General features: G+C 64.8%; 49 protein-coding genes (1 of these 49 only partly in view). 30 read left to right on the top strand and 19 right to left on the bottom strand.

Annotated elements, in window-relative coordinates:
- On the top strand, nt 1–139 hold the 3' end of the coding sequence (locus DFR29_RS18450; protein ID WP_133820106.1) for a CsgG/HfaB family protein. It extends 578 nt beyond the left edge of the window; 139 of the gene's 717 nt are visible here — the last part of the coding sequence; its start codon lies beyond the left edge, outside the window; it ends in the stop codon at nt 137–139.
- A gap of 99 nt (nt 140–238) precedes the next feature.
- Nucleotides 239–652 (top strand): phosphatase domain-containing putative toxin, encoded by a 414-nt coding sequence (locus DFR29_RS18445; RefSeq protein ID WP_133820105.1) that lies wholly within the window; start codon nt 239–241, stop codon nt 650–652.
- A 138-nt stretch (nt 653–790) separates the two neighbouring features.
- On the opposite strand, the gene rluB is transcribed toward DFR29_RS18445, so the two are convergent.
- The 4 genes from rluB to DFR29_RS18425 all read right to left on the bottom strand — a co-directional run bounded on the left by rluB (nt 791) and on the right by DFR29_RS18425 (nt 5525).
- Nucleotides 791–2641: a 23S rRNA pseudouridine(2605) synthase RluB gene (gene rluB, locus DFR29_RS18440; protein WP_133820104.1), complete on the bottom strand. Its 1851-nt coding sequence runs from the start codon at nt 2639–2641 to the stop codon at nt 791–793.
- Nucleotides 2638–3759, bottom strand: coding sequence for an SMC-Scp complex subunit ScpB (gene scpB / locus DFR29_RS18435; RefSeq protein WP_133820103.1), 1122 nt, complete (start codon nt 3757–3759; stop codon nt 2638–2640). The genes rluB and scpB overlap by 4 nt, the downstream gene beginning before the upstream one ends.
- Nucleotides 3759–4673, bottom strand: a complete 915-nt coding sequence (locus DFR29_RS18430; protein ID WP_133820102.1) for a segregation and condensation protein A — start codon at nt 4671–4673, stop codon at nt 3759–3761. The genes scpB and DFR29_RS18430 overlap by 1 nt, the downstream gene beginning before the upstream one ends.
- A 234-nt stretch (nt 4674–4907) precedes the next feature.
- Complete coding sequence (locus tag DFR29_RS18425; RefSeq protein WP_133820101.1) at nt 4908–5525, bottom strand: L-threonylcarbamoyladenylate synthase; 618 nt, start codon at nt 5523–5525, stop codon at nt 4908–4910.
- On the opposite strand from DFR29_RS18425, the gene dinB reads away from it, so the two are divergent.
- The gene (dinB, locus tag DFR29_RS18420) at nt 5517–6767 is read left to right on the top strand and encodes a DNA polymerase IV (protein ID WP_208113646.1); all 1251 of its coding nucleotides are present in this window, start codon (nt 5517–5519) and stop codon (nt 6765–6767) included. The two genes, DFR29_RS18425 and dinB, sit on opposite strands and share 9 nt — an antisense overlap.
- Nucleotides 6768–6914: 147 nt before the next feature.
- A complete protein-coding gene (locus DFR29_RS18415; RefSeq protein ID WP_243746102.1) occupies nt 6915–7262 on the top strand; it encodes a PilZ domain-containing protein in 348 nt (115 codons plus the stop codon).
- Nucleotides 7263–7405: 143 nt separating this feature from the next.
- Here the strand turns inward: DFR29_RS18415 and DFR29_RS18410 are convergent, their stop codons facing one another.
- On the bottom strand, nt 7406–9088 hold the full coding sequence (locus DFR29_RS18410; protein WP_133820099.1) for a long-chain-fatty-acid--CoA ligase: 1683 nt from the start codon (nt 9086–9088) through the stop codon (nt 7406–7408).
- 158 nt (nt 9089–9246) lie between these two features.
- Between DFR29_RS18410 and DFR29_RS18405 the strand changes: the two genes are divergently transcribed.
- The 3 genes from DFR29_RS18405 (at nt 9247) to DFR29_RS18395 (ending at nt 10794) form a co-directional block, all read left to right on the top strand.
- Entirely contained in the window at nt 9247–9672 is a 426-nt protein-coding gene (locus tag DFR29_RS18405) for a nuclear transport factor 2 family protein (RefSeq protein ID WP_133820098.1), read from the top strand.
- Between the two features lie 181 nt (nt 9673–9853).
- Nucleotides 9854–10300: an antitoxin Xre/MbcA/ParS toxin-binding domain-containing protein gene (locus DFR29_RS18400; RefSeq protein WP_133820097.1), complete on the top strand. Its 447-nt coding sequence runs from the start codon at nt 9854–9856 to the stop codon at nt 10298–10300.
- Nucleotides 10297–10794 carry an RES family NAD+ phosphorylase gene (locus tag DFR29_RS18395; protein WP_166654192.1) on the top strand — a complete coding sequence of 166 codons (498 nt, stop codon included), beginning with the start codon at nt 10297–10299 and terminating at the stop codon, nt 10792–10794. Before DFR29_RS18400 ends, DFR29_RS18395 begins: the two co-directional genes overlap by 4 nt.
- Before the next feature lie 128 nt (nt 10795–10922).
- Here DFR29_RS18395 and acnA read toward each other — a convergent pair whose 3' ends face one another.
- The 4 genes from acnA to DFR29_RS18375 form a co-directional block, all read right to left on the bottom strand.
- Nucleotides 10923–13619 carry an aconitate hydratase AcnA gene (acnA, locus tag DFR29_RS18390; RefSeq protein WP_133820095.1) on the bottom strand — a complete coding sequence of 899 codons (2697 nt, stop codon included), beginning with the start codon at nt 13617–13619 and terminating at the stop codon, nt 10923–10925.
- 257 nt (nt 13620–13876) lie between these two features.
- Nucleotides 13877–14500, bottom strand: a complete 624-nt coding sequence (hflD, locus tag DFR29_RS18385; RefSeq protein WP_133820094.1) for a high frequency lysogenization protein HflD — start codon at nt 14498–14500, stop codon at nt 13877–13879.
- Nucleotides 14501–14504: 4 nt separating this feature from the next.
- Nucleotides 14505–15593 carry a tRNA 2-thiouridine(34) synthase MnmA gene (gene mnmA, locus DFR29_RS18380; protein ID WP_133820248.1) on the bottom strand — a complete coding sequence of 363 codons (1089 nt, stop codon included), beginning with the start codon at nt 15591–15593 and terminating at the stop codon, nt 14505–14507.
- A 30-nt stretch (nt 15594–15623) separates the two neighbouring features.
- On the bottom strand, nt 15624–16112 hold the full coding sequence (locus DFR29_RS18375; RefSeq protein ID WP_133820093.1) for an NUDIX hydrolase: 489 nt from the start codon (nt 16110–16112) through the stop codon (nt 15624–15626).
- Between the two features lie 110 nt (nt 16113–16222).
- Between DFR29_RS18375 and clpS the strand changes: the two genes are divergently transcribed.
- Nucleotides 16223–16549: an ATP-dependent Clp protease adapter ClpS gene (gene clpS / locus DFR29_RS18370; protein ID WP_133820092.1), complete on the top strand. Its 327-nt coding sequence runs from the start codon at nt 16223–16225 to the stop codon at nt 16547–16549.
- Nucleotides 16550–16590: 41 nt separating this feature from the next.
- Entirely contained in the window at nt 16591–18867 is a 2277-nt protein-coding gene (clpA, locus tag DFR29_RS18365) for an ATP-dependent Clp protease ATP-binding subunit ClpA (protein WP_133820091.1), read from the top strand.
- A gap of 71 nt (nt 18868–18938) precedes the next feature.
- On the opposite strand, the gene DFR29_RS18360 is transcribed toward clpA, so the two are convergent.
- The 5 genes from DFR29_RS18360 to trxB form a co-directional block, all read right to left on the bottom strand.
- Complete coding sequence (locus DFR29_RS18360) at nt 18939–19424, bottom strand: lipocalin-like domain-containing protein (protein WP_133820090.1); 486 nt, start codon at nt 19422–19424, stop codon at nt 18939–18941.
- Between the two features lie 10 nt (nt 19425–19434).
- A complete protein-coding gene (infA, locus tag DFR29_RS18355) occupies nt 19435–19653 on the bottom strand; it encodes a translation initiation factor IF-1 (RefSeq protein WP_133820089.1) in 219 nt (72 codons plus the stop codon).
- Between the two features lie 245 nt (nt 19654–19898).
- Entirely contained in the window at nt 19899–20630 is a 732-nt protein-coding gene (aat, locus tag DFR29_RS18350; protein ID WP_133820088.1) for a leucyl/phenylalanyl-tRNA--protein transferase, read from the bottom strand.
- A complete protein-coding gene (locus DFR29_RS18345) occupies nt 20627–21778 on the bottom strand; it encodes a GNAT family N-acetyltransferase (protein WP_133820087.1) in 1152 nt (383 codons plus the stop codon). Before DFR29_RS18345 ends, aat begins: the two co-directional genes overlap by 4 nt.
- Before the next feature lie 21 nt (nt 21779–21799).
- Nucleotides 21800–22759: a thioredoxin-disulfide reductase gene (trxB, locus tag DFR29_RS18340; protein WP_133820086.1), complete on the bottom strand. Its 960-nt coding sequence runs from the start codon at nt 22757–22759 to the stop codon at nt 21800–21802.
- Nucleotides 22760–23031: 272 nt separating this feature from the next.
- Between trxB and ald the strand changes: the two genes are divergently transcribed.
- The 4 genes from ald to DFR29_RS18320 all read left to right on the top strand — a co-directional run bounded on the left by ald (nt 23032) and on the right by DFR29_RS18320 (nt 28095).
- Complete coding sequence (ald, locus tag DFR29_RS18335; protein WP_133820085.1) at nt 23032–24099, top strand: alanine dehydrogenase; 1068 nt, start codon at nt 23032–23034, stop codon at nt 24097–24099.
- Between the two features lie 157 nt (nt 24100–24256).
- A complete protein-coding gene (locus tag DFR29_RS18330; RefSeq protein WP_133820247.1) occupies nt 24257–26557 on the top strand; it encodes a DNA translocase FtsK in 2301 nt (766 codons plus the stop codon).
- A 189-nt stretch (nt 26558–26746) separates the two neighbouring features.
- Complete coding sequence (lolA, locus tag DFR29_RS18325) at nt 26747–27433, top strand: outer membrane lipoprotein periplasmic chaperone LolA (RefSeq protein WP_133820084.1); 687 nt, start codon at nt 26747–26749, stop codon at nt 27431–27433.
- The gene (locus DFR29_RS18320; protein WP_133820083.1) at nt 27433–28095 is read left to right on the top strand and encodes a YoaK family protein; all 663 of its coding nucleotides are present in this window, start codon (nt 27433–27435) and stop codon (nt 28093–28095) included. Before lolA ends, DFR29_RS18320 begins: the two co-directional genes overlap by 1 nt.
- A gap of 164 nt (nt 28096–28259) precedes the next feature.
- On the opposite strand, the gene DFR29_RS18315 is transcribed toward DFR29_RS18320, so the two are convergent.
- On the bottom strand, nt 28260–28874 hold the full coding sequence (locus tag DFR29_RS18315) for a hypothetical protein (protein ID WP_133820082.1): 615 nt from the start codon (nt 28872–28874) through the stop codon (nt 28260–28262).
- Between the two features lie 192 nt (nt 28875–29066).
- Between DFR29_RS18315 and DFR29_RS18310 the strand changes: the two genes are divergently transcribed.
- Genes DFR29_RS18310 through serS form a run of 3 tightly spaced genes read left to right on the top strand, consistent with a single transcriptional unit; the run spans nt 29067 to nt 32943 of the window.
- A complete protein-coding gene (locus tag DFR29_RS18310; protein WP_133820081.1) occupies nt 29067–30434 on the top strand; it encodes a replication-associated recombination protein A in 1368 nt (455 codons plus the stop codon).
- Complete coding sequence (locus DFR29_RS18305; RefSeq protein ID WP_133820080.1) at nt 30431–31624, top strand: MFS transporter; 1194 nt, start codon at nt 30431–30433, stop codon at nt 31622–31624. The genes DFR29_RS18310 and DFR29_RS18305 overlap by 4 nt, the downstream gene beginning before the upstream one ends.
- 41 nt (nt 31625–31665) lie before the next feature.
- On the top strand, nt 31666–32943 hold the full coding sequence (gene serS, locus DFR29_RS18300; RefSeq protein WP_133820079.1) for a serine--tRNA ligase: 1278 nt from the start codon (nt 31666–31668) through the stop codon (nt 32941–32943).
- 81 nt (nt 32944–33024) lie between these two features.
- On the opposite strand, the gene DFR29_RS18295 is transcribed toward serS, so the two are convergent.
- On the bottom strand, nt 33025–33351 hold the full coding sequence (locus DFR29_RS18295; protein ID WP_425598851.1) for a DUF1244 domain-containing protein: 327 nt from the start codon (nt 33349–33351) through the stop codon (nt 33025–33027).
- 153 nt (nt 33352–33504) lie between these two features.
- Here DFR29_RS18295 and folD point away from each other — a divergent pair, with 153 nt between their 5' ends.
- From folD to DFR29_RS18270, 5 genes are read left to right on the top strand one after another with little or no spacing between them, the layout of a single operon-like run.
- A complete protein-coding gene (gene folD / locus DFR29_RS18290; RefSeq protein ID WP_133820077.1) occupies nt 33505–34359 on the top strand; it encodes a bifunctional methylenetetrahydrofolate dehydrogenase/methenyltetrahydrofolate cyclohydrolase FolD in 855 nt (284 codons plus the stop codon).
- Nucleotides 34360–34397: 38 nt separating this feature from the next.
- The gene (locus DFR29_RS18285) at nt 34398–35234 is read left to right on the top strand and encodes a TRAP transporter TatT component family protein (protein WP_208113645.1); all 837 of its coding nucleotides are present in this window, start codon (nt 34398–34400) and stop codon (nt 35232–35234) included.
- Nucleotides 35235–35280: 46 nt separating this feature from the next.
- Nucleotides 35281–36276 (top strand): TRAP transporter substrate-binding protein, encoded by a 996-nt coding sequence (locus DFR29_RS18280; protein ID WP_133820075.1) that lies wholly within the window; start codon nt 35281–35283, stop codon nt 36274–36276.
- 43 nt (nt 36277–36319) lie between these two features.
- On the top strand, nt 36320–36823 hold the full coding sequence (locus tag DFR29_RS18275) for a TRAP transporter small permease (RefSeq protein ID WP_166654191.1): 504 nt from the start codon (nt 36320–36322) through the stop codon (nt 36821–36823).
- Nucleotides 36820–38103 (top strand): TRAP transporter large permease, encoded by a 1284-nt coding sequence (locus DFR29_RS18270; RefSeq protein WP_133820073.1) that lies wholly within the window; start codon nt 36820–36822, stop codon nt 38101–38103. Before DFR29_RS18275 ends, DFR29_RS18270 begins: the two co-directional genes overlap by 4 nt.
- Before the next feature lie 113 nt (nt 38104–38216).
- Here DFR29_RS18270 and DFR29_RS18265 read toward each other — a convergent pair whose 3' ends face one another.
- Complete coding sequence (locus DFR29_RS18265) at nt 38217–39359, bottom strand: dipeptidase (protein WP_166654190.1); 1143 nt, start codon at nt 39357–39359, stop codon at nt 38217–38219.
- A gap of 34 nt (nt 39360–39393) precedes the next feature.
- Nucleotides 39394–41391: an amidohydrolase family protein gene (locus DFR29_RS18260; RefSeq protein WP_133820071.1), complete on the bottom strand. Its 1998-nt coding sequence runs from the start codon at nt 41389–41391 to the stop codon at nt 39394–39396.
- A 66-nt stretch (nt 41392–41457) separates the two neighbouring features.
- On the opposite strand from DFR29_RS18260, the gene DFR29_RS18255 reads away from it, so the two are divergent.
- The 4 genes from DFR29_RS18255 (at nt 41458) to DFR29_RS18240 (ending at nt 45697) form a co-directional block, all read left to right on the top strand.
- On the top strand, nt 41458–42084 hold the full coding sequence (locus tag DFR29_RS18255) for a helix-turn-helix transcriptional regulator (RefSeq protein WP_133820070.1): 627 nt from the start codon (nt 41458–41460) through the stop codon (nt 42082–42084).
- A gap of 142 nt (nt 42085–42226) precedes the next feature.
- Nucleotides 42227–43684 (top strand): IMP dehydrogenase, encoded by a 1458-nt coding sequence (gene guaB / locus DFR29_RS18250; protein ID WP_133820069.1) that lies wholly within the window; start codon nt 42227–42229, stop codon nt 43682–43684.
- An 80-nt stretch (nt 43685–43764) separates the two neighbouring features.
- Entirely contained in the window at nt 43765–45411 is a 1647-nt protein-coding gene (gene guaA / locus DFR29_RS18245) for a glutamine-hydrolyzing GMP synthase (RefSeq protein ID WP_133820068.1), read from the top strand.
- Nucleotide 45412: 1 nt separating this feature from the next.
- Entirely contained in the window at nt 45413–45697 is a 285-nt protein-coding gene (locus DFR29_RS18240) for a hypothetical protein (protein ID WP_133820067.1), read from the top strand.
- Between the two features lie 17 nt (nt 45698–45714).
- Here the strand turns inward: DFR29_RS18240 and msrA are convergent, their stop codons facing one another.
- A complete protein-coding gene (gene msrA / locus DFR29_RS30540; RefSeq protein ID WP_425598850.1) occupies nt 45715–47208 on the bottom strand; it encodes a peptide-methionine (S)-S-oxide reductase MsrA in 1494 nt (497 codons plus the stop codon).
- A 516-nt stretch (nt 47209–47724) separates the two neighbouring features.
- Here msrA and DFR29_RS18230 point away from each other — a divergent pair.
- The 5 genes from DFR29_RS18230 to DFR29_RS18210 form a co-directional block, all read left to right on the top strand.
- Nucleotides 47725–48111: a helix-turn-helix domain-containing protein gene (locus DFR29_RS18230; RefSeq protein WP_208113644.1), complete on the top strand. Its 387-nt coding sequence runs from the start codon at nt 47725–47727 to the stop codon at nt 48109–48111.
- Nucleotides 48112–48764: 653 nt separating this feature from the next.
- Nucleotides 48765–51227 (top strand): penicillin acylase family protein, encoded by a 2463-nt coding sequence (locus DFR29_RS18225; RefSeq protein WP_133820065.1) that lies wholly within the window; start codon nt 48765–48767, stop codon nt 51225–51227.
- Nucleotides 51224–54637, top strand: coding sequence for a cyclic peptide export ABC transporter (locus tag DFR29_RS18220; RefSeq protein WP_133820064.1), 3414 nt, complete (start codon nt 51224–51226; stop codon nt 54635–54637). Before DFR29_RS18225 ends, DFR29_RS18220 begins: the two co-directional genes overlap by 4 nt.
- A gap of 56 nt (nt 54638–54693) precedes the next feature.
- Nucleotides 54694–54963, top strand: a complete 270-nt coding sequence (locus tag DFR29_RS18215; protein ID WP_133820063.1) for an acyl carrier protein — start codon at nt 54694–54696, stop codon at nt 54961–54963.
- A gap of 244 nt (nt 54964–55207) precedes the next feature.
- A partial coding sequence (locus DFR29_RS18210) for a condensation domain-containing protein (protein WP_166654189.1) occupies nt 55208–56976 on the top strand: 1769 nt, incomplete at its 3' end.

Below are 56976 nucleotides of genomic sequence, written 5' to 3'. Positions count from 1 at the left end.
GGCGATCCGCGCGGCGCTGGTGGAAATCAGTGAATACCTGGATTGCGTGATGGTCGAGCGCAACGGCTGCGAAAGCGAATACCAGGCGAAGGAATCCGGTCGCCGCGAACGCACCAAGAAATCGCTCAAGCTGGATTAGTTCCGGCCGCAGTGCAGTATTTCGACGGCACCCTTGCGGGTGCCGTTTTACTTTGGGGCATGATGATTTTGCCGGCCACATGGCAAAGGACGACTTCCAATGCGACCTGATGTCTATTGGGTAGACGCAGTCTTGCCGTTACGGTTGGCGATGATGCCAAGGCCGCGCTCCGGCGATTGGCTGGAAGACGAAGTCATCGGCTGGCAGCGGGAAGGCATTGCGACTGTCGTTTGCCTGCTGGAAGCGCAAGAGGTACGCGATCTTGGGCTTGATGCCGAGGCAGCGCTGTGCGTCCGGCACGGCATCGCATTCCTGACGTTGCCAATGCCCGATCGCAGCGTGCCGCCGTCAGAACACGCGTTTCATGCGTTGATCCTGCGCATTGTCGAAACATTGCGCGATTCACGCGGCGTCGGAGTTCATTGCCGAGCAGGAATAGGCCGCTCGGCTTGGTCGCCGCTTGCGTGCTGGCGCAGCTTGGTGTGCCAGCGACGCGAATTTTCGAGGAGTTGAGCCGCAGCCGTGGCGTCGGAGTTCCGGATACGCCCGAGCAAGTGGCTTGGTTCGATCGTTACTGCCGCTGTGCGTCACGGCTGAGTTGAAGGCCGAACCCTGGCTCTTTGGTGGAGCCGGGGCTAGCTGAATCGTCAATCAGCGATTGCCGCTGCGGGGACCACCGCGGTTGCCACCGGGCCTGCCGCCGCCCGGCGGGCGGGCGCCGCCAGCAGGACGGCCTTCGCCGCGATTGCCGCCGGGACGTCCGCCCGGGCCGGCGGAACCGCCGGGGCCAGCCGGGCGGCCGGGGCCGCCAGCGCGAGCGCCCGGACCGCCAGAGCGTGCACCGGGACCGCCGGAGCGTGCGCCCGGACCACCCGGACGACCGCCGCCGGGGCCGCCACCGGGACGTCCACCCGGGCTACCGCCCGGACGGCCACCACCACCGGGACCGCGGCTGCTGCGCTCGCCATACGGCGAGGCGCCCTGGCCGCCACGATTGCCCTGGCGATCACCATAGGCCGGACGTTCGCCATAGCCGATGCGGTTGCCATTGGGTTCAGCGCGATTGCCAGCGTCGCCAGCACCGGCCGGATGGCCGTAAGGCAGGGACGAGCGGTTGCCGCGATTGTCGTCGGCCCGGTTGCTGTCGGCGCGATTGCCGCGATTTTCGCTGCGATCGTTGCTCCAGGGGCGCGCTGCGCCGTCTCCGCGCGGACCACGGTTGGCGCCAGGGCCTGCGTCGCTGCGCGGACCACGCGGCGGACCGCCCCGGCCCGGGCCGGCAGGGCGGCCGGCGCCGCTGCCGCGATTGCCGCCGCGGTTGAATTCGTCGCCGGCCGACCAGGTACGCGGCATCACCACTTCCTGGCCTGGCGCGGCGCGGCGTCCCGGAGCGCGCCGCTGCGGCTTGTCGGTGTTGCCGTCGACGCTGCGGCCGCCGCGGGCGGGGCCGCCGGCACCGCGCGGTGCGCCGCTGCCGGCGCCGGGACCGAAGCGCTTCGGTCCACCCGGGCGGCGGCCGCCCGGGCGGCCAGGGCCGTCATCGCGGATGCGATCGAAACGGGTCAGTTCGCGTGCTTCAGCGCGGTCGGCGCCGATCCAGGCTTGCTGGCCGGTGCGTGGCGCCGGACGGTATTCGGTCACGGCGCTCTGGCTGGCGCGGCGCTGATGGATCACCGGCTGCAAGGTCAACGTGGGTTCGGACTGGCTGGCGCCGCAGAGCTCGCGCAGCGCCTTGGTGTCTTCCGCGTCCAGTTCCTGCGAGTGGCCACGCTTGAGCGGCCGCGGCATTTCAACGGTGCCGTAGCGCACGCGCTTGAGGCGGCTGACCAGGAATCCGGCGGCATCCCACAGGCGGCGCACTTCGCGGTTGCGGCCTTCCTTGATCACTACACGGAACCAGGAATGGCTGCCGCTGCGGCTGATCACACCGATGTCGTCGAAATGCGCCGGGCCGTCTTCCAGCTCGATGCCGGCTTTCAGGCGTTCCAGCACGTCGTCGGGTACTTCGCCATGGACGCGGCAGATGTATTCGCGTTCGATCTCGCTGGACGGGTGCATCAGCGCATTGGCCAGATTGCCGTCGGTGGTCAGCAGCAGCAGGCCGGTGGTGTTGATGTCCAGACGGCCGACGGCGATCCAGCGCTGGCCTTTCAGGCGCGGCAGCTGTTCGAACACGGTCGGGCGGCCTTCCGGATCTTCGCGCGTGGTCACCACGCCCTCGGGCTTGTGGTAGACCAGGATCTGCGCCTGTTCGGCGTCGTCGCGGATCACCACGAACAGCTTGCCGTCGACTTCGACGCGATCGCCGCTCTTCACGCTCAGGCCGATGCCGGCCGGCGTGCCGTTGACGGAGATCTCGCCGTTCTGGATCCGTTGCTCCAGCAGGCGGCGCGATCCCAGGCCGGCATTCGCCAGCACTTTGTGCAGCCGTTCTTCGACGGCCGGTGCGTCGTCGGGCTGCGGGCGTTTGAGACTCAGGGTGCGGCGGGGTGCAGCGGTCATGCGGTGTGCTCCGGGACGTCGTCGGACGTCGTGGGGTCGGCCGGGTCGACGTCATCGTCTTCCGGGAAAAAATCGCTGTCGGCGAATTCGGGGGAGTCAGCGGGGCCTGCGGCGGAATCGTCCGCGTCGGGCCAGTCGTCGACCGGGTCGGGATTGGCTATCTCGTCGGCGTTGTCCTGATCGGCAAGGTCGGCGAGCGGGGTTTCGTGGCCTTCGCTGCGGCCGGCATTGTCGGCGGCGGGTACGAAGGAGGTGTGGGCACTGGCTTCGGGCGTGCCATCGGCGGCGTCCGCGGCAGACGACTGTGCTTCGTCGTCGCCGTCGAAACCTTGCGTAGTATCTGTTTCTGTTTCTGTACTTTGTGGGTTTGCGGAAATTTCCGCAATTTTGTCAGGTTCTACGCTTGCCGCATCTTCTGCGTCTGCCGGTGCCGCGGTCAGCATTTCGTCAGCTGCATCATCGTCGTTTGCGTCATTGCCGGCCGCGGCGGCGGCTTCTGCGACCTCGGCAGCGATAGCCGCCTCGTCTTCCGGCGGCAGTTCCAGCGACGGCGGAATCACCGGTGCCAGATCCAGCTGCGGCTCGTACTCTTCGAGATCGCGGATTTCTGCCAGCGGCGGCAGTTCGTCCAGCGACTTGAGGTTGAAATAGTCGAGGAAATTTCGCGACGTGCCGAACAGTGCCGGTCGTCCGGGTACGTCGCGATAGCCGACGACGCGTACCCATTCGCGCTCTTCCAGCGTCTTGATGATGGACGAGGACACGGCCACGCCGCGGATCTGTTCGATTTCCGCCCGCGTGATCGGCTGGCGATAGGCGATGAGGGCCAGGGTTTCCAGCAGCGCACGGGAATACTTGACCTGGCGCTCGGTCCACAGCCGCGTGACATAGCTGTGCACATCCTCGCGGATCTGGAAACGGAAACCGGAAGCGACTTCCTTCAGCTCGATGCCGCGCTCGGCGTAATCGGCGGTCAATGCCTCCAATGCCGCAGCCACCTGCTCGCCGCCGACGTTTTCGTCTTCCGTGAACAGCGCCACGAGCTGGGCCAGCGTCAACGGCTGCGCGGCGGCCAGCAGCACGGCTTCGACGATACGCTTGAGCAGTTGCGGATCCACTAGTGCGTTTCCTGCCCGGTGGCGGCATCGCGGCCGTCGTCGTCGTGCAGCGACGGATGGTCGCCGTCGACGACCATCGCCTTGATGTAGATCGGGCCGGGTACGTCGTTCTGTACGATTTCGATCAGGGTTTCCTTGGCCAGTTCGAGCATGGCGAGGAAGGTCACGACGATGCCGCGGCGGCCTTCTTCCACATTGAACAGGCTTTCGAAACTGTGGAATTCGCCGTCGCCGAGACGGCCGAGTACGTCGCTCATGCGGTGGCGTACCGACAGTGCTTCGCGCTGGATCGCGTGGTGGCCGCTGAGGTCGGCGCGGCGCAATATGTCTTTCAGTGCGAGCAGCAGTTCCTTCAGTTCCACCGGCGGCGGCAGTCGCACCACGGCGCGTTCCGGCACGTAGGCCGAGGCGATAGAGAAGTCGCGTTCCAGCCGCGGCATGATTTCGATATCGGCTGCGGCCTTCTTGAAGCGTTCGTATTCCTGCAGGCGGCGCACCAGTTCGGCGCGAGGGTCTTCTTCGATGCCTTCGGCGTCCGGCGGGCGCGGCAGCAGCAGGCGCGATTTGATCTCGGCCAGGATGGCAGCCATGACCAGGTAGTCGGCCGCCAGCTCGAGCTTGAGATTGCTCATCAGCTCGATGTAGTCGACGTACTGGCGCGTGATCTCGGCGACGGGGATGTCGAGAATGTCGAGATTCTGCCGGCGGATCAGGTAGAGCAGCAGGTCGAGCGGACCTTCGAATGCTTCGAGGATGACTTCCAGCGCATCCGGCGGGATGTACAGATCCTGCGGCATCTGCAGCACGGGCTGGCCTTTCACGGTCGCCAGCGGCATTTCCTGCTGCTGCGGTACGGGCGTGAAAATGCCTTGGCCCTCGCTGGGCGCGAGTTGCTCGGCAGGCTCGGTAGTCATCAAGAAGCGCTGGTCTCTCGCTATTACGCCGCGTTCACCGCGGCCTGCGGGCAGAAGGGGGCCGATTCGGCCATTGGGTACAAACGACTGCGGCGTGTCTGGCCGTATGCGGCATTGCCTCCCGCAGGCGTACTTCGCGTACGACTGCGCGGCGTGTCCTGCCCCGCGGCCAAAACCATCCGAAATCCTTGTTCAACGAACTGCTGAATCGCCACATCGCCGATTGCGTGGAACTCAGGCGAACGGCACTTCGCCCTTGCCCTGGCGTACGAGCCGCGGCGTGTCGTCCAGGAGATCGATCACGGTCGTAGGTTCGTCGCCACAGAATCCGCTGTCGATAAACAGATCGACGGCGGAACCAACATGGTCATACAGGTCGTCGACTTCCCAGCCTGCCATATCCTCGTCCGGCAGTATCAGGCTGGAGCTCGAAAGGGGCTCGCCTAACGCCTCGACCAGCGCCAATGCCACGCGATGGTCCGGAATTCGGATACCTACAGAACGTTTCTTGGCCTGCTTCAAGTGCCGGGGTACGTCGGCAGCCGCAGGGAGAAGGAAGGTGTAGGGGCCGGGAGTCAGGGATCGGACTATTCGGAACGCCGCGTCATGCATGCGGGCGTACGCGCCGACCTCACTCAAGTTGCGACAGATTAAAGTGAAGTTGTGCCTGCTGTCCAGCTTTCGCAATCGCACAACGCGTTCCTGTGCTGCCTGGGCGTTCAGGCGCCAGCCCAGGGCGTAGCCGGAATCGGTGGGATAGCAGATGAGTCCGCCGCGATCCAGTTCGGCAACGGCTTGCTGTATCAGCCGCGTCTGCGGGTTGGCGGGATGTATTTCGGTGCGTTGGGCCATCAGACGAGCCTGGGCACGCAGACGGATTTCGTCAAGCGCGGCACACTGGCGCACATGAGCAAGCTGCGCGCCATCATCCACGTCGACATGGACGCGTTCTATGCGGCGATCGAGGAGCTCGACCACCCGCCCTGGCGCGGCCTGCCGCTGGTGGTCGGCGAGCTGGGCCCGCGCAGCGTGGTGTCGACGGCAAGTTACGCGGCACGCCGCTACGGTATCCGTTCGGCCATGCCGACGCTGGCGGCGCAGCGACTGTGCCCGCAGGCGCTGTTCGTGCCGGTTCGCATGAGCCGCTATCGCGAGGTATCGGCCGAGGTGTTCGGCGTCTTTGCCGAGGTGAGTCCGGAGATCGAAGGCCTGTCGCTGGACGAGGCTTTCCTCGATGTTACGCGCAGTTTGCGCCTGTTCGGCGGTGAAGTGGAGCGCATCGGCCGCTACCTGAAACAGGAAATCCATCAGCGTACCGGCCTCAACGCCTCGGTCGGCATGGCCCACAACAAGCTGCTGGCCAAGCTGGCGAGCGAACTGTCCAAGCCGGACGGATTCCTGCGCATCCAGCCCGACCAGGTACATGCGGTGCTGGATCCGCTGCCGGTAGGCCGACTGTGGACGGTCGGCAAGGTTGCCGAAGCCAGCCTGCACCGGCTTGGCATCCACACCGTCGGCGAACTGCGTTTTGCCGAACCGCGCCGGCTGTTGCAGGCCTGTGGCAACCAGGCGGCACTGTGGCAGCGCCTGGCCAATGGCCTGGACGAGCGGCCGGTGGACAGTGCGGCGGAGGAGAAATCGGTCAGTGCAGAGTCCACTTTTGTCACGGACCTGACCACCCTCGACCAGTCATTGTCATGGCTGGCGCAACTGGCCGAACGCGTCGGCGAACGCCTGCGTGCGCACGGCCTGCAAGGGCGCACGGTAACGGTCAAGCTGCGCAAGCCGCCGTTCGAGACGCATACGCGGCAGCTCAGCCTGCCGCAACCGAGCGACTCCACCGACGTGTTGCTCGATGCCGGGCGCGAGCTGCTGCGGCGCTGGTGGGCAGCGGAGAAAAGCCCTAGCCTGCGCCTGCTCGGCATCGGCATGAGCCAGTTTGCTCCCGTTCCCCAGAGCGGCCTGTTTGCCGCGCCGGCGGAGCAGGGCGGACGCGACCAGCTGGCTGACCGCATCAACCGCAAGTTCGGCCGTGGCAGTCTGGTGCGTGGCGTGGTGCTGAAATCGCGCAAGCCTGGCCCTGAGGAATCCTGAGCCTGTCGAGGCGGACTATTCCCCAGGGCCGGCGCCAGGATGGCCGCTTGTGTGCCTTTGGCACGATTTGTGATTCGCAACCATTTGATTTTGGCGCGAGGCTTCGCTAAAAGAAGCGAGACCACAGGGGGCTTCAGGATGCTAGGCATGAATGAACGCAACGTGCGCACGGGCATGCGCCCGGCTCGCATGAAGATCCGCTCGGCCGTCATGATGATGCATGGTGGCGACGCGTGGTCCAGCGAGTTGGAGGACATCTCTGCTACTGGCGTGCTGGTGCGCCGGCCCGAGCATTTCACCGGCAAGGCTGGTGACATGTTCGTGCTGGACATGATGATCGGCGACGAACTCAATATTCATCTCGAAGCGACCGTGGCCCGCGTCACCGACGAAAGTGTCGGCTTCGCCTATGCGCGGATTCCGGAAAACAAGGAAGAGCCGCTTTGGAACCTGCTTGGCGGCTATGCGGATTCGATTGAGGCCTATCGCAACTGAGCCTGGACGCGCACCCGGTTATCGACGTTCCGGCCTGAAGTGAAAGGCGCTGCCGTGATGGCGGAACGCCGGAAAAACTGCAGAATTGCCAAACCAAAAAGCCCGCCATCGGCGGGCTTTTTGTTGCACCTGACCAGGTGTGGTCAGGCCGCGGTTTTCGGCGTATCGCGCAATTCGCGCCGCAGGATCTTGCCGACATTGCTCTTGGGCAGCGTATCGCGGAACTCGATGAAGCGCGGCTGCTTGTAGCCGGTCAGGTTGGCCTTGCAATAGGCGCGCAGATCGTCAGCGGTCAGGGCCGGGTCTTTCTTCACCACGACGATCTTCACGGCTTCGCCGGACTTTTCGTCGGGTATGCCGATGGCGGCGACTTCGAGTACGCCTGGATGGGTGGCGACCACGTCCTCGACTTCGTTGGGATAGACGTTGAAGCCTGACACCAGGATCATGTCTTTCTTGCGATCGACAATATACACGTAGCCTTTTTCGTCCATGCGCGCGATGTCGCCGGTATGCAGCCAGCCTTCGCCGGTCAGCACCTTGGCGGTTTCTTCCGGGCGGTTCCAATAGCCTTTCATGACCTGCGGGCCGCGCACGCACAGTTCGCCGCGTTCGCCGATCGGCAGCTGGTTGCCGTCGTCGTCCTGAATGGAGACCTCGGTCGAGGAAATGGGCAGGCCGATGGCGCCGTTGTATTCGGGCAGATCCAGCGGGTTCATGCAGGCGGCCGGCGAGGTCTCGGTCAGGCCGTAGGCTTCGATCAGCGTGACGCCGGTGACTTTCTTCCAGCGTTCCGCCACGGCACGCTGCACCGCCATGCCGCCGCCCAGGGTCAGGTGCAGATGGGAAAAATCCACCTGGTCGAAGCCGGGCGTGTTGAGCAGGCCGTTGAACAAGGTATTGACGCCGGTGATCGCGGTGAACGGTACCTGGCCCAGTTCCTTGACGAAGCCGGCCATGTCGCGCGGATTGGTGATGAGGTAGTTCAGGCCACCGAACTTCATGAACACGAGGCCGTTCGCGGTCAGCGCGAAGATGTGGTACAGCGGCAGCGCCGTGATGATGATTTCTTCGCCGAGCTTGGCGTTGCGGCCTATCCAGGTCGAGGCCTGCTGCATGTTGGCGACGAGGTTGCCGTGGGTGAGCATGGCGCCCTTGGCCACGCCTGTCGTGCCGCCGGTGTATTGCAGGAAGGCGATGTCGTCGTGAGTAAGCTCGGCGCGTCGGAATGTCTGCTTCGCACCGCGGGCCAGTGCATCGTTGAAGCGGATCTGGCCGGGAATCTGGTAGGCCGGCACCAGTTTCTTGACGTACTTGACCACCAGGTTGGTAACCAGCGACTTCGGAAACGACAGCATGTCGCCCAGGCCGGTGGTGATGACGTGCTTGCAGGCGCTGTCCTGCAGTACTTCGGCGACGGTCGCGGCGAAATTGTCCAGCACCACAATGGCGGCGGCACCGGAATCGCTGAGCTGATGCTTCAGCTCGCGCGGCGTATACATGGGATTGGTATTGACCACGGTCAGGCCGGCACGCAGCACACCGAAGATCGCCACCGGATACTGCAGCACGTTGGGCATCATCAGGGCGACGCGGTCACCGCGCTTGAGACCCAGATCGCCGGTGAGGAAGGCGGCGAACTGGCGGCTCAGGCGATCGACGTCGTCATAGCTCAGCACCTTGCCCATATTGGAAAAGGCCGGGCGCTGGCGGAATCGCTCGCAGGCCGACTCCAGTACCGCAACGACCGAGGAAAACTCTTGAAGATCGATCTCGGCCGGAACGCCGGATGGATAGTTCGCGAGCCAGGGGCGTTGGATGCTCATCGGGATTGATGCCTCGAATGCGGGAAGGGCGGGAACGCCACCGTCAAGCGGCGTATGCGCCCGATTGGAGCACACGGGCGGAAAATGCAGCAAGCGGCATTGCAGCGAGAATCGGTCTATGCGCCAATCGGGCTTGATCTCTTGCCGGAAAGCTGCGCATGCGCCGTCTGTTGTTGCTGGTTTTGCTGATCCTGGGCCTGGCCGGCTGCAGCCGGACGCCGGACGAGGAACGTATCCGCGCCGCGATCGCGGCGATGGAGCAGGCCGTGGAAAAGCGCGAACCGCGTGCCTTCATGGAACATATCGCGCCCGATTTCATCGGCACCGATGCGAGTTTTGATCGCGCGGCCATGCACAACCTGATGCGCGCGCAGTTTCTCGGCAACCAAGGGATCAGCGTGCTGCTGGGGCCGATCGAGGTGAATCTGCAGGGTGAGCGCGCCACGGCAAAGATGACAGCGACCCTGACCGGTGGCAGCGGCGGCTGGATTCCCGAGCGCGGAGCGATCTACGACATCGAGTCGGGCTGGAAACGGGACGGTGGCGAGTGGCAATGCATCAGCGCGAGCTGGCAGCAGCGCTGAGGTTCAGGGCTGCTGCGGCTGTTCGCTGCAGCGCTGCCCGGAGCGACTGCGCCGACACCATTTTGCTCCGCCATGCCACAAAAATGCACAGCCGCGGCAACCTCGATGACTTGGCGTGGGCTGGAATCGCCGCGTATATTCCCCATCTGACGGATACTTGACTGTCATTTGGGAGTAAAGCATGAGTGCCGTGGCCGTGGATGTCTCGCGTTTCCTGCAATCCAACCGCAGTACTGCCCGCTTTCGCGTACCGGCTACGGCCCTGCAATTTGACGCCTTGTTGCGCAAAGGCCTGGCCTTGTCGGTCGCCGACGCCGCGGTGGCCACCCTGGGGATTCCGCGCGAACGCCTGGCTCGTCTGCTGCGCGTCAGCCCGTCCACGCTGGAGCGACGCTTCAAGGACAAGGCCGATCTCACCGGCGCGGAAGCCGACGCGCTGTATCGCATCATCGGCGTGCTCGGCGTGGCGCAGCGCGTATTGGTCAGCGACGAGAATGTGCGTTCCTGGATGGCGCGGCCGCAGCCCGGTCTGGGCGGGCGTGTTCCGCTGGACCTGATCGACAACGCCGCCGGTACCGAAGCCGTCACCTTGCTGCTGGAGCAGATCTATCACGGCATCGTGCCGTGATCCTCTGGCGCATCATCCGCAAGGAATTTCTGCGTTCGCCGCTGTCGGTGGAAGGGGCCAAGGCCTGGCCTGGCCGCTGGCATTCGGCGGGCACGGCTGTCCTTTATACCGCATCGGGCGAATCGCTGGCCCTGCTGGAAAAATTCGTCCACCTGGCGCTGGAATTCCGCACGATTCCGCACGTGAAACTGCGCATACAACTGCCTGACGACGCGCTGGTGGAGAACTTCGAGGACGTCGCTGGCGACAAATCCGTCGACTGGCGCAGCGAAGATCCCTCGGCTGCACGGGCCGTCGGCGATCACTGGGCGCGGCATTCCCAGGCGCTGGGCCTGAGCGTACCCAGCGTACTGTCGTCGAGCGAGCGCAACGTGCTGCTGCGCGCGGCTTCGCCCGCATTCGAGCAGTTGCAGATCGTCAGCGCGGAAGAATTTTTCTACGACGAGCGCATGTGGAAAGCGGAATCGCGCGCGGCGCAGAAGCGCAACAAGTAGGCAGGCCATTGCGGCGCGCCGCTGCTGCGACGTGCCGTCCTGTTCAAGGCGGCACGTCGCGAAGTTTGCCGGGACGCCTTCCGCACGACGCAGAAGGCGACCGCTTACCAACGGCCTGGCGCGAAGCCTCAGGCCGCCTTCGGCGCGGCAGCAAGCTGACGCAGCACGTAGGGCAGAATGCCACCGTGGCGGAAGTACTCGACTTCCTTCGGCGTCAACAGCAGTACCTTGACGGTGAAGCGTTTTTCGCCGGCTGCGTTGGTCGCCACGACTTCGATCTCGCGGGCTTCGCCGTCGTTGAGACCGGCAATCTCGAACACCTCATCGCCCTTGAGGCCAATCGTCTGCGCGTTCTCGCCGTCCTTGAACTGCAGCGGCAGCACGCCCATGCCGACCAGATTGGAGCGGTGAATGCGTTCGAAACTCTCCGCGATGACTGCCTTGACGCCGAGCAGCATGGTGCCCTTGGCGGCCCAGTCGCGCGAAGAGCCAGTACCGTATTCCTTGCCGGCCATCACCACCAGCGGCACGCCTTCGCTCTTGTAGCGCATGGCGGCGTCGTAGATCGACATTTTGTCGCCATTGGGATAATGGTAAGTGTTGCCGCCCTCCTCGCCGCCCAGCATCAGGTTCTTGATGCGGATGTTGGCGAAGGTGCCGCGTACCATCACGTCGTCGTTGCCGCGGCGCGAACCGTAGGAGTTGAAGTCGATCTTGGATACGCCGCGACCCTGCAGGAATGCGCCGGCGGGCGAGGTGGCCTTGATGTCGCCGGCGGGCGAGATGTGGTCGGTGGTGATGGAATCGCCGAACAGGCCCAGCACGCGCGCGCCGTGGATGTCTTCGATCTTGCCGACCTGCATGGTCATGCCATCGAAATAGGGCGGGTTCTTGATGTAGGTCGAGCTGTTGTCCCAGGAATAGATCTCGCCTTCGGCCGAGGCGATCTGGTTCCAGCGGCTGTCGCCCTTGAATACGTCGGCGTAGTTCTTCTTGAACATTTCCGGACCGACGGTGGCGGCGATCGTGTCGCCGATTTCCTTGTTGGTCGGCCAGATGTCGCGCAGGAACACGGCGGCACCGGCAGCATCGTGGCCGATCGGATCCTTGCTCAGGTCGGTGTCGACCGTGCCGGCGATCGCATACGCCACGACCAGCGGCGGCGAAGCGAGATAGTTCATCTTCACTTCCGGATGCACACGGCCTTCGAAGTTGCGGTTGCCGGACAGCACCGAGGTGACGACCAGGTCGCCTTCGGCCACGCCGGCCGAGACTTCTTCCGGCAGCGGACCAGAATTGCCGATGCAGGTGGTGCAGCCGTAGCCGACCACGTAGAAGCCGAGCTGCTCCAGGTGCTTGAGCACGCCGGCCTTCTTCAGATAGTCGGTCACGACCAGCGAGCCCGGTCCGAGCGAGGTCTTGACCCAGGGCGCAACCTTGAGGCCCCTGGCCACGGCGTTGCGTGCGAGCAGGCCGGCGCCGAGCATCACGGCCGGATTCGAGGTGTTGGTGCAGGAAGTGATGGCGGCGATGACGACAGCGCCGTCCTTCAAGGTGTATTCGCTGCCGTCCTTGCACACCTTGGCCGAGCCCGGCGTCGCCGACTTGGACTTGGCGGCGCGTGCATCGGACATTGGTGCCAGTGCTTCGCGGTAATTGGCTTCGACATTTTCCAGCAGCACACGGTCCTGCGGGCGCTTCGGGCCGGCGAGCGACGGTTTCACGTCGGCCAGATCGAGGCCGAGGCTGGAGCTGTATTCCGCTTCGGCCTGGCCGGCTTCGCGCCACAGGCCCTGGGCCTTGGCATAGGCTTCGACCAGGTTGATCAGCGTTTCGTCGCGACCGGACAGGCGCATGTAGTTCAGCGCTTCGCCGTCGATCGGGAAGATACCGCAGGTCGCGCCGTATTCCGGCGCCATGTTGGCAATGGTGGCGCGGTCGGCCAGGGCAAGGTGATCCAGGCCGTCGCCGTAGAATTCGACGAACTTGCCCACGACGCCGTGCTTGCGCAGCATCTGCGTGACGGTGAGGACGAGGTCGGTCGCGGTCGCGCCTTCGGGCAGCTTGCCGCTGAGCTTGAAGCCGACCACCTGCGGAATCAGCATCGAGGACGGCTGGCCCAGCATCGCGGCTTCTGCTTCGATGCCGCCGACGCCCCAGCCGAGCACGCCGATGCCGTTGATCATGGTGGTATGCGAGTCGGTGCCGAAGACCGTGTCCGGGAAGGCCCAGCTTTCGCCGCCGATGCTGCGCGTCATTACCACGCGGGCGAGGTTTTCCAGATTGACCTGGTGCACGATGCCGGTATTCGGCGGCACCACCTTGAAGTTGTCGAACGCGTTCTGGCCCCAGCGCAGGAAGGAATAGCGTTCGATATTGCGGCCGAATTCGATCTTGCCGTTGAGATCGAGGGCTTCGGGCTTGCCGAATACATCGACCTGGACCGAGTGGTCGATGACCAGTTCCGACGGAATCTGCGGATTGATCTGGCTGGCGTCGCCGCCGAGCTTGACGACGGCATCGCGCATGGCGGCAAGGTCGACGACGCAGGGCACGCCGGTGAAGTCCTGCAGCACGACGCGGGCCGGCATGAACGAGATTTCGGTATCCGGTTCTTTCGTGGGGTTCCAGTTGGCGACGGCTTCGATCTCTTTCGCCGTGACATTCACGCCGTCCTCGTGACGCAGCAGGTTCTCCAGCAGGATCTTCATGGAGAACGGCAGGCGCTTGAGGTCATAGCGCTCGCCGAGCTTGGCGAGGCTGGCGATGGTGTAACGCTGACCATTGGCCTCGATCGAGGTCTTGGTCGAGAAAGAGTCTTTCATTCCGTTCTCCTGGCGTGCAGCGGCTGGAACCGAGTGGGGCGGGGGCAGTACATGCGCGGGCGGCCGGAACAGTCGGGCCGGCCCGGCGGCTACCCCGAAAAAAAGCGGCACATTATGCCTCAAACGAGCGTTTTACTGGAGGCTTTCGCGTCGACTTTGGTCGCCCTTGTGCCGCAATGGCATATCGCTGGATGGTCGACCGGCACGAGCATACGCGAGCCGGAACAGCTGGACCGATTCAATTCGGCCAGTTCATCTCAGCCGCCGTCGAGCTTGGCCCGGCTCAGCAGGCCACGCGCCAGCATCACCACCTGCTTGCGCTTGAACAGCAGATGCCATTGGCTGCCGCCCAGCTGACGCCACAATACGGCGGCGCGCACCCCGGCGAGGAGTGTGGAGCGGATTCGCTCCACCTGTGCCGACTGCTGCAGATAGAGCGGATTGCCCTGTACCACGACGCGCGGCCGCAGATTCGACAAGGTGGAAGCGTACAGTTCGGACAGGCGCGCCAGCACGCTGGTGTGCACTACGCCGAGGTGGTCGACCTGACGCTGGATCGCTTCGATGCCTTCGCGCAGTGTCTGCAGCATGCCCGGCCGGCCGGAAAGCTTGCGCTCCACGCGCAGTACCGACACCGCGATCTGGCTGATGGCGAGTTCGCCCGGATTGCGTTCCAGTTGCTGGATCAGCGCCTCCAGGCCCATGCGCACGCCGACCACGCCGCCGAAGGCCTCGGCCGCGTCGTTCACGTCGATGCGCAGGATGCTGGCAATGCTGGCCTCCAGGGCGCTCGCGTCCTGCGATCCGGTGGTGGCTGTCGCCCGCACCAGCGCGGCGGACTGGAACACCCCGGCTAGTGCGACGACTTGTGCTTCGTTCATGCTTTCATCCCTGTAGGCCGCCGTAAGGTGCGTCAGTGGCGTCGATGATGGCGCCGCCCAGGCATTCCTCCTCGCGGTAGAAAACGATGGACTGTCCGGGCGTCACTGCGCGCTGCGCGGTATCGAATGTCACCATGAGGCCGTCGACGGCAAATTCCAGCGTGCAGGGCTGGTCGGTCTGGCGGTAGCGGGTCTTGGCGGTACAGCGAAAACCATCTGGCGGTGGGCTGCCCGCAGTCCAGCTGGCTTCGCTGGCGCGCAGGCGCGACGAATCCAGCCAGTGATTGCTGTTGCCCTGGGCAACGTAAAGAATCTTGTCGGCGACGTTCTTGCCGACGACGTACCAGGGCTCGCTGCCGGCATCGCGGCGCCCGCCTATGCCCAGGCCCTGGCGCTGGCCCAGGGTGTAATACATCACGCCCTGGTGCTGGCCGAGCAAAGTGCCGTCTGCTGTCCGAATCTCTCCGGCCTGGGCAGGAATGTACTGGGCCAGGAACGCGCGGAAGTCGCGCTCGCCAATAAAGCAGATGCCGGTCGAGTCCTTCTTCGCATGCGTGACCAGTCCGGCCTCGCGCGCAAGTTCGCGCACCTGCGGCTTGGGCAGCTCGCCGATGGGGAATTCGGTAGCGGCCAGCTGTTCCTGGCCCAGGGTGTAAAGAAAGTAACTCTGGTCTTTGTTGTCGTCGCGCCCACGTAGCAGACGGTGGCGTCCGTCGCTTTCAGCGACGCGGGCATAGTGGCCGGTCGCGATCTTGTCGGCACCCAGTTCGCGTGCATGCTGCAGGAAGGTGCGGAACTTGATCTCGCGATTGCACAGTACGTCCGGATTCGGCGTTCGCCCGGCGCGATACTCCGCCAGGAAATGCGTGAACACCTGCTCCCAGTATTCGCCGGCGAAGTTGCGCGCATGGAACGGCAGCTCCAGCGCTGCGCAGACGCGCAGGGCATCGAGCCGGTCGCGGTCCGCGTCGCATTCGCCCAGGCGGCCGTCGTCTTCCCAGTTCTTCATGAACAGTCCGGCGACGTTGCGGCCCTGGCGCTTGAGCAGCAGCGCGGCGACGGAGGAGTCCACGCCGCCGGAGACGCCAAGCATGATCAGGGGCTCAGCCACGTGCCGTCGCCATCAATCGGTCCGGTAGTCCAGCGCCGTCAGCGGCAGGCGCTGGCCGCCGAGCCAGGCGTCGATGCTGGCGAGGATCAGTGGGCTGCGCAGACGCGCACCGGCGGCCTCGATCTCGCTGCGGCTCAGCCACAGCGCCGCCTGTATGCCCTGGTCGAGAGACTGTTCCGGATGGTGGCGAAGCGCTGCGGCAGCAAAGGTAAAGCGCAGGAAATGCCGGTTCTGCGGCGAATTGCTCCACTGGTACGCACCGACCAGGCTGACGATTTCGACATCCCAGCCTGTTTCCTCGCGGGTCTCGCGCCGGGCTGCCTCAAGCAGCGACTCACCCGGCTCCAGGTGGCCGGCGGGCTGGTTCAGCAGTAGCCGGCCATGTACATGCTCTTCCACCAGCAGGTAACGGCCGTCTTTCGGCACGATAGTCGCAACGGTGACACGGGGGCGCCAGATCGCATCGTCGTCAGCGCCGGAGGCAGGGTTTGCGGGAGTCATTCGGCCAATGTTACACGAGCGACGCCTGTTCCCCGGCGACCTTGCAAAGCCCGCTAAAGCCACCATTAGCGGCGCTATACTCGATTCAGGCACAGGAATGCGGTCGAACCATGTCAGGCAATACCGAAGATCGTCCAGATCACGAACATGGCCTTGCGGTCGAAGAAGCGCGCCCGGAATTGGCGCGGCCGCCCATGTACCAGGTCCTTTTGCTGAACGACGACTACACGCCCATGGACTTTGTGGTCCATATCCTGCAGTCCTTTTTTGGCCTCGCCTACGAGCGCGCGCACGAGGTGATGCTGAGCGTTCATTTGCGCGGCCGTGGCGTATGCGGGCTGTATACGCGGGAAGTGGCAGAAACCAAAGTCACTCAGGTCAACGAATTTTCACGTTCCAACCACCATCCGTTGTTGTGCACCATGGAAAAAGCCTGAGTGGTCCCCATCTCCGGCGCATCCTGATACAGGGGTAAGGCATGTTCAGCAAAGACCTCGAACTCACCATTGGCCAGTGCTACAAGGATGCACGCGAGCAGCGCCACGAATTCATGACAGTGGAGCATCTGCTGCTGGCTTTGTTGGAAAACCCGTCTGCCGCCGCCGTGCTTAGGGCCTGCGGTGCGGACATCGGCAAGCTAGGCAAGGAACTGAAGGCGATCATCGCCGAGACCGTGCCGGTGCTGCCGCCCAGCGACGAACGCGATACGCAGCCGACGCTGGGCTTCCAGCGCGTGTTGCAGCGCGCCGTCTACCACGTGCAATCCTCTGGCCGCAAGGAAGTCACCGGCGCTAACGTGCTGGTCGCCATCTTTGGCGAGAAGGATTCCCACGCGGTGTATTTCCTCAACCAGCAGGAAATCACCCGGCTGGACGTGGTCAACTACATTTCCCACGGCATTGCCAAGATCGGCCACGAGCCGCAGCAGCAGCCCGGCGGCGGCAGCGAGCGCGAGGCCGAGGAAGGCGGCGAGCCCAAGGGCAATCCGCTGACCGAGTTCGCCTCCAACCTCAACGAGCTGGCGCGCCAGGGCAAGATCGATCCGCTGATCGGCCGTGCCGAGGAAGTGGAACGCACCATCCAGGTGCTGTGCCGCCGGCGCAAGAACAACCCGCTCTATGTCGGCGAGGCCGGCGTCGGCAAGACGGCCCTGGCCGAAGGGCTGGCCAAGCGCATCGTCGAGAACGACGTACCGGAAGTGCTCAAGGATGCCACCATCTATGCGCTGGACCTCGGCGCGCTGGTGGCCGGCACCAAATACCGCGGCGATTTCGAAAAGCGCCTCAAGGCGGTGATCGGCCAGCTCAAGAAAGAGCCTCAGGCCGTGCTGTTCATCGACGAGATCCACACCATCATCGGTGCGGGTTCGGCCTCGGGCGGCACCATGGACGCGTCCAATCTGATCAAGCCCATGCTCGCCTCCGGCGAGATCCGCTGCATCGGTTCCACCACGTTCCAGGAATACCGCGCCATCTTCGAGAAGGACCGCGCGCTGGCGCGGCGCTTCCAGAAGATCGACGTAGTCGAGCCGTCGATCGCCGATTCGTTCGAGATCCTCAAAGGCCTGCGTTCGCGCTTCGAAGAGCACCACAACGTCGAATACACCAACAACGCCCTGCTCGCTGCGGTCAACCTGTCGGTCAAGCACATTGCCGACCGCCTGCTGCCGGACAAGGCCATCGACGTGATCGACGAAGCCGGTGCGCGCCAGCGCCTGGTGCCTGAAGAAGAGCGCAAGAAGCTCGTCGACGTGCCCGAGATCGAATTCATCGTCGCGCGCATGGCCCGTATCCCGCCCAAGCAGGTATCGGCTTCCGACCGCGACGTGCTGCGCAACCTGGACCGTAACCTCAAGATGGTCGTGTTCGGCCAGGATCAGGCCATCGATTCGCTCGCCAGCGCGATCAAGATGGCACGCTCCGGCCTGAGCAATGCGACCAAGCCGATCGGCAGTTTCCTGCTCGCCGGCCCGACCGGCGTGGGCAAGACCGAAGTCACGCGCCAGCTGGCGCTGCAGCTGGGTATCGAGCTGATCCGCTTCGACATGTCCGAGTACATGGAAGCGCATTCGGTGTCGCGCCTGATCGGCGCACCTCCGGGCTATGTTGGCTTCGACCAGGGCGGCCTGCTGACTGAGCAGATCGTCAAGCATCCGCATTGCGTGCTGCTGCTGGACGAGATCGAGAAAGCCCATCCGGATGTGTTCAACATCCTGTTGCAGGTGATGGACCGCGGCGCGCTGACCGACACCAACGGTCGCGAAGCCAACTTCAAGAACGTGATCGTGGTGATGACGACGAATGCCGGTGCCACCCAGGCGGCGCGCCGTACCATCGGCTTCGTTGCGCAGAACCACGCCACCGATGCGATGGAGGCGATCCGCCGCCAGTTCTCGCCGGAATTCCGCAACCGCCTCGACGCGATCGTGCAGTTCGGTGCGCTGGACCTGGAGCACATCCTGCGTGTTGTGGACAAGTTCCTGATCGAGCTGGAAACGCAGCTGCACGAGAAGCACGTCGCGCTGCACGTAGACCTCGACGCAAGGCGCTGGCTGGCCGAGCACGGCTTCGACCCGCAGATGGGTGCGCGGCCGATGTCGCGGGTGATCCAGGACAACGTCAAGCGTGCATTGGCCGACGAACTGCTGTTCGGCAAGCTGGTGGACGGCGGACGCGTATTCCTCTCGGTTGCCGACGGCAAGCTTGACGTGCGCGTGGAGCAGGCCGACGAAAAAGTCGAAGCAACGGTCGAATAGGCGCAGGCTTCAGACGGCAACAGCAAAAGGCCCGGATCGCATCCGGGCCTTTTTCGTGTGCGTGACTGTGGTCAGAGGTTCTTGCAGGGCTCGGGCGGCAGCTGGAACCCGGCACGCACGCGCCTGGACTTGAACAAGGTTCCGTCGCGCTCGAGGGTTTTTTCCACGGTATCGGCATCCAGCCAGCGTAGCCGGTAGCGTTCCACGAAGTAGTCCGTGCGGGGAGCTTCCTGCCCGTCCACGCTCAGAGTGACGGATGTCTGCACGTTGCCGGATAGCGACCAGGTGCCAGTTTCGACCGTCACCCAGTCCACGGCACCCTGGGCGCAAAGGCGGAAATAAGCGACGAAGCTGCCATCGCTGTTGTTCACGAGCAGCACGTCTCCGGGTGTGCCTTCGCCAGCGACGGTGGCGTTGCCGTACCAGAGGCCTTGCAGGCGGGCGGCAGCGTCGGACGACGGTAGCCAGGGGAGGCGGGAACCGGATTCGGCCCCGCTGCAGGCATTGAGCAGCAGTGCGCAGGCAAGCAGAGTCGACGGTCTGGCGACGCTGCGCATGGTTGCCTGCTTATTTCATGCGATAGGTGATGCGACCCTTGGTCAGGTCGTAAGGCGTCATTTCGCACTTGACCTTGTCGCCGGTCAGGATGCGAATGTAGTTCTTGCGCATGCGGCCCGAAATATGGGCGGTAACCACGTGGCCGTTTTCCAGCTTCACGCGGAACATGGTGTTGGGCAGGGTTTCAAGCACCGTACCTTCCATCTCGATGACATCGTCTTTGGACATTGGCCCTTCGTATTGGCTGTGGTCGCAGCAGAAACCTTGGGGAATCAAGGCTACTGGCGCTGTACCGGAGTAATTCGCCGCAATGGCGGCCGCTGTGCCGGCCTCACCCGGCGGGTGCGCAAGCCTTGCCTGCGCCGCTGCATTGAGAAAGGGCGACTTGTCCCCTTTTCAAGCCCCTGGCAGAGCGGCGCGGGATGATGCCACGTTAGGCGTCTGACGGGAAGCAAGCGGTTGCGGCAGTAGTCTCATTCCTGCAACAGATCGGCTCCGCGCCAGCCGCTGCAGTCCGCTTCCCAGCTGCCGATGCGGCCCGGGCGCTGTCCCAGTTCGCGGATACGCCGGCCGAACTCGGTGCGCGGCAGTTCGAACGCGCCCAGGGTGGTGAGGTGGTCGGAGCTGACCTGCGCATCGATCAGCGGCCAGCCGCGCCGGCGCAGCAGGCGGGCCAGCGCCAGCAAGGCTACCTTGGAACCGTTGCTGGCGCGGCTGAACATGGATTCGCCGAAGAACATCTGGCCGATGGCGACGCCATAGATGCCGCCGACGAGGGTTTCGTCCGCATACACCTCGACCGAATGCGCGTGGCCAAGGCGATGCATCTGCTGGTAGGCATCGAGCATGGCATCGGTGATCCAGGTGCCGCTGTGTCCGGCGCGCGGCGCGGCGCAGGCACGCATGACCGCGGCAAAGTCGCGATCGGCGTGGATCTGCCAGTCGCAGTCGCGCAGCCAGCGCCTGAGCCTGCGCGGCAGGTGCATGGCGCTGGTGTCGAACAGCATGCGCGGGTCGGGCGACCACCAGAGTATCGGCTCGCCGTCGGAAAACCACGGAAAGATGCCCTGGGCGTAGGCATCGAGCAGGCGCTGCGGACTGAGGTCGCCGCCGGCGGCGAGCAGGCCGTTGGGGTCGGCCAGAGCCTGCTCGACCGGCGGAAAGGCGTCACGCCTGCCGGCGCGCAGTATCGCGATGCGGATCATGCGGACAGCTGCGCCACGGCGGCGGCGAACGGCGATTGCAACTGCAGCTGCTCGCCCCAGCGCTGCAGATCGTCGCGTTCGGCCTGCAGCGCCGTGCGAATGGCGGAGCGGAAATTTTCCCGTTGTATGTAATGGAACGATCGCGTGCGCTGCGGCAGGAAACCGCGGGCGATCTTGTGCTGGCCCTGGGCGCCGGGTTCGAAGCGGGAAAGTCCTTCGCGCAGGCAGTATTCGATGCCCTGGTAGTAGCAGGTTTCGAAATGCAGGCCGGGTACTTCTTCCAGGCTGCCCCAGTAGCGGCCGTACAGCGTGCTGGAACTGCGCAGGCACAAGGCCATGGCCAGGCGCTGGCCGCGGCGGCGAGCCATAAACACCACCAGCGAGCGCGGCATGGTCTGGCCAAGATGGCGCAGGAAGCCTTCGGTCAGGGCGGGATAATTGCCTTTTTCCTCAAACGTTGCGCTGTAGCAGGTGTGGACGAAGCGCCAATCCTCGTCGCTCAGCTCATCGCCGTGCAGGGTCAGCAGTTCCACTTCCTGGGCAGCTACCTTGGCGCGTTCCTGGCGCAGGTTCTTGCGCTTTTTCGGCAGCAGAGCGGCGAGGAAATCGTCGAAATCGCGATAGCCGGCGTTGTGCCAGTGGAATTGCCAGTCGTTGCGTTCCAGCCAGTGTTCGCTGTCGAACCAGGGCGCTTGCACCGAGTCGACGAAATTCACGTGGGCCGAGGAAAAGCGACGGCGCGCACATTCGCTGCGCAACTGCAGCAGCAGGGCCTGGGCGACGGTTTCGTCGCGTGCCAGCAGGCGCGGCCCGGTCACTGGCGAATAGGGCACGCCGGCCAGCAGTTTGGGGTAGTAGTCCAGGCCGTAGCGCGCATAGGCTTCGGCCCAGGACCAGTCGAACACGAACTCGCCGTGGGAATTGCCCTTGAGATAACAGGGCAGGGCGCCGACCAGCGTTTCGCCGCGATAGGCGCCCAGGTGCCAGGGTTGCCAGCCCAGTTCGGGCTGGATGCAACCCTGCCGTTCCAGCCCGGCCAGGAAGGCATGGGCGAGAAACGGGTTGTCGTCCGGGCGCAGGGCGTCCCAGTCCGCGGCGGGAATCTGGTCGAGGCCCTCGTGTACACGCAGGCGCAGCGGACCGGACATGGGCGACCTCGCGGCCGCGGCTCAGGCCAGGCCCAGCTTGTCCAGGTACTTTTCCGCGTCCAGGGCGGCCATGCAACCGAAACCGGCCGAAGTCACCGCCTGGCGATAGACCTGGTCGGCCACGTCGCCAGCGGCAAACACGCCGGGCACGCTGGTGGCGGTGGCGCCGCCCTCGAGTCCGCTGTGGATGCGGATGTAGCCATTGTTCATATCCAGCTGGCCGTCGAACAGGGCCGTGTTCGGGGTATGGCCAATGGCGACGAACATGCCGCTGACGGCGAGGTCGCGGCTGGAGTTGTCCTGCAGGTTGCGCAGGCGCACGCCGGTTACGCCGCTGTCGTCGCCGAGCACTTCGTCGACGCCGTGATTCCAAACGATCTCGACCTTTCCGGCGGCTTCTTTCGCAAACAATTTGTCCTGCAGGATCTTCTCCGCACGGAACTTGTCGCGGCGGTGTACAACTGTGACTTTTTTGGCAATGTTGGCCAAGTACAAAGCTTCTTCCACCGCGGTATTGCCGCCGCCGATCACGGCGACTTCCTGGTCGCGGAAGAAAAAGCCATCACAGGTCGCACAGGCAGACACGCCGCGGCCGCGCAGGCGGTCTTCCGACGGCAGGCCAAGATACTTCGCCGTGGCGCCGGTGCAGATGATCAGCGCATCGGCGGTATAGCTGCCGCTGTCGCCGACCAGGTTGAACGGACGTTGGTTCAGGTCGACCGTGTGGATGTGGTCGAACAAAATTTCGGTATCGAAACGTTCCGCATGTTTCTGCATGCGTTCCATCAGTGCCGGACCCAGCAAGCCCTCCACGTCGCCGGGCCAGTTGTCCACCTCGGTGGTCGTCATCAACTGGCCGCCCTGCTGCATGCCGGTGATCAGCAGTGGCTTCAGATTGGCACGCGCCGCATACACCGCCGCGGTATAACCGGCAGGACCGGAACCGAGGATCAGCAGGCGACTGTGCTTGGGGGTGCTCATGTATAATCCCTCGCCGCAAAAACGCGGCCTTGAACGTGTCGATTCATGCGACCGGGCCACAGCGGTTTTTGTTGCAGCCGGGTCGTTCCGTTGTCCTCAGTCCTTGTGCGCTGGTGCCAGCCTCGAGAGAGTGCGTGGCGGCTGGCGTTCGGGTCACCAAGAACCCGCAAGGATGGGGAGAACGCGACAACGATTCAAGAGCAGGTGCGCAGCTCGGGAGGGCTCGCAGCGTCACGACGAAGAATGAGCTATCCACACCACGAGGAATTGCAATGCGTATCGGTATTCCGTCGGAAACCAAGACTCTGGAAGGCCGCGTCGCGCTGGTGCCGGCCGCCTGTGCGGACCTGGTCAAGCGCGGTCACGAGGTCTATGTGCAGGCGGGCGCGGGCGTCAAGAGCGGCTTTTCCGACGCCGATTTCACCCGCGTCGGCGTGAAGATCGCCGCCGATGCGGACGCGCTGTACGAATGCGGCGAGCTGATCGTCAAGGTCAAGGAGCCGATCAAGGGAGACCTGGAGCGCCTGCGCAAGCATCACCAGCTGTTCTGCTATCTGCATCTGGCGCCCGAGCCCGAGCTGACCCGGCGCCTGCTCGACATCGGCCTGACCGGTGTCGCGTTCGAATCCGTCGAGGAAACCGACGGCTCGCTGCCGCTGCTGGCACCGATGTCCATCATCGCCGGCCGCATCGCCATCCAGGTCGGCACCCACCTGCTGCACCAGCCCATGGGCGGCAAGGGCAAGCTGCTCGGCGGCCTGCCGGCTACCGAGCGCGGCAAGGTCGTCGTTCTCGGCGCCGGCGCAGCCGGCGGCAATTCGGCGGCGCTGGCCGCGGCCGGCGGTGCCAATGTCGTGGTATTCGACAAGCGCCCGGACCGTCTGGCGCAGATGATGGCCCTGGGCACCAACGTCACCGCGCTGTATCCCTACGAGGAATACGTCGCGCGCGAAGTCGCCACGGCCGATCTGGTCGTCGGCGCCGTGCTGATTCCCAGCGCCAAGGCGCCGCACGTGGTCACCCGCGACATGGTCAAGACGATGGAGGCCGGCAGCGTGCTGGTCGACATTTCCATCGACCAGGGCGGCTGCTTCGAAACCGCCCGTCCGACCACCTGGGCCGAGCCGACCTACGTGGTCGACGGCGTCACTCACTTCGCTGTCACCAACATGCCCGGCGCCGTGCCGCAGACCTCGTCGCAGGCCATTTCGGCGGCGATCCTGCCCTACGTGCAGCGCATGGGTGCCGGTCCGCAGTGGCGCGAGAACGAAGCACTCAAGCGCGGCATCAATGTCGACGGCGGGCAGATCGTTCATCCGGCGCTCAAGGGCATGCTGTAAGCCTGGCCATCCAGTTCGCGTATCCTTCGAATCCCCGCTACGGCGGGGATTCATTTTTCCGGCATGCGCGTTTTCGGTGCGTACAATTGTTGCGTGAACAACGCCTTGCGGCAATTTCTTGAGGTATAGTCCAGCGGTGTCACGCCCTCCCAAAGCCATGCCGGCCACCAGCAGCAGCGAGCAGTTGCAAAAACGCCTGCGCGAAGTCGCGTTCCTGTTGCTGTTGCCGGTCGTCGTCTACCTGCTGGCCTGTTTGCTCAGCTACAGCCCGCAGGATCCGGGCTGGTCGCATGCTGGCGAACCCGAGCATATTCATAATTTCGGCGGCGCCGTCGGCGCCTGGATCGCCGATCTGTCGCTGTATTTCTTCGGCGGCCTGGCCTACGTATTTCCGTTGCTGCTGCTGGCCGTCGGCGCCGGCATCCTGCGCCCGCGGGCGGACGCGCCGAACTCGGCACTGGAACCGTCGCTGCGCCTGACCGGATTCGTCGCATTTTTCCTCAGCGGCAGCGGCCTGGCCCATCTGCACTTCACCGGCCCCAGCCAGTTGCCGGAAAAGGCCGGCGGCATTCTCGGCAAGATGGTCGGCGGCGGCCTGCTGCACGGCTTCGGTTTCCTCGGTGCGACGCTGTTCCTGCTCGCGGTATTCCTGGTCGCGGTCACGCTGGCCACCGGCCTGTCCTGGTTCAAGCTGATGGACTCCATCGGCCGCGGCATCGTGGCTGGCGGTACCTGGCTGCTGGGCAATCTGAAGAAAGCCGACGATGTGCGCGCGGCCCGCGCCGCGCGCAGCGAACGCGAGGAAGTGCGCAAGGTCGAGACGGTGAAGCAGGCCAAGCGCGAGCCGGTGCGGATCGAAAAGCCCGCCGCGCCCACCATCGAAAAAAGTGAGCGCGCCGAGCGCGAGCAGCAGATTCCGCTGTTCGTCGGCGCGCCCGTCGACGGCGAACTGCCGCCGCTGTCGCTGCTGGACGAGCCCAAGCCGCAGGCCGCCGGCTATTCCGCGGAAACCCTGGCGGTGTTGTCGCGCCAGGTCGAACTCAAGCTCAAGGATTTCCGCATCGAGGCCCAGGTAGTCGGTGTATTCCCCGGCCCGGTGGTGACGCGCTTCGAAATGGAACCGGCCGCCGGCGTGCGCGGCAGCCAGATCAGCAATCTCGACAAGGACATCGCCCGCGGCCTGTCCGTGGTCAGCGTGCGCGTAGTCGACGTGATTCCGGGCAAGAACGTGATCGGCCTGGAAATTCCCAACGCCAAGCGCGAGATGGTCTATCTGTCGGAGATCCTGCGCTCGGACAAGTACGACGCGATGAAATCGCCACTGGCCCTGGCCCTGGGCAAGGACATCGGTGGCCGCCCGACCGTGGCCGACCTGGCCAAGATGCCGCACCTGCTGGTCGCCGGCACCACCGGCTCAGGCAAGTCGGTGGCGGTCAACGCGATGGTGCTGAGCCTGCTGTACAAGGCGAGTCCGCGCGATGTGCGCATGATCATGATCGATCCCAAGATGCTGGAGCTGTCGGTCTACGAAGGCATTCCGCATCTGCTTGCGCCCGTCGTCACCGACATGAAGGAAGCCGCCAATGCGCTGCGCTGGTGCGTGGCCGAAATGGAACGGCGCTACCGCCTGATGGCCGCGGTCGGCGTGCGCAACCTGGCCGGTTTCAACAAGAAGGTGAAGGAAGCCGAAGACGCCGGCCAGCCTCTGCTCGACCCGCTATTCCGCCCCGACGCCTCGCAGCCGGAGCGCCGCGCCGAGCCGCTGCAGCCCTTGCCCTACATCGTCATCATCATCGACGAATTCGCCGACATGATGATGATCGTCGGCAAAAAAGTGGAAGAGTTGATTGCACGCCTGGCGCAGAAGGCGCGTGCCGCCGGCGTGCACCTGATCCTGGCCACGCAGCGCCCGTCGGTGGACGTGATCACCGGCCTGATCAAGGCGAATATCCCCACCCGCATCGCGTTCCAGGTATCCAGCAAGATCGACTCGCGCACCATCCTCGACCAGTCCGGCGCCGAAGCCCTGCTCGGCCATGGCGACATGCTGCACCTGCCGCCGGGCACGGCCACGCCCGAGCGCGTGCACGGTGCCTTCGTCGACGACCACGAAGTGCATCGCGTGGTGCAGTGGCTGCGTGCCCAGGGCAAGCCGGAATACATCGTCGGCGTGCTGGAGGAAGTGCAGACCACCGGCGACGGCAAGGTCATCGGCGAAACCGGCCTGCCCGAGGAAATCAGCGAAGGCAATTCCGACTACGACGAGCTGTACGATCAGGCCGTGCGCATCGTGACCGAGTCGCGCCGCGCCTCGATTTCCGGTGTGCAGCGGCGCCTGAAGATCGGCTACAACCGCGCCGCGCGCCTGGTCGAGCTGATGGAGCAGCAGGGCGTGGTCAGCGCCCCGGAGCACAACGGCAACCGTACCGTGCTGGCGCCGCCGCCGCCGGAGCGTTGAGCCGGCAATTGAACGACTTCGATGCATTTCAACCAGGGACGAAGCGCCAGTGAATCACGCCCGCCGTCCCTCGCACACCGGCGCAGATCACATCGCCGCTGCCAGGCTGAACGCCGGTGCGGCGGCAGCGGAACCTGGGCGCCGGCTGCCGGTCCAGGGCGCGACCTCCATTAACAGCGAATGATCACCATGCCGAACCGACTGCTTGCACTCTGCCTGCTCTGCGCCGCCGCGAGCACGGCCTCCGCCGAAACCGCGCGCGCGCGCCTGGATGCCTTCGCCAAGGGACTGCAGACCGTCTCGGCTGATTTCGAGCAAAGCGTATTCGACCCGAACGACCAGCCGGGCAAGAAATCCAGCGGCACGCTCGCGGTACAGGCGCCCAAGCAGTTCCGCTGGGACGTGACCAAGCCGTACCAGCAGCTGATCGTCGCCGACGGCATGCACGTGTGGATCTACGATCCGGACCTGGAACAGGTCACCGTGCGCAATCAAAGCCTGGAAGAGGCGCATAGCCCACTGACCTTGCTGACCGATGCCGGCCTGCTCGATCGCGATTTCTCCGCCAGCGAGCAGGGCGAACGCGAAGGCCTGCTCTGGCTGCGCCTGAAATCCAAGGCGAAAGAGCCGCAGTTCGAGTACGCCGATCTCGGCCTGGCCTGCGCCGACGCGGCCGCCGGTGCGTGCAACGGTGCCGTCGTGCTCAGCCGCATGCAATTCAAGGACACCTTGGGCAATCGCACCGAGACGCGCTTTTCGAACTGGCAGCGCAATCCCAGGCTCGCCGCCGAGCAGTTCAGCTTCAAGCCGCCCGCCGGCGTTGACGTGATCGGCGAGGTGAAGCCGGCAGCCGAAGTACATCCCGTCAAGGACTGATGATCGCGTCGCTGCCGCGCTGGGTCGGCCTGGGCGCTTTCGCCCTGGCCCTGGTCGCGGGCATGGTCAACGCCGTCGGTTTTCTCGCCTTCGGCCACCAGGCCATCACCCACCTGACTGGCACCACGACCTTGCTCGGCGTCGCCCTGGCCGGGCGCGAGTCTGCCGTTGCCATCGAGTTGCTGCTGTTTCTCACCAGTTTCTTCGTCGGCGCCACTGCCAGCGGCGCCTTGCTGCGCGACAGCACCTTGCGCCTGGGCCGCCGCTACGGCGTGGCCCTGATGCTGGAATCGTTGTTGCTGCTGCTGTCGATTCCGCTGCTGCGCCAGCACAGCACCGCCGGCATCTGCCTGGCCAGTGCTGCCTGCGGTCTGCAGAACGCGATGGCCAGCACCTATAGCGGCCACGTGCTGCGCACCACCCATCTGTCGGGCATCGTGACCGACCTGGGCATCATGCTGGGCCAGCGCCTGCGCGGACTCGCGACGGATGCGCGGCGGCGCAATCTGTATCTGCTGATCTGCCTGGGCTACCTGGCCGGCGCGGTGGCGGGAGGTGGCGGTTTTCCGTATCTGGGTGAAAACCTGCTGCTGGTGCCGGCCTTGCTCACCGGCGCCAGCGGGCTGGCCTACGCGGTCTATCAGCAGCGCCGCTTGAAATAACGCCGTATCGGCGAGCTAGCGGCTAGCCGGGGGCGGCGCAATTCGCTGCGCTCATCGCACCCTACGCGTGCACGTTTCGCGGCGCTGCGCTTTCGTAGGGTGCGATGAGCACCGCGAATTGCACCGCGAAGTCTGGACGAGGGCGATGCCATGCTTCGCATCGCTCACTGAGCGGCGAGGGGAGGGCTCTCGAATTCGTCGATGAAAATCGTATCGGGCAAGGCCGGCGCAATCGTGATGGCTGCGCCTGTGTCGTCGTAGCACCAGTCGATCACAGTCAGCGGGAACCCCATCGGCGGCGAGGTGGTCAGCCGCACCCAGCCGTAGTTGATCGCATTGGTGGTCTCGTTCTTGAAACGGTAGCCGAGGTAGGCGGCGGTCAGTCCGGCTCGCCAGATATCGGTATTGCCTGCGAAGGCGGCGCGGCTGAACAAGGAGCTGGCACTGATGCTGTCACCAGGCCCGAGCACCGCATAGACGTCGCCGGAGCTGACCACGCCGCCATTGCCGCTGGACATATCGTTCCAGTAGAAACGCAGCTGTCCGCTGGGCGTGGTATTGACGGCGGCATACGGGTCGAAATCGTAGCCTGGGGTGCTGCCGGCGGTAGGCCCGGAGACGCCGGTGGCGAAATTGATGTATAGCCCTTCGCTGCTCTCGGGCACGCTCAGGTTGGCGCCGGCATGGCAGATTACGGCGGCGGTGGCCAGCTGCGGCAGGGCGGCCAGCAGGGCAGTGACGGCAAACAGGGCCAGGTACGGCCAACGGCGGGATTTCATCGAACGACGGCTCGGGCAACGACAATCGGCGCACGTTAGCAGATCGCCATGCCTGGGCGCATGGACCGGGCGCCGCCTCGGTCTCGGGGCCCAGGCCCTGGGGCCCGGCAGGGTAAGTTGGTGTTTACAAATGAAAATTTATAGATCAGGTGCCGCCCACCGCAGTGCGGCGACGCGCTACTCTTCGCCCCCATGTCACGTCGCAAACCCACTCTTCCCAGCCCCGGCCTGTTCGCCGAACCCGAGGGCCTGAAACCACTGGCCGAGCGCATGCGTCCGCGTGCGCTCGACGACATCGTCGGCCAGTCGCGCCTGCTTTCCGCCGGCAAGCCGCTACGCCGGGCGGTCGAATCCGGCCATGTGCATTCGATGATCCTGTGGGGGCCGCCGGGCTGCGGCAAGACCACCCTGGCGCTACTGCTGGCGCGCTATGCGCAGGCCGAATTCCGCGCCATCTCGGCGGTACTGTCGGGCCTGCCCGATGTGCGCGTGGCGCTGGACGAGGCCGCGGCGAATTTCGCCCGCGGCGTGCGCACTGTGCTGTTCGTCGACGAAGTGCACCGCTTCAACAAGGCGCAGCAGGATGCCTTCCTGCCGCATATCGAAAAAGGCGTGATCATCTTCGTTGGCGCGACCACGGAAAATCCGTCGTTCGAACTGAATTCGGCGCTGCTGTCGCGCTGCCGCGTACATGTGCTGGAAGCCGTTGCAGCAAGCGACATCGAAGCTGCGCTGCGCCGCGCACTGGATGACGAAGAGCACGGTCTGGGCGGGCAGGGACTGCAGATCAGCAGCGAGTCGCTGGGCCTGATCGCCCAGGCCGCCGACGGCGATGTGCGGCGCGCCCTCACGTTGCTGGAAATCGCCGCCGAACTGGCCGATGGCGGCGCCATCGACGACACCACGCTGACCCAGGTGCTGGCCGACCGCACGCGCCGCTTCGACAAGGGCGGCGAGCAGTTCTACGACCAGATTTCGGCCCTGCACAAATCGGTGCGTTCGTCCGATCCGGACGCCGCGCTGTACTGGTTCACGCGCATGCTCGACGGCGGCTGCGATCCGGCATATCTGGCGCGCCGGCTGACCCGCATGGCGGTGGAAGACGTAGGCCTGGCCGATACGCGCGCCATCGGCATGGCCATCGAGGCCTGGGAAACCTACGACCGCCTGGGCAGTCCCGAAGGCGATCTGGCCCTGGCGCAACTGGTCGTCTACATGGCCGTGGCGGCCAAGAGCAACGCGGTCTATACGGCGTTCGGCGCGGTCAGGGCCGAAGTGCGGGCCAGCGGCACGCTGGACGTACCGATGGCGATACGCAATGCGCCGACCCGGCTGATGAAGAACCTCGGCTATGGCAAGGGCTACCAGTACGACCACGATCTTGCCGGCGGCATTGCGCTGGACCAGCAATGCCTGCCCGACGCGCTGCTCGGGCGCATCTTCTACCAGCCGACCGAACGCGGCCTGGAAGCCAAGATCGCGCAGAAACTTGCCGAACTGCGCGCCGCCCGCGCCGCAGCCCTGGCGGCGCGGCCGCCGCGTGAGGAACCCGACGAATGATACGCAGCGCACTGAACCTGCCGCGCACGGTCTGGCTGCTGGGCCTGGTCAGCCTGGTCAACGATTCGGCCAGCGACATGATCTATCCGCTGGTACCGCTGTACCTGGCCAGCGTACTGATGGCCGGGCCCAAGGCGCTGGGCCTGATCGAAGGCCTGGCCGAGGCGCTGGGCGCCGTGCTCAAGCTGTTTGCCGGCGTGCTCGCCGACCGCCTGCGCCAGATGCGCTGGTGGGTGGTGGCTGGCTATGCCTTGTCCGGCGTTGTGCGGCCCTTGCTCGCACTGACCACCAGTTGGCTCGGCGTGCTGCTGTGCCGCTTCGGCGACCGTGTCGGCAAGGGTCTGCGCGCGGCGCCGCGCGATGCCTTGCTTAGTTTGAGCGTAGCGCCGCAGCAGCGCGGCCTGGCCTTCGGCCTGCACCGGTCGATGGACAACCTGGGGGCGGTGATCGGCCCACTGCTGGCGGCGGCCTTGCTGGGTCTTGGGTTTTCCCTGCGCGAAGTGTTCTTCGCCGCACTCGTTCCGGCGCTGGCCGTCGTCGTGCTGACCCTGTTCGTGCGCGAGCCCGAGCGCGTGGTGCTGAAGCCCAAGCCGTTCCGCTGGAACCTGTCCGACCAGCCGCCGGCGCTGCGCCGCTATCTGGTTGTGCTGGCATTGTTCACATTGGGTAATTCTTCCAATATGTTCCTGTTGCTGCGGGCGCGCGAACTGGGCCTGGCCGACGCGCAGATTCCCTTGCTGTGGGCCCTGGTCTGCGCCATCGCGGCGCTGTTCGGCACGCCCTTGTCGGCCTTGTCCGACCGTCTGGACCGGCGCCGTCTGATCGTGGCGGGCTGGAGTCTCTACGCCGGCTTCTACCTGCTGTTCGGCCTGCTGCCGGCGCAGCCCTGGCTGCTCTGGCCGATGTTCGCCGGCTACGGCCTGTTCCTGGCCGCGACCGAAGGCGCGGAAAAAGCCCTGGTCGCCGACCTGGTGCCGGGCGAGCAGGCCGGCACGGCCTTCGGCTGGTACAACCTCGTCGCCGGCGTGCTGTTGCTGCCAGCTTCGCTGCTGTTCGGCTGGCTGTGGGAAGTCGTCACGCCGCTGGCTGCGTTCGCCTTCGGCTCGGCTTGTGCGCTGCTGGCTGCGGCACTGCTGGCCTGGTGGGTGCCGCGGGCCGGGCAGGGGCGCGTTGCACAGCCCGCCGGCTAACCGCGATAATCCGCAACTTCGTTGAATTTCCAAGGATTGCCATGCTTGACCCAGCCCTGCTGCGCGGCCAGCTCGACGCCGTGGCCGAACGCCTGGCAACGCGCGGGTTCATTCTCGACAAGGCCGCCTTGGAGGCGCTGGAAAGCCAGCGCAAGGCTGCCCAGGTCGAAACCCAGGACTTGCAGAACCGGCGCAATACCTTGTCCAAGCAGATCGGCATGGCCAAGGGCAAGGGCGAAGACGCCTCCGCGCTGATGGCGGAAGTCGGCGGCATCGGCGATACGCTGAAGGCCAACGAGCTGCGCCTGGCGGAACTGCAGCAGCAGATCGCCGCCATCATGCAGGGCATTCCCAACCTGCCGCACGAGTCCGTGCCGCTGGGCGCCGACGAAGGCGGCAATGTCGAACAGCATCGCTGGGGCCAGCCGCGCAGCTTCTCGTTCGCGGTCAAGGATCATGTCGACCTGGGCGCGCGCAAGGGCTGGCTCGACGGCGATGCCGGCGCCAAGCTGTCGGGCGCACGCTTCACCGTGCTGCGCGGCGAACTGGCCCGGCTGCACCGGGCGATGGCGCAGTTCATGCTCGATCTGCACACGAACTCGCACGGCTATCTCGAAACCAATGTGCCGCTGATCGTCAACGCCGACTCCATGCTCGGTACCGGCCAGCTGCCGAAGTTCGAGGAAGACCTGTTTTCCACCGTCGTGGGCGAAGCCAGGCGCTACCTGATTCCCACCTCGGAAGTGCCGCTGACCAACCTGGTGCGCGACAGCATCGTCGAAGCCGACAGCCTGCCGCAGCGCTATGCGGCGCATTCGATGTGCTTCCGCGCCGAAGCCGGTTCCTACGGCCGCGACACCCGCGGCATGATCCGCCAGCACCAGTTCGAAAAAGTGGAATTGGTCAGTATTTCCAAACCCGCCGACAGCGACGCCGAGCACGAACGCATGACGCGCTGCGCCGAGAAAGTGCTGGAAGCGCTGGAACTGCCGTACCGGCGCATGTTGCTGTGCAGCGGCGACATGGGCTTTGCCGCGATCAAGACCTTCGACCTGGAAGTCTGGCTGCCGTCGCAGAACACCTACCGGGAAATCTCGTCCTGCTCCAACTGCGGCGATTTCCAGGCCCGGCGCATGCTGGCGCGCTGGCGCAATCCGGAAACCGGCAAGCCCGAACTGGCGCATACCTTGAACGGTTCCGGTGTCGCCGTCGGCCGCGCGATGATCGCAGTGATGGAGAACTACCAGCAGGCCGACGGCTCCATCGCCATCCCGGGCGTGCTGCGACCGTATATGGGTGGTGCCGAGTCGATTGCCTGAATCTGGCGTAGTGGCCGGGCGGTGCATCGGCGATGCCCGCCCGCTGTCGCTCGCAGATTGCGCGCTTTCGCCGCCGCCGTTTCAGCCATGCTGCTGCTGCGCCTGCGCAAAGGCGGCCAGCTGCTCCGGCGTGGCGTCCTTCTGATACTGCTGCTTCCACTGCGCCAGCGGCATGCCGTAGACGCGTTCGCGCGCCTCGTCCTTGCCCAGTTCCAGGCCGCGTTCGGCGGCCGCTTCGCGATACCAGTCGCCCAGGCAGTTGCGGCAGAAGCCGGCCAGGATCATCAGGTCGATGTTCTGCACGTCGTGGCGTGCCTGCAGATGCGCCACAAGGCGGCGGAACGCGGCCGCTTCGAGTTCGGTCGTGCTCGGTGTTTGCATGGTGGTTTCCTTGCGCGAAAACTGCATGGTAGCTGACCGCGGCCGCACGCCGGTTTGAGCCCGCTGCACCGGACATGGATAATGCGCGCCGTCCGGGCAAGGCCCATCAATGGACGACGTTGCGTCGCGCTCGACGCCCCTGCATTGCCGGCTGTGCTCCGGCCCTGGACCTGCCTACACATGACCGCCCGCATACTGGACGGCAAACGCATCGCCGATGAATTGCTGGAGCGCATCAAGGGGCGCGTCAGTGTCCGCGTCGCCGCCGGCAAGTCGCAGCCCGGCCTGGCCGTGGTGCTGGTCGGCGCCGATCCGGCTTCCGCGGTGTATGTGAAGAACAAGCGCAAGGCCTGCAAGGAAGTCGCCTTCCGTTCGTTCGACTACGACCTTCCCGCCGAAACCCCCGAGGCCGATCTCTACGCCCTGATCGATCGCCTCAACAGCGATGCCCGTGTCCACGGCATCCTGGTGCAACTGCCGCTGCCGCCGCATATCGATGCGACGGCGCTGATCAACCGCATCGATCCGCGCAAGGACGTCGACGGCTTCCACGCCGCCAACGTCGGCTCGCTGGTGCTGCGCCAGCGCGGCCTGCGCCCGTGCACGCCCAAGGGCGTGATGACCTTGCTGGCGCATACCGACCGCCCTGTGCGCGGCCAGCATGCCGTCATCGTCGGCGTATCCAACCATGTCGGCCGGCCGATGGCGCTGGAACTGCTGCTGGCGGGCTGTACGACGACTTCATGCCATAAATTCACCCGCGACCTGCCAGGCTTCGTTGCCCAGGCCGATATTCTGGTCGTGGCAGTAGGCCGTCCCGGCCTGGTCAAGGGCGAATGGATCAAGCCCGGCGCCATCGTCATTGATATCGGCATCAACCGCCTCGATGACGGCAGTCTGGTCGGCGACGTGGAATTCGACGCTGCCGCGGCCCGGGCCTCGTGGATCACGCCGGTGCCGGGCGGAGTGGGGCGCATGACCGTGGCGACCCTGATCGAGAACACCCTGGAAGCGGCCGAAACCTTTTTCGACTGATCGATAACGTCATGCCTACTGCAAGAAAAATATACTTAATGCTTTTTTGCGCCGCGCTGAGCCTGCTCGGCGGTTGCGCCGGACTGGTCAACAAGACCACGCAGCGCTTTTCCGACAATCTGCGCACCGCCATCCTCAACGCCGACGACCCGGCTACGGTGCGCGACGGCCTGCCGTCCTACCTGCTGCTGCTCGATGCGATGATCGAAGGCGATCCGCAGAATGCCGGCACCCTGCAGTCCGCGGCCAAGCTCTACGGCGCCTATGCCGGCGGCTTCGTCACCGAACCCGTGCGCGGCAAGCGCCTGGCCCTGCGCGCCTTCAACTATGCCCGCCGCGCGGTCTGCGCACGCAACGCCGGTCTCTGCGCCGTGCTCGACCAGCCGTTCGATCCGTTCGCTGCCGAAGTGGCCAAGGTGACGATCGCGGACATCGACGTGCTCTACAGCCTGGCTTCGGCCTGGGCTGGACGCATACAGCAGGACAGCGACGACTGGAGCGCCATTGCCGACCTGCCCAAGGTACAGCTGCTGACCGAACGCGTGATCGCGCTGGACCCGGCCTACGAAGGCGGCGAGCCGCACATGGTGTTCGGCGTGCTGCATTCGCTGCGCCCGGCTTCGTTGGGCGGCAAGCCCGAGCTGGGCAAGGCCGAGTTCGAGATCGCCATCGCCCAGTCGCAGGGCCGCAACCTGATGGCCAAGACGCTGTATGCGCAGTACTACGCCCGCCTGGTGTTCGACCAGGAGCTGCACGACCGTTTGCTCAATGAAGTGCTGGCTGCGCCGCCAGAAGCGCCGCGCCTCACCCTGATGAACGTGCTGGCGCAGCAGCGGGCCAAGGCCCTGCTCGATTCCGGCAAGGACTATTTCTGAAACGACGTCGATCCCTGTGCCCGCCAGGCACGCCAGGAGTTACCGCATGAATGTGTGCCAGCGTTTGTTGACCAGTGTCTTCGCCCTGCTTGCCGCCAGCGCGGCGCAGGCCGAGGTGCTGAAGATCGCCACCACCGCGCCTGACGGCACCGCCTGGATGCGCGAAATGCGCGCCGGCGCCGAGGCGGTCAGGACCCGCACCGAAGGCCGCGTGGAACTGAAGTACTACCCCGGCGGCGTGATGGGCGATTCGAATACCGTCCAGCGCAAGATCAAGATTGGCCAGCTGCAGGGCGGCGCGTTCACCGGCGGCGAAATCTCCAACGTCAACGGCGACGTGCAGCTGTACAGCCTGCCGTTCCTGTTCCGCAGCCAGGCCGAAGTCGATGCCGTGCGCGCCAAGCTGGACGATCGCGTCAAGGCCGGCTTCGAAAAAGGCGGCTTCGTTGCGCTGGGCCTTTCCGGCGGCGGTTTCGCGTACATCATGAGCACGCGTGCGATCAAGACGCGCGACGATCTCACCGCGTCCAAGGTGTGGGTGCCGCAGGGCGACCATATTGCCGAAGTGGCATTCAAGAATGCCGGCGTAACGCCGATCTCGCTGCCGCTGGCCGACGTCTATACCAGCCTGCAGACCGGCCTGATCGACACCGCTGCGAATACCCTGGCCGGCGCCATCGCGTTCCAGTGGCATACCAAGATCAAGCACGTGGTCGACCTGCCGGTGTCCTACGTGGTCGGTGTGATCGTGGTCGACAAGAAGGCCTTCGACAAGGTCAGCGCGGCCGACCAGGCCATACTCAAGGACGAAATGGGCAAGGCGTTCGCGCGCCTGGACCAGATCAGCATCGAGGACAACGGCAAGGCGGTAGAGGCGCTGAAGAAGCAGGGCATCACCATCTACCAGCCCAGCGCCGAGGAAACCGCCAACTGGCAGAAGGTAGGCGTGGATTCCGCAAAGCAGCTGGAAGGTGAAAAAGCACTTTCTGGCGATCTGTACAAAGCGCTAAACGACGAAATTGCCGCGTTGCGCAAGAAGTAAGACAGGACACCAGCCCATGACTGCAGGCCGCCCGGGAGCGCCCATGAATTCCGCGTTCCAGCGCAACCTGGCGCTGCTGCACCGGTTCGAGGACTGGCTGCTCACCGCGCTGGTCGTATTCATGGTGCTGCTGGCCGGCGCGCAGATCCTGCTGCGCAACGTGTTCGACTCGGGCTTTGCCTGGGCCGAGCCGCTGCTGCGCGCACTGGTGCTGTGGAGTGCGATGCTCGGCGCGGTCATCGCCACGCGGGAAGACCAGCATATCGGCCTGGACTTCATCGGCCGCTGGGTCAGCGGTGTGAAGCTGCGCATCGCACGCTTCATTGCGCTGACCTTTGCCGCGGTGCTGTGCGGCCTGATGGCCTGGCATAGCTGGGCGCTGGTGCAGCTGGACCTGGAAGGCGGCACCGAGGGCGTGCTCGGCATTTCCGCCTGGATGCTGGAGCTGATCCTGCCGCTGGGCTTCGGCCTGATGGCCTTGCGCTTCCTGATCCGTTCCGTACTGCCACCCAAAAGCCACGAGCTGCTGCCGGAGGCCGGCGCATGATCTGGCTGCTGATCGGTGTGCTGGTGATTCTGGCCGCCCTGGGCGCACCGCTGTTTGCGATCCTCGGCGCCATCGCCCTGATCGGCTTCCACATGGCCGGGCAGGAAGGCATTGCCGTGGCGGTGGAGTTCTACCGCCTTTCCGACATGCCGGCACTGATCGCGATTCCGCTGTTCACCCTGGCTGGCTACATCCTGGCGGAAAGCAAGACGCCGCAGCGCCTGGTGCGCCTGACCAATGCCCTGGTCGGCTGGCTGCCGGGCGGGTTGGCCATCGTTGCGGTGCTGGCTTGTACACTTTTTACCGCGTTCACCGGCGCCACGGGCGTAACCATCATCGCGCTGGGCGCCGTACTGTATCCGGCGCTGCGCCAGGCACAGTACGGCGAAAAATTCAGCCTGGGCCTGCTCACTGCCTCGGGCAGCCTGGGACTGCTGCTGGTGCCGTCGATGCCGCTGATCCTGTACGGCGTCGTCGCGCAGCAATTCCAGACCACGCCACCGGTCAGCATCGACGCCTTGTTCCGCGCCGGCGTGCTGCCCTGCCTGCTCATGGTGGTGATGCTCGGCCTCTACAGCGCCTGGCACGTACGCGACGTGGCCAGGCCACAGCGCGCCAGTGCGGGCGAACTGTGGGCTGCGCTGAAAGATGCGGCCTGGGAAATCCCGCTGCCGTTCGTGATCCTGATCGGCATCTATTCCGGCAAGCTGGCCGCCTCGGAAGCCGCTGCGGCGACGGCGCTGTACGTGCTGCTGGTCACTGTGCTGATCCGCCGCGAAATAAAATTGTCCCAATTGCCGCAGGTGATCCGCCATGCGATGGTGCTGGTCGGCGGCATTCTCGTCATCCTCGGCTTTTCGCTGGCGCTGACCAACTGGCTGATCGATGCGGAAGTGCCGGAGAAACTGTTCCAGTTCCTGCGCACGCACATTCCCGAAAGCAATCCGTTCCTGTTCCTGCTCGCGCTGAACATCTTCCTGCTGGTCTTCGGCATGCTGCTGGAAGGGTTCCCTGCCATCATCCTGCTGGTGCCGCTGGTATTGCCGGTGGCGGTGCGCTACGGCATCGATCCGGTGCACCTGGGCATCATCTTCCTGGCCAATCTGCAGCTCGGCATCTTCCTGCCGCCGCTGGGCATCAACCTTTACATCGCCTCGGCGCGTTTCCGCCAGCCGGTGATGACTCTGGTGCGTGCGGCCGTGCCGTTCTTCCTCATCATGCTGGCGGCGACCCTGATCATCACCTACTGGCCTGGCCTGTCGCTGTGGCTGGCGCGCTGAGGCCTGGCGTCGTCTTGCGGGCGCGGTGATACGGCGTAAACCCGCGTACTGGCGGGTTTACGCCGGGATTTGCAGCAAGCGTCGCTGCCGCTGGAGCGCCTGGCGATGCGCCGTCAGCCCCAGACTTCGCCCATCACCCGCGCCAGATTGAGGCCGAGGATCTTGTCGATGCGCGCGGCCGCGTAGCCGCGCTGTTGCAGTTGTTCCGCCAGATGGTGGAAGCGGTCCACGCGGTTGTATTCCGGCACCAGGTTGAGCACTTCCGCATCTTCGCCCGCCGAGAAAATGCCTTTCTTGCGCCGGCTTTCGACAAACTCGCGATGTGCCTTGCGATACGCATCGTCGAGCAGCGGCGGTGAAACGAATCCATCCGTGCCGATGGATACATGGTCTTCGCCGCAGACCTTGAGCGCATGTTCGATATGGCGCAGCAGATCCTCGCCTGTGGGCTGGCCGCTTTCGCGCAGGAAGGGCATGAAGTAGATGCCCGCCACGCCGCCCTTGTCGGCCAGCTGGCGCAGCACGCGGTCATAGGTATTGCGCGGCCGGTCGACCAGATCGCGGCAGGCCGTATGCGAGATCAGAGCCGGGTTCTTGCACCGCGCGATGGCCTGTTCCATCGTGCGCGGCGAGGCGTGGCTCAGGTCCAGCACGATCTTCAGCCGGGCCAGTTCGTCGATCACCTCCAGGCCGAAGCGGCTGACGCCACCGTCCGAGGGCTCCAGGCAGCCGTCGCCGCACAGATTACGGTTGTTGTAGGTCAGCTGGACGATGCGAACGCCCAGCCCCTGGAACATCGCCAGCCGCTTCAGGTCGTAGCCGATAGGGCTGCTGTCCTGGAAGCCGTAGATCAGTCCCAGCATCTGCTTTTCCCGTGCCAGCTGCAGGTCGGCGGCAGAGCGGATTTTCAGCAGCTGCGCCGGATGCTGCGCAATCTCGCGTTCCTGGTCTGCAATGCCGAACAGCGTCGTCTCGAACGCGTCCGCTGCGTTGCCGACATCGCTGACGGTGACATTGACCGCCGTCAGCCCGGAATTGCGCAGGTCGAGCAGGTGCTGCGGGGTCAGCGGTCCCGGCCCCTTCTCGGGATCGATGCCGCCGGGAACGGCCAGACCGTCTATCCACAACGGTGCCGTCGCCGCCGCGCCGTCGCGCTTCTTGCCGGGGTTCTGCGCCGCCGCTGTCGCGGCGCCGGCACCGAGTGCTGCAATGACGGACAGGCCACTGGTAGACAGGAATTCACGCCGGCTTGCCATGCTGCGATAGCCTTTTCGGTAGGGGTGGAAAAAGTTACGGCGCCGGCTGTACACCGACCGCGGCATAGAGTTTTGCAGCGTCGTACAGAACGCCATCTTTTACAATCGTGCGGACTTTGTGCAGGTCCGAGATGTTCTGCAGCGGATCGCCGTCGACCAGGATGAAATCGGCCAGCATGCCCGGCGCGACGACGCCGACGTCGGACGCGCGGCGGTTGACCTGGGCCGAGGTCAGCGTAGCGGCGCGCAACACATCGGCATTCGATATGCCCGCGGCCGACCACACTTCCAGTTCGCGCAGCAGGCCGAAGCCGGAAGGCGAATCGCTGCCGGGAACCATCGCAACGCCGGCCTCGTGCAGTGCCTTCAGCATGCGCTTCAGCGCGGGCATGGCCTGGGCATAGCGCGGCTTGTCTTCGGGTGTCGACGTGACCTCGCCGCCGACCATGTTGCGGGCCACCACCGGCGGCAGCCGGCCGACAATGTTCTCGTATCCCGGCGATATGCGGTCCGGCGCACCTTCGAACATGTCTTCGAAAATGTTGATGGTCGGATCGAGCACGGTCTGCCGCGCCACTAGGAAATCGATGAACTGCTTCACACGGGGATCGGCCGGATCGATGTCCATGGCATGCCGGCCCACGGCAGTGAATCGGGTCGGGCCGCGCGTATCCGCCGCTTCCTTGGCGAGGAAATTGAGGAAGATGAAATTCAGGTGCTGGATTTCGTCGGCACCGGCCTCGACGAACTGCTGCGCCGTCATGAAGGCCGGCACATGGCCGGACAGGCGCAGCGCGCGCGCGTGGGCGAAATTCGCCAGCGGCGCGATCATGGCCGGGTCCATCGACGAATACACCTTGATCTGCCGGTAGCCATTCTGCGCGTACCAGTCTATCCAGCGTTCCGCGTCGGCCTGTGTCTTGATGCGCGCCCGCGTAGGTCCGGAGAACGGACCTTCCGCATCGATGAAGCCGGCCCGCACGATGCGCGGACCCAGCTCGGTGCCCGCGTCGATACGCTTCTCCAGCTCCGGCAGCACCTGCTCGTCGTTGGCCAGGTCACGCACCGAAGTGATGCCCGAGGCCAGGTTGAGGATGGTATCGACGCCGGTGATATGAACGTGGTTGTCCCACAGCCCTGGCATCAGGAAACGCTGGCCCGCGTCGATGGTTCGTACGCCTTCCGGTACATGGACCTTGCCGTCGGGCCCTACCGCTGCGATGCGCTTGCCGATCACCAGCACGCTGGTGCCTGCCGTGGCCTGCCGCGTGCGCGGATCGAACAGGCGGCTGTTCCTGATCAGCAACGGTCCGGCCGGGATGTCGCTGAGGCTTTTGGCCAGATCCTCGCGATATGTGCGTGCGATCGCCTCCTCAATGCCGAGCAGGCGGTCCACTTCGCTCGTTGCTGTCTTGCGCACCACTGAAAACCAGCCGCTGACATCGGCAAAAAGGCGGTTGCTGTCGTCGAGCCAGACCACGGTGGGTTCGTAACTCATCCCCGAGATCTGTATTGCCCTTACCGTCATGCTCTCGCCGGAGGACAGCTTGACCTGCTCGCGCGCCACTTCCCGCGCTGTCGCCGTGCCTACCGGCAGCAGCGGCAGGGAATTGCCCGGCGCCCTGAGCAAGGCTGTCGCCAGCAGTGCCTGGTACGACGGCGGCGCATCCAGCGGCAGATAGAAACCGCCTGGCGCGGCCGCCGTGGTCTTCTTGCCGCCCGCCGTCCACGAGCCCACGCCCGCGTCACTGCGCGCAAATGTCTCGCTCAGCGGCGTTTTCATATAGCTCTTGCCGCTGATCTGCAGTTGCAGCGGCATGCCGTTGCTGTCCACGCGCCAGCTCGACTTCAGTTCCGGGCCGCGGCCGCGGTCATTGAACGTGTAAGTGCTGGTCGACTTGTCCTTGGCATGGTTGACCACTTCGGCGCCCGAGGGCTTGCCCAGCGTCAGCACCGTGTATTCGATGGTCTGCGCGCCGGCCAGCAGCGGCATGAACAGCAATGCGCAGGCGCCCAACGCCGCCAAAGCCATGGATTGTGTTGTCCGCAATGAGTGCACGTGGGTACCCTGTGATGACCTGATTTAGACTGTATATCCATGTCAGACAAAAAGTCAAAACCCAAGGATCTCGTCATCGCCCCCCAGGTGCTGGCGATGGCAGAGGGGGTTTCGCACCTGCTGCACCCCTTTGCCGAGGTGGTGCTGCACGACGTGGAGCGCGACCAGATCGCCGCCATCTGGAACCCCATTTCCAAGCGCAAGGTAGGCGACCCTTCGCTATTGCGTTCGCTGCCCGCGCGCCAGCGCGACTCCGCGCCCTATGGCCCGTACGAGAAGGTCAACTGGAACGGCAAGCGCCTCAAATGCGTCAGCGTATCGCTGCTGGACGATCGCGATTCGCCGATGCTGATGTGCATCAACTTCGATATTTCCGCCTTCGATCCCATCCTGCAGCTCGCCAGCATTCCGCAGCAGCAGCCCTCGGAACTGTTCTCGCGCAACTGGCGCGAACGCATCAACCAGCTGACCCACGACTGGATCAGAAACCACGGCCTCACCGTCGAAACCCTCAACGCCGAACAGCGCCTGGCCCTGGTACGCCACCTGGACGAGCAGGGCGCTTTCGAAGCGCGCAAATCCGTCGAACAGATGGCCGCCATCCTCGGTATTTCCCGCGCCACGGCATACAGCCTGCGCAAGGCGGCGCAGGCGGAAAAAAGCTAGATCGTGCCTGTGCTGAGGCCCGCCCCTTGAACCGGACGCCGCAGGAGCCACTTCCCCCGCACTCGGCACGGCCAATGCTTCGGTTATTTGAGCCGCGCAAACCTTCCCGTATAATCTCGTTTTTGCGGCGGTCCATAAGCCTATGCGCATCCTCGCTGAAGCCCTGACGTTCGACGACGTCTCGCTGGTTCCTGCGTACTCCAACGTCCTGCCCAAGGACGTCAGCCTCTCCACCCGATTGACCCGCGGCATCCGGCTGAATATTCCGGTCCTCGCCGCCGCCATGGATACGGTTACCGAAGCCCGCCTCGCCATCACCATGGCCCAGTGCGGCGGCATCGGCATCATCCACAAGAACATGCCGGTCGAACGCCAGGCCGCAGAAGTCCGCCTGGTGAAGAAATTCGAAGCCGGCGTGATCCGCGATCCCATCACCGTTTCGCCCGATACTTCCATCCGCGAAGTCATGCAGATCGTGCGTGCGCGCAATATCTCCGGCGTGCCGGTGGTCGACGGCGAGCACCTGGTCGGCATTGTCACCAACCGCGACCTGCGCTTCGAGAAGAAGCCCGACGATCCGGTGCGCCACATCATGACGCGCAAGGAGCGCCTGATCACCGTCAACGAAGGCGCGCACGAAGAGGAAGTCCTCGCGCTGCTGCACAGGCACCGCATCGAGAAAGTGCTGGTGGTCGACGACGGTTTCCGCCTGCGCGGCCTCATCACGGTGAAGGACATCCAGAAAGCCCGCGACAACCCCAACGCCGCCAAGGACACGCACGAACGCCTGCGCGTCGGCGCGGCGGTCGGTGTCGGTGGCGATACGGAAGAACGCATTGCCGCGCTGGTCGAAGCCGGTGTCGACGTGATCGTGGTCGATACGGCCCACGGCCACTCCCAGGGCGTGCTCGATCGCGTCGCCTGGGTCAAGCGGAATTTCCCGGACCTGCAGGTGATCGGCGGCAACATCGTCACCGGCGATGCGGCCCGCGCCCTGGTCGATGCGGGTGCCGATGCGGTCAAGGTCGGCGTCGGTCCCGGTTCCATCTGCACCACGCGCATCGTCGCTGGCGTCGGCGTGCCGCAGATCACTGCGGTGAGCATGGTTGCCGACGCGCTGCGCGACAGCAACGTACCGCTGATCGCCGATGGCGGCATCCGCTATTCCGGCGACATTGCCAAGGCACTCGTTGCCGGCGCGTCCTGCGTGATGATCGGCGGCATGTTCGCCGGCACCGAGGAAGCCCCCGGCGAAGTCGAGCTGTACCAGGGCCGCTCCTACAAGAGCTATCGCGGCATGGGTTCGCTGGGCGCGATGCAGAAGGGCTCCAAGGACCGCTATTTCCAGGACGATGCCGACGCCGACAAGCTCGTACCCGAAGGCATCGAAGGCCGCGTGCCTTACCGCGGACCGCTGCGCAGCATCGTGCACCAGCTGGTCGGCGGCCTGCGCGCCTCGATGGGCTATGTCGGCTGCGCCACGGTCGAAGACTTGCACGCCAAGCCGCAATTCGTGCGCATCACCAGCGCCGGCGTGCGCGAGTCACATGTGCACGATGTAGCAATTACCAAAGAAGCGCCGAACTACCGCCTCGACTGAACGAATACTGGGGACCTGCGGGTCCCCAAATTTTTCCTGCACTCCGCGTGCGGCGATCAACGCCAGGAACAGCCCTGAACATGCAGAACATCCACAACGACAAGATCCTGATCCTCGATTTCGGCGCCCAGTACACCCAGCTGATTGCGCGGCGCATCCGCGAATTCGGCGTCTACTGCGAAATCTGGGCCTGGGACCACGATGCCGCCGATATTCCGGCCTTCGCGCCGCGTGCGGTCATTCTGTCCGGCGGCCCCGAGTCGGTGACCGAAGCCAACTCGCCGCGCGCGCCGCAGGCCGTGTTCGAGCTGGGGGTGCCCGTGCTCGGCATCTGCTATGGCATGCAGACCCTGGCCGAACAGCTGGGTGGCAAGGTGGAAAGCGGGCATCACCGTGAATTCGGCTATGCCCAGGTCAAGGCCGATCTCTCCTGCAGCTTGTTCCGCGGCCTTTCCGGCGACGACGGCAAGCTGCCGGCCTACGGCGAAGGCGAATCCTGGATGGGGGTGCAGGGCGCGGTCGCTGCCGTCGACGAAGACGCTGTACGTGTCGTTGCGCTGGACGTATGGATGTCGCACGGCGACCGCGTGGTCGAACTGCCATCGGGCTTTGCCGCAGTCGGCGCGACCGAATCGCTGCAGTACGCAGCCATGGCCGACGAAACACGCCGCTATTACGGCGTGCAGTTCCATCCGGAAGTCACCCATACCAAGCAGGGTGCCGAACTGCTGCGCCGCTTCGTTGTGGATATTGCCGGCTGCGCTACTTTGTGGACGGCGGCCAACATCATCGAAGACGCCGCCGCGCGCGTGCGCGCCCAGGTCGGTTCCGACAAGGTATTGCTGGGCCTGTCCGGCGGCGTGGATTCCTCGGTCGTCGCTGCACTGCTCAAGCGCGCCATCGGCGATCAGCTGGTCTGCGTATTCGTCGATACCGGCCTGCTGCGCTGGCGCGAAGGCGACCAGGTCATGGCAACCATGGCCGAGCACATGGGCGTCAACGTGATCCGCGTCAACGCGGCCGAGCGCTACTTCGCCGCCCTGGCCGGCTTGCACGACCCCGAGGCCAAGCGCAAGATCATCGGTCGCCTGTTCGTCGAGATCTTCGAGGAAGAATCCGCCAAGCTCAGCGACGTGAAATGGCTGGCCCAGGGCACCATCTATCCCGACGTGATCGAGTCCGCCGGCTCCAAGACCGGCAAGGCCCACGTGATCAAAAGCCACCACAACGTCGGCGGCCTGCCCGAGCACATGAAACTCGGCCTGGTCGAACCGCTGCGCGAGCTGTTCAAGGACGAAGTGCGTCGCCTCGGCGTGGAACTCGGCCTGCCGCGCGCCATGGTGTACCGTCATCCGTTCCCAGGCCCGGGCCTGGGCGTGCGCATACTCGGCGAAGTAAAGCCTGACTATGTGGAATTGTTGCAACGTGCCGATCACATCTTCATCGAGGAACTGCGCGCGCATAATCTGTACGACAAGACCAGCCAGGCCTTCGCCGTCTTCCTGCCGGTCAAATCCGTCGGCGTGGTCGGCGACGCGCGCGCCTACGAATGGGTGATTGCCCTGCGTGCCGTGGAGACCATCGACTTCATGACCGCGCACTGGGCGCATCTGCCCTACGATTTCCTCGGCACCGTCTCCAACCGCATCATCAACGAACTGCGCGGCGTGTCGCGCGTGGTCTACGACATCAGCGGCAAGCCGCCGGCGACGATCGAGTGGGAGTGATTTGACGTCATCCTGCGAAGACTGGCCGGCCGTCGATTCCGCAGCGGTGGCTTCCGAGGATGACGGTTGTTTCATCCGCTGCAATGAAGCCTATCGCCGTATTTTTGCCGTCAACGTAGACCAAAGCATGGGCGATTGGGTGGCTGCAAAAATGCGTTCAATGACACAGCATTCCCACAGCCCGAAGCGTGCGCGCACTGTTGCTGGCGAGCGAACCGAGCGCTGGCGCTCGGCTCAACGCGCTCGCCATGCCTTGCTTCGTTTCTGCTGTCATAAAAACAAGTGAATATAAATTTCTATTAACTAAGCGCCGGGGTCAGGAACGAACTTCAACACGTTGCCGTTGATGCAGTAGCGTTTGTAGGTTGGCGGCGGCCCGTCATCGAACACGTGGCCGAGGTGGATCCCCGAGCTTGCGCTGCGAACTTCAACGCGCTTCATGCCGGCCGATTCGTCTTCGTGCAGCGTGACGGCGCCTTCCAGCGGGTTGAAGAAACTTGGCCAGCCCGTCCCGCTGTCGAACTTGCTGTCGCTGCGGAACAGGGCCACGCCGGTCACCGGGTCGACGAACGTGCCCGCGCGTTTCTCGTCCAGGTTCGAACCGGTGAACGGCCGCTCCGTGCCTTGCTCGAACGCGATCTTCTGCTGTTCGGGCGTGAGCAGGCGGAAGCCCAGCCATTTCCAGAAGCGTTCCTGCTCGCCGCTGTAACCGGTGTAGCGCGATACCTCCTTGCCGTGCTCGAACAGCACGATGGTAGGGGTCGCGAATACGGCTTTCTGCAACGACCATCCCTGCGGCGCATCCGGGCTCAGGCTGCGTGCGACAGGAACCGGCGACTTCCAGTGATCGAGCACGTCGCGCTTGAACTGTTCGCAGTACGGACACTCATTGGATTCAAACACGACCAGCTGGCGATTGGCGTCGAGGCTGCTGGCGTCCAGCGCGGTGGCCACCGCGACCGGGTGCGCCGGCATCGGCGAGGTGCCAGCGCCCGCCTGGCGCGGATACACGACGCCCGTTCCACCGAGCCCGCAGTAGCCGTTCGGATTTTTCTGCAGATAGTCCTGGTGGTAGTCCTCGGCGGCGCCGTAGGTTTGCAGCGGCGCGATCTCGGTGGATATCGTCCCCAGTCCCTGCGCCGCCAGCGCTTTCTGGTAGGCATCCCGGGTGGCCAGGGCGATGGTTTGCTGCGCATCCGAATCGGTGTAGATCGCGCTGCGGTAATTGCTGCCGACGTCGTTGCCCTGGCGATCGCCCTGGGTCGGATCGTGGCTTTCCCAGAAGCGGATCAGCACGTCTTCGAGCGTAACCTGTGCCGTATCGAACGACACCTTGATGACTTCGGCGTGATTCCTGCCGGTCGCCTTGCCCCGCTGTAGCGCCTGCTCGTGTTCAAGCACTGCTTTGTAGGTCGCCGGAATGCTGCCGTTGGCGTAGCCGCTCTCGACGTCGACCACGCCAGCCAGGGCGGACATGCGTTTTTCGGCACCCCAGAAACAGCCCATGCCGAGGACGATCGTGTCGACCGGTCCGCTGGCTGCCGGAAGTTTCGCCGGCAAGGTCGCTGACGATTCGGCCATGCAGGCGGCCAGCGCAAGGCAGGCGAACACGCTCAGGACAGCGCGTCGGAGATGGCGAACAAGGGGCATGGCACGGCTCCGGAAACGGGGCATGGAACAAAAGGGGCGAGTCCGGCATCGTGCGGTACAGCGGGGAACCAGGTCTCCGCGCGTCCCTATGCGATGCCGTTCAGCGGTTCGAACCAAGGGACCGCGGTTCGGCGCTGGTTCTTTCACCGTCGTGCGCGCAAGCGTTCCTGCGTACCGGCCTCAGCCAACGTCATCTGCCGGGCATGAGCGCACTGCGGCCGACGAACCAGGCTGCAGACGCCGCACGGCTGCGGCAGCAGGTGGTCGAACGCGCCGCCCCGGCTGGTTGGGGACCCTGCGAACTGGAGTGCCGCGCTGCTCACGTCCGTCGGGGGCATGCAATTTTGCTGCTGAGCTTGCTATACCCGTGCCGAGTCTGCGCAACCTCAGTACTGGCGCGCATTGTTTCCTGGCCTCGAATTGTCAAGCAAATTAATTGCGGCGAATTTCACGCTGCGCTGATCCGCGGCGCGGTGCAGCTACGAGTGAACTAAGCTCTGATGGAAACAATTGCCGGTGTGGCGTTGTTCACTCGGGCAACATCGCCGCGGTCACGCGGATCGGTGGTGGCAATCCAAATAGTGATCACTGCCGTTGTCTGTCCAGACAACGGCCTGGACAGATTTTGCGCCGGCCTGGGCGTTGCACGGGGTGGGAATGGACTTGGCGGGATTCATCGCGCAGATGCGGCAGAAGAACCAGCAGAGCTACCGCGATATCGAGCGACTGTCGGGCGGCCTCGATCACGCGTATGTGTGGCGCCTGGAAAAAGGCGACAAGGGCATGCCGTCGGCGGCCACGATCGACAAACTGTCGCTTGCGCTGAGACTCAATACGCGTCAGATGCAGGTCTTCCAGCTGCTGACCCGTACGCCGATCGAGAATTCCCTCTGCCGGCTCATGCTGGCGCGGGAGGATCTGCCCTGGGAAGACTTCGAGCCCGTGGCGACCATGAGCTTTCGCGACAACTGTCCCTGCACAGAAGAAGGCTGGCTGCGCCTGGTCGAGATGGTGCGCAGTCTGCAGCGCAGGGAAACGGCACCGGCGTGAGCAGGGCAGTCTTTTGCTTTCCGCAGTCGCGGATTTCGAGATAAAGATGTAAAAATTTAGTATGTATGTTTGCAATGGTGATCTGACGAAGCCGCTGTGGTTGCTGTCCCGCGGCCTGGTGGGAATGATGCTGGTCCGCCAGGTGCTTACAGCGCCGGAGCGGGCCCGTCGCTGCGGCAATGTGTGCGCGGCCTCGTGTCTCTCTTGTTGCGTCGATAATTTGTAATGTGGAATAAGCAATTCACCGGCTAGATTGCGCAGCCACGGATCGCCGCGCTGCTGAATTGCGTGGCGGATCAACGGCTGGGCCTGGCTTGCAGGGCACACGGACACATTCTGAACACGCGTGGGCAAATAACGCCCAATCAAGGCTTTGGTGCGCCTGTTCTGGAATTTTTGTGCAATTTTCCTGCGGCGCGGCCGCCGCCGGTGTCGGCGATCGGCTTCTCCATGCGTCTATGTCTCGTAGTGCGTCGAAAGAAAAGTAATGCGGTTATTGGATAAATTTATTAGTGGCAGAGTTGACTGTCGTCTCGACTGTTGAGATGACATCCGGCCATACAGGCACTGCCGTCGGGTCAGGGGTGAGCCGGCGGCGGTCACAGCGGCAGATGCGTTTCTGCCATTGCGCACACTTTGTCTAGGAGACAGGGATGTTGGGTGGGCTGTTGTCTCGGGTGCTTGTTTTTGTCGTCGCGCCGGCGCTGACGCTGGCTGGCGGCGGGCTGTGGCATCTGCGTAAGAGCCTGCCGCCGGTGCAGGGCGAGGTAGTGGCCGGCGTCGCCGCGCCGGTGAGCGTGCAGCGCGATGCCATGGGTGTGCCGCATATCGTTGCCGCCAGCGACCGCGACGCGTTCTACGCCATGGGTTTCGTGCACGCACAGGATCGCCTGTGGCAGCTCGAAATCCAGCGCCGCATCGCCGCCGGGCGGCTGTCCGAAGTGTTCGGCAAGGACAGCATCCCGCAGGACATCTGGTTCCGCACGCTGGGCTTCAGCCAGTCGGCGCGGTCTGCCTGGACGACGCTCAGTCCGCAGGCGCAACAGTCGCTACAGGCCTATGCCGACGGCATCAACGGCTGGCTTGCGGGCAATCCTGTGCTGCCGCCCGAGTTCGCCGTATTCGGCATCAGGCCCGAGCCCTGGACGGTTTTCGATTCGCTGGCCTGGGCCAAGGTGTTCGCGCTCGATCTCGGCGGCAATTTCCAGCGCGAGATCGACCGCCTCATGGTCGCCCGCAGCGCCAGCCCGCGCACACTGCAGGCGCTGTTTCCGCAGTATCCGGCAGGAGCTGCCCTGACCGTTGCGCAGCTCGGTGCCGCGCCGCTGGAGCCTCTGCAGCAACTTGCACAATTCCAGAAAACACTGGAATCCAGGCTGCAGATCGGCGGCCGCTTCGTCGGCAGCAATGCCTGGGTGGTATCGGGCAAGCTCACCGCGAACGGCGCGGCGCTGCTGGCGAACGATCCTCACCTGGCGCTGCAGATTCCCTCGCTGTGGTACATGGCCTCGCTGCGCGGCGACCAGCTCGATGTTGCCGGCGCGACCCTGGTCGGGCTGCCCGTCGTGGTGTTCGGGCGCAACCGGCAGATCGCCTGGGGCGGCACCAACCTCATGGCCGATGCGCAGGATCTCTATCTCGAACAGGCCAAGCCCGAGGACAACGCCTATTACGCCGTGAACGGGCAATGGGTGCCGTTCGACACGCGCGAGGAATTCATCCAGGTCAAGCAGGATTTCCCGGCTTTCCTGCGCAACAAGCTGCGGCCCTTGCGCATTCTCGTGCGCAGCTCGCGCCACGGCCCCATCGTCAGCGACATGTTCAAGGTGCTGGAACAGCCCGCCGCCCTGCGCTGGACAGCGCTGGATGCGGACGACTCGTCCTACGAAGCCTTCTTCCGCCTGAACTTTGCCGGCGACTGGGATGCCTTCCAGCAGGCGCTGAGCCAGCAGGTCGCACCGGCGATGAACTTTGTCTATGCCGATCGTGCCGGCAATATCGGCTACCTCGCTGCGGGCCGCATTCCCACGCGCCACGGTGGCGACGGCATGCTGCCGGTGCCGGGCTGGACCGACAGCTACGAATGGAACGGCAGCATTCCATTTACCGCGTGGCCGCGAAGCTACAACCCGGCCTCGGGCTTCCTGGTCAGCGCTAACAACAAGCCGGTCGCGGACGACTATCCGTATCTGATCGGCAGCGATTTCGCCACGCCGACGCGGGCCGACCGCATCACGGCCCTGCTCGGGCAGGCGCGCGATGCAGGCACGCCGCTGGATCTCGCCGCAATGCAGCGCATCCAGGGCGACAGCCAGAGCGAACCGGCACGGCGTCTGCTCGGCCGCCTGCTGCAGCACGAACCCAGCAGCGATCGCCAGCGGCTGGCCTATCGCTACCTCAAGGACTGGCAGGGCGACATGCGCGGCGACAGCCAGGCTGCCTCGATCTTCAATGCCTGGACACGGCATCTGAAGCGCCAGCTACTGGCCAACGACCTCGGCGGCAACTGGAACAAGAGCGACGAAAGCCAATACACCCGGTCGGTCGTCGACAGCCTCGACCTGGACAGCTTGCAGCGCGTGCTCGACGACGAACAGGGCCAGTGGTGCAGTCCGCGCGATGCGGTCAGTCCCGAGCCGGTCTGCGACGACGTGCTCGACGTCTCGCTCAACCGCGCCCTGCGCGAGCTGCTCAAGATCGACGGCGACGATTCGATGCAGGACTGGGCCTGGAGCAGCATGCACGAGACCGTCTACCGGCACACGCCGTTCAGCGATGTCAGCGTGCTGCGCGATGTGTTCCAGCGCCGCATCGGCAACGGCGGTTCGCCCGACAGTGTCAACGTGGCCAATTTTTCGCTGGACAAGTCGGGCTATGTGCAGGATTTCGGCGCGGGCTTCCGCCAGCTGATCGCACTGGCGCCCGGCGCGGTCGAGCATCTGTACATGAATTCGACAGGGCAGTCCGGCAACGTGATGAGCAAGCACTACGACGACATGGTCGAACGTTTTCGCAATGTGGAATATGCTGCTATGCGCAGCGACAGCGGCGGCGCACAGGGAATCACCCTGATACCTGCCGCGGCGCCGCGGCAGCCGGCGGAGCAGGCGCCATGAAGCTGCTCGGACTGCTGGTCGACAAGGCACCCAACCGTGTCTTCCTGTCGATCATTCTCGGCGTGCTCGCCGGTGCGACCTACGCGCTGATCATTCCGCTGGTGCTCAACGGCCTGGCGCCCGAGGACGGCAGCTTCCCCACGGTCGGCAGCGAGTCTGCGTTCCTGTTCGGCTGGCAGATCTCGCATTTCAAGTTTGCCGCGAGCTTCGTGCTGGCCTGCCTGCTGATTCTCGCTGCGCGCACAGCCTCGCAGGTCATTCTCACGCGCGTGTCCATGGACGCCACCAGCGACCTGCGCACCACGCTGTACCGGCGCATATCCAACGCGCCGATCGCCGACCTGGAGCGCGTCGGCATGCCGCGGCTGATCGCGTCCATCACCTCGGACGTGCCGGCGCTGATCGCCGGCGCACGCCTGCTGCCCGACCTGCTGACCAGCTGCGTCACCCTGGTCGGCATGCTCGGCTATGTGTACTACCTCAATTCGGCCGTGTTCCGCTTCGTCATGCTGTGCATCTTTTTCGGCGCGCTGACCTACCAGGCGCCGATGCTGCTGGGCCGGCGCTACCTGATCCGCGCCCGGCGCAATCTGGACGGACTGCACGAAGCCATCCGCGGGCTGGTCCACGGTGCCAAGGAGCTCAAGCTCAACAGCGACAAGCGAGAAGACTATTTCCACAATGTAATTGCCGCGCACGAGCACGCCGTGCGCGATGCGGGCAAGACCGGCAATACCATCATCCGCGTCACGCAGAACTACGGTGACCTGATCTCGTTCTTCGTCATCGGTGCGGTCAGCTTCGTTTTCGCCAACTACCACGCCATCACGCCGCAGGAAATGAACGGCGTGATCATGGTGCTGCTCTACGTCACCGGGCCCATCGCGGTGCTGCTGAACTTCGTGCCGCAGCTGGTCACGGCGCGCGTTGCCCTGCGCCGCGTCAACGAGCTGTTCGGCCAGATCAAGCACGAGCCGGTCGAAACCCAGTGTGCTGCCCGGCGCGACTGGCAGACGCTGCGTTTCGACGAGGTCTGCTATCAGTACGAAGGCCGCAAGGGCGATGCGGGCTTCCGTGTCGGCCCGCTGAACCTGACAGTGCGCAAGGGCGAAATCACCTTCATCGTCGGCGGCAACGGCTCGGGCAAGTCGACGCTGAGCAAGCTGCTGACATTGCACTACAGCCCCAGTGCCGGTGCCATCCGTTTCGACGACGAGACCGTCGACACACACAACCTCGCTGGTTTCCGCCGTGGTATCGCGGCGATCTACTCCGACTACTACCTGTTCGACCGGGCGCTGGGCCTGGACGGCCGCGATGTGCAGGCCGATGTGGATGCCTATCTCAAGGCACTGGAACTCGACAGCAAGGTCAGCTTCGAGAACGGCCGTTTCTCCACGCTGTCCCTGTCCGACGGCCAGCGCCGCCGCCTGGCGCTGGTGGCGGCGTATCTCGAAGATGCCGAGCTTTACCTGTTCGACGAATGGGCTGCCGACCAGGATCCTTCGTTCAAGCTGGTGTTCTACAACCGCATCCTGCCGGAGCTGAAGGCCAAGGGTAAGGCGGTGATCGTGATCTCCCACGACGACCGTTATTTCAACGTAGCCGACCGGCTGATCGTGATGAGCGAAGGCAGGATCGCCAGCGATGGCAGCGCAGCGCTGGCGGTGGCAGCGCCCGCCGAGCCGCTGCTGCTGCGGACCGGCGGGGCCGACTACGCACAGCCCAGCCAGCTCGACGAGGCAGTGGAGCGCACGCCGTGCTTCCCCGACATCATGCGCGAACGCGCGCGCCTGCAGCCGCAGCGTGTCGCCTGCCGTTTTTTCAGCGGCGCAAGCCTGGTGCCGCAGACCCTGACCTTTGGCGAGCTGTGGCAGCAGGCCGCTGCACTGGCCCAGGTGTTGCGCACCCAGGGACTGGCCGGACAGCGTGCCTTGCTGGTGTGCAAGTCGCAGCAGCAGTTCGTCGTTGCGTTCTACGCCTGCCTGCTCGGCGGCGTCGTCGCCGTGCCGTCGGTAGTGCCGAAGCGGCGCAACCTGCTGGAGCGGCTGCAACTGATCGCCGACGATGCCCAGGCGTGCGCAGTCCTGTTCGACGGCGACGAGATTGCCGAGTGGACGGCGGCCGGCGAAGGGCTGCTGCGGTTCGATCTGCGCCAGCTGTCGCAGCAGGGCGTAGCTGTCGCGGTGGCGGCTGCGCTGCCGCCCATCGACGAACACGCGCCGGCCTTCCTGCAATACACCTCGGGCTCTACCGGCGACCCCAAGGGTGTCGTCGTCAGCCACGGCAATCTGGTGCGCAATTGCGCTGTCATTGCCGAGGCGATGGAAATCTCGTCCTCGTCGTCCCTGTTCACGGCCTTGCCGCTGTTCCACGACATGGGCCTGGTCGGCGGCGTGCTGCAGCTGATGTATTCCGGCTGCGTCGCGGGTTTCCTGTCACCGGCCGAGTTCGTGCAGTACCCGGAACGCTGGCTGCAGATCATTGCGAAGTTCGGCGTCAACGTCAGCGGCGGCCCGAATTTCATGTTCGACCTGGCTGCCCGCGCGATCAAGGACAGCGATCTCGATGGCATCGACCTGTCCGGCTGGCGCGTGGCCTTCTGCGGTGCCGAGCCGATACGTGCGGCCACCATCGCGCGTTTCAGCGAACGCTTCGCCAGCCTGGGCTTCCGCGCCGAGGCCTTCTATCCCTGCTACGGCATGGCCGAGTCGACCCTGTTCATTACCGGCGCCCAGGCCGGCACGCCGGTGCGCATCAGCCGCCGCGACAGCGTCGACGTCGTCGGTTGCGGTGCGCCGCGGCTGGACACGACGGTCGAGATCGTCGATCCGCAGACCTTGCTGCGCCTGGGCGAAGGCGAGACCGGCGAAATCTGGGTAGGCGGCGGCAGTGTCGCGCAGGGCTATTGGCGGCGCCCCGAACTCAGCCAGCAGACCTTCCGTGCGCAGATCGCCGACGGCGACGGCACGGCGTACCTGCGCACCGGCGACCTGGGTTTCCTGCAGGACGGCCAGCTCTATGTCACCGGCCGGCTCAAGGATCTGATCATCGTCAACGGCCGGAAGTATTCGCCGCAGGACATCGAACACGAATGCGAGCTTGCCCACGACGCATTGCGCCAGGCCGGCGGCGCGGCGTTCGGCGTGACGTCAGGCGAAGTGGAGCGGCTCGTCGTCGTGTTCGAACTCAAGCGCGACTGGCTGCGCCGCGAGGAGGAATGGCCGTCGATCCGCAGCGCCGTACGTACGCGCATCAGCGACCAGTTCGGCGTGCCGGTGGCCGATGTCGTACTGATCAGGCCAGGCGCGCTGCCACGCACGTCCAGCGGCAAGGTCAGGCGATCACAATGCAGCAGAGATTACATTGATGGTGTTCTGGATAATGTGGCGTCCGGCGTAAGTGCCTGAAGCCGGTTGTTCCGGCTGCCGGAAACCGTTGTTCGTATCTGTCGGAGTCGAATGGGATGGGAATTAGCAATCGCGAACAGTTCTTGCAGAGCGCGCTGGCTGAGCTGCTGCAGATCGACAGGCACGAGCTGTCGCCGACCACGCCGTTTGCGGAACTCGGTCTCGATTCGTTGCTGGGGCTGCGTTTCACGCGTGAAATCCAGGATCACCTGCAGGCCGAGGTCGAGCTGGAATGGCTGTTCGACAACCCGAGCATTCGCCAGCTGGCGGAATTTCTCGACGGGAAATTCGGTGTTGCGGACATGCAGTCTCGCCAGACGGCTTGAGACGCGGGTAGTCGCTGCAAATGATGCAGCAAATACAACGGGACTAATTGTTCCCGTATGGAAATTTTCAAATCGGCGCTGGAGCAGCGGTGTTGTCGTCGGCAGGCTTGCATGTCGCAGGGTTTGAGCCCCGCATCCTGCAGATTCTGCTGCCAGCGGCCTGGCCGAATACCGCAGGTTGCGGTGTCGGACAGGCGGCAACTCCCGGCTGCGTTGCGCTCGTGGCGGCACATGGAATATCGATATGCATGCTAGTTCGGCAATTGACGCGTGGTTCCCTCTGTCATCGGCGCAGAACAGCCGCTGGTTTCTGTACCAGGTCGATCCGGCCGGACAGGGCAATCACAACAATGTCTTTTCCGCCAGCTTGCGGGGGCGGGTCGACGAGGCAGCCCTGTCCCGCGCGATCGCGCGCCTCGCCGCGCGCCACCCAATGCTGCGGGCGCGCCTGCGCTGCCTGCAGGGCCAGGCGCCGCAGCAGTGCATAGCCGAAGCCGCGCCGGTGCCGCTGCGCATCGTCGATGCGAGCGGGCTCGATAGCGCAGCGCTGCAGTCGCGCGTCAGCGAAGATGCCTACGCGCCGTTCGATCTGTCCGGCAGCGCGCTGTTCCGCGCCGTTGTGTATCGGCGCAGCGAATCCGAGTCGGCATTCCTGTTCGCGCTCGACCACCTGATTTGCGACGGCTGGTCGTACTGGCTGCTGCTGGAAGAGCTGGGCAAGCTGCTGTCGGATGTCCAGCACAGCGCAGTTGCCGACAAATCCACTGTGGGATATTCAGATTATGTAGCCTGGCAGCGCGAATGGCTCGCTCAGGATGCCCAGGCGCAGCGCCAGTTCGCCTATTGGGAATCGCAGCTTGCAGGCGAACTGCCGGTACTCAACCTGCCCGGCGACAGCATGCGCCCGGCGGCGTCCGGCGGCCGTCAGCGCATCGTCACGCGCCTGCTGGACAGCGCGCTCACGCAGCGCCTGGGTGCGCTGGCCAGGCAGCAGGCAGCGACGCTGTTCAGCGTACTGCTGGCGGGCTATCAGGCTTTGCTGCACCGGTATGCCGGCCAGGACGACATTGTCGTCGGGGCGCCCATGCCCGGCCGCGGGCAGGCGAAATGGGATGGTGTGGTCGGCGATTTCGTCAATGTCATCGCCCTGCGCACCACGTTCGGCGACGACCCCAGCGTCGCCCAGCTACTGCGCCGCGTGCGCGGCACGGCGCTGAAAGGCATGGCGCAGCAGGAATACCCTTTTTCGCAGCTGGTCGAACGCCTGCAGCCAGCGCGTGGCGCGGGCGTGCATCCATTCTTCCAGGCGCTGTTCGTGTTCCAGAACGCACGCCGGGGCCAGGCGCTGAGCGGGCTTTGGAACAGCCAGGGCGATGCTGCAGCCGTGCGCTGGGGCGAGCTGGAATTGCGCCCGTTCGCGCTGGAACAGCGCGTGGCCGGCGACCGCCTGGCGCTGGCGCTGCAGACGCTCGACCTCGGCGAACAACTGCGCTGCGATTTCGCCTACGACAGCGAGCGTTTCGACGCCGCCGCGATCGAACGGCTGGCGGACAGTTTCGTTGTCCTGCTCGACGGTATGTGCACCGACAGCACGCAGCGCGTCAGCCGCCTGCCACTGCTGTCGCCGCGTGAGCGCGAGCAAGTACTGCTGGGCTTCAACGCGACACAGCAGGCCGCATCCGGTGCGCAGACCATCGCCAGCCTGTTCGAGGCGCAGGTAGCGCGCGCCGGCACGGCGCCGGCGCTGCGCAGCGAAGGAGAAACGTATACCTATGCCGAATTGAACCAGCGCGCGAACCGGCTGGCGCATGCGCTGCTGGCGCAGGGCGTGAAGCCTGACCAGCGCGTGGCAATCTGTGTGCAGCGCGGGCTGGACCTGGTGGTCGGCCTGCTCGGCATCCTCAAGGCTGGCGCGGCATATGTGCCGCTGGATCCGGCCTATCCGGCCGACCGGCTCGCCTACATGCTGGCCGACTGCGCGCCGGTGGCGCTGCTGACCCAGGGCCGCCTGGC

This window comes from Tahibacter aquaticus, from assembly GCF_004363655.1.
GTDB classification, from domain to species: Bacteria; Pseudomonadota; Gammaproteobacteria; order Xanthomonadales; family Rhodanobacteraceae; genus Tahibacter; species Tahibacter aquaticus.
This window is presented reverse-complemented; position numbering and strand designations above follow the sequence as displayed.

What these genes read in the sequence shown, in the direction of transcription:
- DFR29_RS18305 (WP_133820080.1), top strand. Translation starts at nt 30,431, where the DNA reads ATGATACGCAGCGCACTGAACCTGCCGCGCACGGTCTGGCTGCTGGGC.
- trxB (WP_133820086.1), bottom strand. Translation starts at nt 22,759, where the DNA reads ATGAGCACCCCCAAGCACAGTCGCCTGCTGATCCTCGGTTCCGGTCCT.
- DFR29_RS18310 (WP_133820081.1), top strand. Translation starts at nt 29,067, where the DNA reads ATGTCACGTCGCAAACCCACTCTTCCCAGCCCCGGCCTGTTCGCCGAA.
- DFR29_RS18430 (WP_133820102.1), bottom strand. Translation starts at nt 4,673, where the DNA reads ATGACTACCGAGCCTGCCGAGCAACTCGCGCCCAGCGAGGGCCAAGGC.
- DFR29_RS18445 (WP_133820105.1), top strand. Translation starts at nt 239, where the DNA reads ATGCGACCTGATGTCTATTGGGTAGACGCAGTCTTGCCGTTACGGTTG.
- DFR29_RS18375 (WP_133820093.1), bottom strand. Translation starts at nt 16,112, where the DNA reads ATGACTCCCGCAAACCCTGCCTCCGGCGCTGACGACGATGCGATCTGG.
- acnA (WP_133820095.1), bottom strand. Translation starts at nt 13,619, where the DNA reads ATGAAAGACTCTTTCTCGACCAAGACCTCGATCGAGGCCAATGGTCAG.
- DFR29_RS18320 (WP_133820083.1), top strand. Translation starts at nt 27,433, where the DNA reads ATGATCGCGTCGCTGCCGCGCTGGGTCGGCCTGGGCGCTTTCGCCCTG.
- hflD (WP_133820094.1), bottom strand. Translation starts at nt 14,500, where the DNA reads ATGAACGAAGCACAAGTCGTCGCACTAGCCGGGGTGTTCCAGTCCGCC.
- DFR29_RS18260 (WP_133820071.1), bottom strand. Translation starts at nt 41,391, where the DNA reads ATGGCTTTGGCGGCGTTGGGCGCCTGCGCATTGCTGTTCATGCCGCTG.
- DFR29_RS18295 (WP_425598851.1), bottom strand. Translation starts at nt 33,351, where the DNA reads ATGCAGTTTTCGCGCAAGGAAACCACCATGCAAACACCGAGCACGACC.
- DFR29_RS18405 (WP_133820098.1), top strand. Translation starts at nt 9,247, where the DNA reads ATGCGCCGTCTGTTGTTGCTGGTTTTGCTGATCCTGGGCCTGGCCGGC.
- DFR29_RS18330 (WP_133820247.1), top strand. Translation starts at nt 24,257, where the DNA reads ATGCCGGCCACCAGCAGCAGCGAGCAGTTGCAAAAACGCCTGCGCGAA.
- ald (WP_133820085.1), top strand. Translation starts at nt 23,032, where the DNA reads ATGCGTATCGGTATTCCGTCGGAAACCAAGACTCTGGAAGGCCGCGTC.
- aat (WP_133820088.1), bottom strand. Translation starts at nt 20,630, where the DNA reads ATGATCCGCATCGCGATACTGCGCGCCGGCAGGCGTGACGCCTTTCCG.
- clpS (WP_133820092.1), top strand. Translation starts at nt 16,223, where the DNA reads ATGTCAGGCAATACCGAAGATCGTCCAGATCACGAACATGGCCTTGCG.
- mnmA (WP_133820248.1), bottom strand. Translation starts at nt 15,593, where the DNA reads ATGCTTGGCGTCTCCGGCGGCGTGGACTCCTCCGTCGCCGCGCTGCTG.
- DFR29_RS18220 (WP_133820064.1), top strand. Translation starts at nt 51,224, where the DNA reads ATGAAGCTGCTCGGACTGCTGGTCGACAAGGCACCCAACCGTGTCTTC.
- DFR29_RS18225 (WP_133820065.1), top strand. Translation starts at nt 48,765, where the DNA reads ATGTTGGGTGGGCTGTTGTCTCGGGTGCTTGTTTTTGTCGTCGCGCCG.
- clpA (WP_133820091.1), top strand. Translation starts at nt 16,591, where the DNA reads ATGTTCAGCAAAGACCTCGAACTCACCATTGGCCAGTGCTACAAGGAT.
- DFR29_RS18255 (WP_133820070.1), top strand. Translation starts at nt 41,458, where the DNA reads ATGTCAGACAAAAAGTCAAAACCCAAGGATCTCGTCATCGCCCCCCAG.
- DFR29_RS18265 (WP_166654190.1), bottom strand. Translation starts at nt 39,359, where the DNA reads ATGGCAAGCCGGCGTGAATTCCTGTCTACCAGTGGCCTGTCCGTCATT.
- rluB (WP_133820104.1), bottom strand. Translation starts at nt 2,641, where the DNA reads ATGACCGCTGCACCCCGCCGCACCCTGAGTCTCAAACGCCCGCAGCCC.
- DFR29_RS18215 (WP_133820063.1), top strand. Translation starts at nt 54,694, where the DNA reads ATGGGAATTAGCAATCGCGAACAGTTCTTGCAGAGCGCGCTGGCTGAG.
- DFR29_RS18410 (WP_133820099.1), bottom strand. Translation starts at nt 9,088, where the DNA reads ATGAGCATCCAACGCCCCTGGCTCGCGAACTATCCATCCGGCGTTCCG.
- lolA (WP_133820084.1), top strand. Translation starts at nt 26,747, where the DNA reads ATGCCGAACCGACTGCTTGCACTCTGCCTGCTCTGCGCCGCCGCGAGC.
- DFR29_RS18360 (WP_133820090.1), bottom strand. Translation starts at nt 19,424, where the DNA reads ATGCGCAGCGTCGCCAGACCGTCGACTCTGCTTGCCTGCGCACTGCTG.
- DFR29_RS18285 (WP_208113645.1), top strand. Translation starts at nt 34,398, where the DNA reads ATGCTTTTTTGCGCCGCGCTGAGCCTGCTCGGCGGTTGCGCCGGACTG.
- DFR29_RS18315 (WP_133820082.1), bottom strand. Translation starts at nt 28,874, where the DNA reads ATGAAATCCCGCCGTTGGCCGTACCTGGCCCTGTTTGCCGTCACTGCC.
- guaA (WP_133820068.1), top strand. Translation starts at nt 43,765, where the DNA reads ATGCAGAACATCCACAACGACAAGATCCTGATCCTCGATTTCGGCGCC.
- DFR29_RS18425 (WP_133820101.1), bottom strand. Translation starts at nt 5,525, where the DNA reads ATGGCCCAACGCACCGAAATACATCCCGCCAACCCGCAGACGCGGCTG.
- DFR29_RS18275 (WP_166654191.1), top strand. Translation starts at nt 36,320, where the DNA reads ATGAATTCCGCGTTCCAGCGCAACCTGGCGCTGCTGCACCGGTTCGAG.
- DFR29_RS18400 (WP_133820097.1), top strand. Translation starts at nt 9,854, where the DNA reads ATGAGTGCCGTGGCCGTGGATGTCTCGCGTTTCCTGCAATCCAACCGC.
- DFR29_RS18280 (WP_133820075.1), top strand. Translation starts at nt 35,281, where the DNA reads ATGAATGTGTGCCAGCGTTTGTTGACCAGTGTCTTCGCCCTGCTTGCC.
- serS (WP_133820079.1), top strand. Translation starts at nt 31,666, where the DNA reads ATGCTTGACCCAGCCCTGCTGCGCGGCCAGCTCGACGCCGTGGCCGAA.
- DFR29_RS18345 (WP_133820087.1), bottom strand. Translation starts at nt 21,778, where the DNA reads ATGTCCGGTCCGCTGCGCCTGCGTGTACACGAGGGCCTCGACCAGATT.
- infA (WP_133820089.1), bottom strand. Translation starts at nt 19,653, where the DNA reads ATGTCCAAAGACGATGTCATCGAGATGGAAGGTACGGTGCTTGAAACC.
- DFR29_RS18270 (WP_133820073.1), top strand. Translation starts at nt 36,820, where the DNA reads ATGATCTGGCTGCTGATCGGTGTGCTGGTGATTCTGGCCGCCCTGGGC.
- guaB (WP_133820069.1), top strand. Translation starts at nt 42,227, where the DNA reads ATGCGCATCCTCGCTGAAGCCCTGACGTTCGACGACGTCTCGCTGGTT.
- DFR29_RS18415 (WP_243746102.1), top strand. Translation starts at nt 6,915, where the DNA reads ATGAATGAACGCAACGTGCGCACGGGCATGCGCCCGGCTCGCATGAAG.
- folD (WP_133820077.1), top strand. Translation starts at nt 33,505, where the DNA reads ATGACCGCCCGCATACTGGACGGCAAACGCATCGCCGATGAATTGCTG.